The following is a 54,684-nucleotide window of genomic DNA, read 5'->3' as shown; positions in this document are numbered from 1 at the left end:
CACTGGCTTTTTGTTCGTGCCGCTCGGTCATGGCAGCGTGATCCAGCCCTCCTGCGCAACGCTCGGCGGCCTGCTGCTCGCGGCCTTGTTCCTGAAAGAGCATGTCTCCGCGTCGCGCATCGCCGGCGCTGTCGTCATCGTCGGCGGGCTCGGCGTGATCGGCGCGGAATCGATCGGCCATATCGGCGCCGACGGCGTGCTCGGCGATCTCACCTTCGTGCTGACCGGATTGATGTTCGCAGGCTTCGGCGCGCTGGTGCGCCCCTGGCGGGTCTCCGCCGTGTCGGCTGCGCTCGTCATCAACGTGTTGTCGCTGCTGCTGCTGCCGATCTACCTCATGACCGGCGGCCTCGCACGGATCGCGGCGATCGGTATCGGTGAGAACGCCATCCAGGCGCTGGCGCAGGGCGTGCTTGCAGGCCCGGCTGCGCTTTATCTGTTCGCCGTCTCGGTGCAACGCCTCGGCGTTGCCCGCGCCGCCGTTGTCCCCGCCTGCGTGCCGGCGTTGACGGTGCTCACCGGCTGGCTCCTGCTCGGCGAGCCGCCGACACTATTGCAGACGGCCGGATTGGTGACGGTGCTGTGCGGATTCTATCTGGCGCAGAGGCAGCGATAGATCGCGGCCCCCTAAACGGCGCTTACCATTCGATAGTGGTAAACTTGACGCCGCGGCCGGTCAGCTCCCGCCCGAGCCGCTCGGCGCGCTCGCTGGCGGATTTGCCGAGCAGCCGATACCGGCCTCCGAGCGCCTTGTCGGCGACAACCTGATGCCGGATGTTTTCGTACAATCGCAAGACGGCCTGATCGCTCAGATTGTCGAACATGTCATCGGTCGGGTTTGGCCTGGTCGCGTCGCTTGTTGGCGGTCCTCGCAGAGCGGCCTCCCAAAATGTTCGTGCGGATGCTGCGTGATGGGTACCGGTCCGGCGCAGCAGCGTATGTCCACTTTTGAACAGTGGGCCTCGGCTTACGCCTTCCTCACGAACTCCGATTTCAGGTTCATCGCGCCGATGCCGTCGATCTTGCAGGCGATGTTGTGGCCGTCGGTGGCGTCCTGCAGGCGGATGTTGCGGACCTTGGTGCCGCCCTTGACGACGGAGGAGGAGCCCTTGACCTTGAGATCCTTCATCACGATGACGCTGTCGCCATCAGTGAGCGCATTGCCGTTGGCATCGCGCACACCGGCCTCCTGAGTGGCGTCCGCGGCGGCCTCCGCCGTGCCGCTCCATTCGTGGCCGCATTCCGGGCAGACCCAGAGGCCGCGATCCTGATAGGCGTGCTCGGAGTTGCAGGTCGGACATTTCATCGCGTCGGTCATTATTCGCCTCGTCGCCCGTCACGGGCGCGCCGCACGCATTCCGCCGGAAAAGATGGATTGGGAGCAAATCCTTTACCATGGCTTTCAGTCCTGGCGGAACCCTTGGAAACTTAGGAGTTCAGGAAAAACTCTGCGGTATCGAGGTCCGGAATTTGTAGCTGCGTCGGTTCGACGTCGCGGCGGAAGGGAGTGTTCTGGTCATGAGCGAGCATCGCGCCGCAGTCAGACATCACATGCTGCGCACCGGCATTGTCGAATTCGACAACGGCACCGGCAAGATCATCAGCGCGCCCTGTACGATCCGCGATGTCTCCGGCACCGGCGCGCGGCTCGGCCTCAACGCCTCGCTCTGGGTCGCCGAGCAGTTCACGCTGGTCTTCAGCAGCGGACTGCGCAAGGACTGCCGCGTCGCCTGGCGCAAGGGCAGGCTGATCGGCAGCGCGTTCGTGGAGGGCTATGCGAGCGCGGACGAGCAGGCCGTCATGATGACCGCGGACGAGCAGTCCCGCCACCGGCTCGGGATCGGCGCGCGCCTCAGGGCTGCGCGCGAAAAGCGCGGCTACACGCAAGCCCAGCTCGCAGAGCTCATCGGCGCCATGCCTGCCTTCGTCTCGCTGGCCGAGCAGGGCGAAGCGGACATCCCGCTCTACCAGCTGATGCACATCGCCGATCTGCTGATGGTCGGCCTCGACGGGCTCGTCGCAGGGCCGGCGCCTGAGGATTTCGACGCGGCGTAGTCAGCACTCCGTCAAAACAAAAACGTCGAAAACAACCCCATGCACAGTAGAAATCCCGAGGGATTTCAAAATGTTGGAAATCCGAAACGCTGTTGGTGTTGGGCCGTAGCCCGGGTGAGCGAAGCGATACCCGGGAAGGCCGCCAGCAAAGGTCCCGGATGTCGCTTCGCTCATCCGGGCTACGGGCCTATGCGCGCCGCCTCGACTTCGGCGATACCGAATCGAATTTGACTCGTCGGGCAAAACAGGGGCAGTATGGCATGATGGCGCCGCTGGAAGCTGGTGGCTCGCCAGCTGCGGAGCGACATGCCGAAAAAAGCAAAACCAACAAGAAAACTGAAGACCTACCAGACCTCGCTCGGCTTCTACGACCAGGCGATCGCCGCGCCCTCGATGAAGGCGGCGCTGGATGCCTGGGGCGCCAGGTCCAATCTGTTTCATCAGGGCGCCGCGAAGGAGACCGACGATCCCGACATCGTCGCGGCGACGATGGAGAAGCCGGGCGTGGTGCTCCGGCGTCCGGTCGGATCGGACGGGGCGTTCACCGAGCATTCCGAGTTGCCGACCGATCTCGCTGACGACGAGGCCAAGCCAAAAAAGTCTAGAGCCAAGTCCAAAGCCAAGTCCAAGCCGGCAAAACGTCCGGCAAAGGCTGCAAAGCAACCACCCCGCAAGGTCGACGATCAACAGGCGCGCAAGGCTGCCGCGGCGTTCGAGAAGGAAGAGCGGCGGCGGGAAGCGGAGCGCCGCAAGGAGGAGGCCGTCCGCGCCAAAGAGCGCGCGCGCCGCGACAAGGCGGTTGCCAGCGCGCAGGCGGCGCTGGACGAGGCGAGGCGGGAGCACGACGCGCGCGCGGAGGCGATCGAAGCCGAGCGCGTTGCGCTGGACGAACGCGCCGAAGCGGAGGCGACGCGTTGGGACAAGCAGCGGATGAAGCTGGCGGAGGCGGTGCGTCGCGCGCGGGAGTAAATGCCCGGCCATGCGTGCCGCGTCGCCGTCTCCGTCGGCAAGATCGCGGTTCCATGCCTATATGGACTGCAGTCCCATATAGGTCTGCAATGCCTGAAAATCCCTCGAATTCCAAAATCCCGATGATCGTGCGCCCGCGCCGCGCGGCGCCGGTCCTGGTGTGCCGCAAATGCCTCAAGCGTAGCGACGAGGGCCGCGACGTCAGGCGTGCGCTGAAATCCGAACTGAAGGCGAACAAGCGCAACGGCACCAAGCCGGCCAAGCTGATCGTGACCGGATGCTTCGGCCTCTGCCCGAAACAATCAATCGTGATCGCGAGCGGCGCCAGTCTGGCGCGGCAGGAGTATGTGCTGGTTGCGGACCGCGATCAGGTGCCGCGAGCGCTCGCGTTGTTGGACGGCAAGCCCGTCGCGTGACAATCGGTCTGCGCTGCGCGGAAGACTCTGGACAAATTCGCTTGCCTTGCTTGGCGTCCTTTTGCACTCTGGCGGCAAGGAGACCAACGCATGAAGATCATGACTGTCGCGTGTGCGCTCGGAACCACCCTGGTGCTGTGCAATCTCGGGATATCGGATGCCGAAGCCCGGACGCGGAAGGCCCGCGTGGTGGATGAACAACGGCTGAGGGTGGATGTCCCGGTGCTCAGGCCGACGCCGTGGGATTACAATATCGTTCCACGCTATCGTTATCGCCCGGAAGACGACCGGGTCGATCCCTACGGTCCGCCGCTGGTGTCGTCGTATGTCCGCTATGAGGGCTGGCGCTGGCCGTACTGGTGGTGATGCCGTAGCCCGGATGGAGCGCAAGCGTAATCCGGGGCCGGACCATCCGCATCGCGTGACCGCCCGCATGGCACGAATCCCGGATGTCGCTTCGCTCATCCCGGCTACGCTCCTTTGCTAACCGCCATCCTCCGCCGCAAGCCGCACAAACTGCCGCTTCATTGCGTTGACCCTGGCGACATAGCTTGCGACGAGGTGATCGCCGCAGCGCTCGTCGGCGATCATCTGGAACTTGCGGCGCGCGTAGGCCGTGGCGGGACCGGCGCCGCAGAGATGGATGAAGGCGGCGAGATCCTGCCGCTCGCGTGCACTCGCCTTCACATCACCCGCGCGGGCGAGAACATCGGCGACATTGCGATCCAGATACACCGACGCCAGCTCGATGGCGTGGCTCGGGATTGCGCGAACATAGAGGAAGGGCGACCCGCAGCCGGCCTCCGTGACCGCGTTGCTGCGAATACAGAACCGCGCGGCGTCGGCATAGGCTGCGTCCAGCATCTGGAACAGGCCGACGGCGCTGGAGGCCGGCCGGTAGATCGCGAGCGGATTAAAACTCCATCGCCAGCGCCAGTAGGTGCGCGCGAGCGGATTGCCTGAGGTCTCGACCTGCGCCAGCGCAGCCAGCAATTCGGGCGGGATCGTCGCGGTGGCATGCTTGCGGAACAGCGGCCCGTATTGCCGCCAGGTCTCCGATGGCTCCTTGTCGAGCGCGTGGCCGACAAGGACGAACAGCTCGGTCGGCTTGCGCATGGTCTGATAGGCGATGTTCACCAGCACGACGACCGCAAGCAACATCGCCGCGCCGCTTGCGATCCGAACCATCCGCGGTGCGCGCGCGAACGTCTTTCGCATCCATCGCGCGCGTCGCCTGAGCTTGCGAAGGCGAGAGAGGAGGGGCTTGCTTCTTGCTGGCATCGGTCTTCTGGGAGTGCGTTGCGGAGGCTTTGCACCTGGTTAACGCTGTCATGAGGCCTTGAAATCCGGCTTCTTTTCCCTCTGGTCACGTCGTTTCAAGTCGCCGCTCCGTACTCCCACGGCAGCTCGCATCCTTGATGGAAATAACCCGAGGTTGTACTGTGCGCCGCAACAGGGTTAATTTTGTGTGAATGGATCGGCTGGAATGACCGTAATCGAAAGCGTGGTGTCGGCGGAAGCTGCGGAGCGGAAAATGCCGCCGGGCGTGCTGGTCGAAGGTCCCGTGGTCGAGGCCAAGTTTCGCGATTCCTACATCTCCTTCGTCATCATGATCGGCGGTTCGATCGCGGCGCTGGTCTGGGCGTTCTGGCAAGGCATCGGCTGGGTGGAGGTTTCGGTCTTCGCCGGGACGTTCGCGCTGTCCACGGTCGGAATCGGCTTCATGCATCGCTACTTCGTCCACCGCAGCTTCCGCTGCGGTCCGGTGATGCGGACGCTGTTCGCGGCCATCGCCACCATGGCGGTGCAGGGCTCGATCCTGAAATGGGTGAGCAATCATCGCCGGCATCATCTGCACTCGGACAAGCCCGGCGACGTCCACAGCCCTTACTACGACGGCGACGGCGACCCCTATGTCACCTTCGCCAAGGGGATGATGCATGCGCAAGGCGGCTGGGTGTGGGACCAGGCCACCACCGATGCCGGGTACTACGCCAAGGATATCCTGGCCGACCCGATCGCGATGTTCTTCACCAGGACGCGCTGGTACTGGTACGCGCTCTCGGCGGTGATCATTCCGGGCGCGATCGGCTACGCGTTCGGCGGCGTGCACACGATGACCGGCTGCATCCTGTTCTCAGGCCTGTTCCGCAGCTATCTCATGACCATGGCGACATCGCTGGTCAACTCGGTCTGCCACAGCGACGGCCGCTACGGCTACCGCCGCTTCGATCTCGACGACGGCACCACCAACGAGTTCGTGACCACGATCCTCACCTTCGGTGAAGGCCTGCACAACAACCATCACCGGTTTCCGCGCGACGCCTACATTTCGCACGCCTGGTACGAGATCGACATCAACGGCTTGATCATTTTGGGGCTGGGGAAGCTTGGACTCGTGCACGACATTTTCGCGGCCGGAAGCAGGACGCTTCGCTCTGGAGATTCGGAGGACGGAAAGCGTCCAGTCGCCGATACGGAAGCGATGGTCTGATGCGCGCCTGTAGCCCGGATGGAGCGTAGCGCAATCCGGGAATCCTGCCGCGAGCACCGTCCCGGATTTCGCTGCGCTCCATCCGGGCTGCGGTCCTTAACCGCCGCAAGCCGCAGAAACTGCTGCTTTCGTGAAATCCAAACATGAGTTGTGTTCGGACGGAACTCTGGCCCAATGGGGCCGTTAAGTCCGGGATCCCCGAGCGTAGCGAGATCGAAGCTCCGATCCTCGCCTGAACAAGAGCGCAGTCGCGTTATCAGCGCGGCTCGGCGCGAAGCGTGCTCCGTGCGTATCAACCGGAAACCTTCATGAACAGCCCCGATGTTCGCAATGCCATTCAGATCGACCGCGGCTCCAGCCTGGCGATCTGCAATGAAATAGGCGACCGCCTGCGGATCAAGCTTCGGGGCGAGCACGACCCATTGCCGCAACATTTGACGGCCCTGGTCGACCGGATTGCGCAGATCAGCAGCCATTCGAACCAGGCGACGCTCGTGATGACCTCCAGATCGGATCCAGCATGCTAGATTTTTCGAATGCATCTTTTACGCCTGAAACCATCGGCATCATGAAAACTGCGCTGGACACGGCGGTTGCGTCACTGCCGGCCCCGGTCAGCTCTGCGCATGTCAAGTCGATCGCGGAAACAATCCTTCGCACGGCGAAGGAGGGCGAGCGAGACCCCGCTGTCCTGGAGCGCATGGCGTTGATGGAGCTTCAGATCTCGCCGCGTGATTGATGCCGGTCCGCGAGCTTGTGTGCCGGTGCAGAAGTGCTCGAATTGCCCTGCGGGCTCACCAATCCGGATCGCCGTAGTAGGGATCGAGCATATAGGGCGGGGGCATCCAGGGCCCTCGCGACGGTCGGGGCCGCCGCGGTGCGGCCGCTTGCACATGCGGCCGTGCAGGCGCAGCGGTCTCGTTGGTGATCACGCTCCGCGCGGCGGGTTTCGCGGACGCAGGTGCGGATGAAGATGCGGATGACGTGGTCAGCTCCTTTTGCAGGGCCTGGACCTGGGCGGCGAGGCGTGCATTGGCCGCCGCATCCTTTTCCTGCGCCGCCTTGAGCTGTTGAATGGTGTCGGCCTGCTCGCGCAGCGTCTGCTCGTTGCGGCTTTTCATTTGCTCGAGCTTTCCGTTCATGCTCGCGAGCTCGCTGGTGATGGACTTGAGCGATTGCGCGAGATCGGACGACGACGGGTCAGGCGCTGTGGCGCCAGGTCTTGGCGCGTCGGATCTTGAAGTGTCGAACCCTGCATTGCTCTCGGTGTCCTTGCCGGCCGGCGGCGCGGGCACCGTGCCGGGCTCATCCGCGGCGGCCAATTGCACGGCCGGCGGTTGCGCCGGAGTTTCAACCGCGGACGCTGGCGGAGGCTCAGTCGCGGCCGGCGGCGGAGCCCATCGCGCCATGATCGATTTGGTCATCGACCTGGCCTGATCGCTATATTGCGAAGCGAAGGCGGCACCGAGAATCCCGATCGCCAGCACGAGGCCGACCAGAGCGCGCAGCATGGGCCGGTCTCCCATCAGGCCTTGGTTGCGAACCTTGCTATCCGGCACGGGCGCCGCGGCGTTGGGGGCCTTGTCCTCGGGAGCCTTGTCCTTGGGAGTCGCGACAGCCTCTGTACCGGCGCTTGCTCGCGAGGCCCGTGGGCTTTCGCTGCCGCGTTCCATTCCGGAAACCAGCCGGTCCAGCCGCGCCAGGTCTTGCTCTGCGCTCTTGATCCGGTCGTAGGCCCGCGCCAGCCCGCCATCGGCTCGCCCTGCGTCCGGCTTGGGGGCGTCAGGCTTGGGCGCGTCTGGCTTGTGGTCGTCAGGTTTGGGGTCGTTCGTCTCGGGCACCGATGCGCTCTCGATCCAGTCGGGCGTCAATGGGAGTGCGGCAGTCTGATCGTTGGAACGATAGGTCTCGCCGCCATCCAACACAACGCGCGTGCGAAGGAGAAATTATGGCGGGCTTAGGGGGACGGATGGACCGCGGGGGTATGCAACGGGCGCCCTTGATCTGGATCAAGCATGCAGCGCCCGGCCGTCGCCACCGTGCAGACATTCATCGGAAGGAACACATGGTTCAGACAAGAGCGATCATCCTTGGTGCCTTCGCGGCCCTGCTGCTGGCCGTGCCGGCCAAGGCCCAGGTGCTGGTCGACGTTTCCAAGATCAGCTGCGACCAGTACATCACCCAGCGCATTACCCACATGCAGACCGTGAACGTCTGGCTCGCCGGGTTCTACGCCGGCCGCCGCAACAATCCCGTTGTGGACACGCAAGCGCTGAACAAGAACGGCAACAAGCTCTCACGCTTCTGCGAGTCGCATCGCGAGATGCCGCTGCTGGACGCGGTCGAGGCCAATACGAAGTAGGAGCCGAGGGGGGCGCGGGCGTTTGCGGTCGTGTCCGGCCTGACCATATCGCGCATTACGGCGACGCGCATGGAATTTACATCGACGGGTGAAGTGCACTGTCACCGTCATCGCCGGCCATCAATAGCGGCCGCCGTGGCCCTTTTGCTGCGTGATCCAGTCCGACAATGTTTTCGGTGTCGAACCCACGGTCCGGCCCGGTGATGCCTTCGGATTGTCGCGAACGCCCTTCGTCGGACGGGTGCGCGGCGCTTCCGTTCCGTTGATGCTCTTCGAGCCAGCCATAGATGCTTCCGCGGCTTCCTTCTCGAGGCGCAGCTGTTTCAATCGCGCCATCTTGAGGCGCTCTGCCTCGACTGCGGGTCCTTCGGACAGCAGCGGCCTGTGTTGAGCGACCTCCGCCGGGACGATGACACCGATAATGGTTGTCTCGCCGAGCGCCTTGCAGGCCTCTAACCGATGCAGTCCCTCGACCAGAACGAGGCGGTCTCCGTCGAGTCGGACGGAAATGGGTTCCTGTTGTCCGATGTCCAGCATACTTTCAGCGATCTCCCCGACGATCTCGGGCTTGATGGCTTTCTTCTGCTTCGTGGGAACGAAGATCTTCTCGATCGGGAAGCTTTCCGGTTTGGGCATAATTTGACTCCCGCTTCTACCGGGCCCGTCGGAACCGATACCGGCGGTGGTCGGAGTTTAGGAGGGAAGGGCTCGACCGCAAAGGTAATTTCGGGGGCATCGATCGCCGAATGATGGGTTTCGCAAGAGCTCTACCCATCCTACGAGCTGTCGCCGCCATTTCCGATGCTCCTTAAGTTATCTTCTTTGACGCGATATCAATTACGAGATCAAAGACCTTCTGCGGGTCATCCGTGATCGTTATGACGGGCGACACAAGTGCGTCGCTTGAAAGCCGGTTTGCGAAGCTACCGGAGTAGACGATGATTGGAATATTCGGATGACTCGACTTGATGTTATCGATGGTCTTCAAGCCGGCGTTCTTATCGGCGGCCCTCATTCCGCTGCCGTCTCGCCCGATGTCTGTAATGACTACGTCAAACAGTCCTGCGGTTGCAAAAGATGCAGATATACCGGCATCGCTGTCGATACAAACGACGATCATCCCAAGGGTCTGAAACGCATATTGTAGGCCAATATTGTTCTGCGGATGATCGTCGATCCACAAAACTTTCATGCGTGTTTCCGGTGGCTGCAAATTCTGAGACATCAGCTTTGATGTCGCGTTTTTTGCCTCGGGACTGGTAGGATCTCGTCGCGAAATCGTACTTGCTTCCCCAGGTTTGGCTGCAAGTTGTTGCGATAATCCATTTTGAACTTGTTGCGCGACCAACTTGAAAGTGAGCCCGTCCTTACCGGCAGAAATCTCGACGGATTGCTTGTCTCGCATGAAAGCATTCACGAACGTCTGGATTGCGTTCATGTTGGTGTGCTGGACGGCCATATAGATCAGGATTAGCAACGTCGCCGGCCAAGCCAATCCTATGAGTAACGTAACAAGCGATGACCAAACGTCAGATATCAACTTGTTGCGGACGGGGATCGTGGCCGACGGATCAGCGGCAGGCTCTTTTGCGGCGCCTGCGTTTTCCTGAGGTGCGAGAGGATTCGGATCATCTGGCATGTCTAATCAATCAAAAGAGTAAAGGGTAACAATAGTCTCATCTTATAATTGTGAAATTTTATTCACATCTCCGTTGGTTGTCTAGCGGGTTGTCGCTAGCCCATAGGATGGGTTGATCCGTTGCGAAACCATCGCTTTGCCGAACGACTGACGATGGGTATCGCTTCGCTCCACCCATCCTACGGGCTAATCACGCTTCATCATGTGAACGGCGTCGTTTGCGGCCACTTTATCAATAATAGCGCAAAGAATTTCGTGGAGACGCCGACCGTCCGAGTAATCCGCAGGCGCGATGAAGTCGGCTCGTTTGTCGTGGATGAGCTTTTCTGCACGGGCTTTCTTAGTTGTGCTGCCGGGTTGATAGACTGCGATCGAATGGCCGCCTTGTTCTCTAACGAGTCGCATGCATGGAATATCGGTCTCTCCGTCGCCAACGAAGACAATATTCCTGAAAGGGATCGGCCGATCTTCATGAGGGACGAAGTCGTTGATAAGGACGTTGTCGTGTACGCTGAGAGAGCCTTTGTTGATTCTGAACAGATACTGCGTTTTTGTGGTGTAGTTTATTGCTAAAGCCGGCCACTTGGCGGCGCCGTTTGCGTCGTAAGCAAACGAAGAAGCGAACACTCTCGTGAATTTTTTTCCGATCTTCGTTGCCTCAATCATCTCTTTAATGCCAGACGAAATGATAAAGTGCTGCAGCTTGACGTGTCGCTCTTTGGCATAGGCGTCAACGTGGCCGAACCACTCATTGACGCCCCGGAATAGTTTAACTGTCTTTCCATGCTCTGCGAAGTCTCGCTTACGCACTGGGACGTCTTCGGCGGCCGCGCGCTCAAGCATGAAGGTCATATATGAGAGGACTTCATCCGCTTCGTGTTTCTGGGCGCGAGCTTTATTCTTCTGCCAAAAGTCTGCCTTCTTCATTCCTATCGCAGGAATAAAGCTATTCTCTTGGATATTGCCTGACGCGAGTGTGCCATCGAAGTCATAGGCGATTGCCATCGGGATCAGTTTTCTAGTCATCGATCACCACCAGCTTCGTTAAGCGTCAACGGTTCCAAAAAAGAAGCCCCGCCGTCGCCGGCGGGGCTTCTCGTCGATGCCTCCGGGAGGATGGCACGACAACCATCCTCCGCCCGGCGCTAGCTGCACCCCGTCGTGCTTCCACACGTGTCGCACTTCATGCACGTCCCATTCCGCACCAGCGTGAAGTTGCCGCACTCGCTGCACATCTCGCCTTCGTAGCCCTTGGCTTTCGCTTCCGCGCGGCGCTCGGCCTTGCTGGGCACTGCGACTTGCGCGCTGCCGGCCTTGCTCCACTGCAGGGCCTCGAGCTTCTCGGTCGGCGAGAGGTCGTGGGCCACTTCCTGCTTCAGCGCGACCGCGCCTTCCAGGACGTCGCCGGCACGGCCTGCACCGTGGGAGGCGAGCGAGGTGACCTTGCTGCCGCCTGATGGTGCGCTGTCGTTGCCCTGGGCGACCGCGGTCGAGCCGCCGCGCATCACCACGAGGTTGTCGGTGCGGGAGCGGGTGAGGCCGCGCGACACCAGCTTGGACGCGCCGTGGCTGTGATCGCCCGGCTCCTTGCCTTCCTCGACGCCCTTGCCGAGCACGTCGAACCCGGTCTCGCTGGGATCGACATGGGCGAGGTCGAAGCGGCTGAGATAGCTCACCGCCAGCTCGCGGAAGACGTAGTCGAGGATCGAGGTCGCGTATTTGATGCTGTCGTTGCCCTGCACGGGGCCCGCCGGCTCGAAGCGGGTGAAGGTGAAGGCGTCGACATATTCGTCGAGCGGCACGCCGTACTGGAGACCGAGCGACACCGCGATGGCGAAGTTGTTGATGAAGGAGCGCAGTGCGGCGCCTTCCTTGTGCATGTCGATGAAGATCTCGCCGATGCGGCCGTCGTCATATTCGCCGGTGCGCAGATAGACCTTGTGGCCGCCGACGACCGCCTTCTGGGTGTAGCCCTTGCGGCGATCCGGCATCTTCTCGCGCTCGCGCATCACGATGATGCGCTCGACCAGCTTCTCGACGATCTTTTCCGAGACCTGGGCGGTGCGTGCCGCCATCGGCTTGTCGTAGAGATGCTCGATCGCATCGTCCTCGTCCTCATCGTCGGCGATGAGCTGCGAGTTGAGCGGCTGGCTGAGCTTGGAGCCGTCGCGATAGAGCGCGTTGGCCTTCAGCGCCAGCTTCCACGACAGCATGTAGGCGGACTTGCAGTCCTCCACGGTGGCGTCGTTCGGCATGTTGATGGTCTTGGAGATCGCACCCGAGATGAAGGGCTGCGCCGCCGACATCATGCGGATGTGGCTCTCGACCGAGAGATAGCGCTTGCCGACCTTGCCGCAAGGATTGGCGCAGTCGAACACCGGATAGTGCTCGGCCTTGAGGTGCGGGGCACCTTCCACCGTCATCGCGCCGCAGATGTGGACGTTGGCCGCCTCGATCTCGCGTTTTGTAAATCCGACCGCCTGAAGGAGGTCGAAGCCCGGCGCGGCAATGGCTTCAGCTCCGATGCCGAGCTGGTCGCGGATGAAATCCTCGCCAAAAGTCCATTTGTTGAAGGCGAACTTGATGTCGAAGGCGGTCGGCAGCGCCTTCTCGACCTTGGCGATGGCCTCATCGGTGAAGCCCTTGGCCTTCAGCGTCGAGGCGTTGATGCCGGGCGCGTTGGAGAGCGAGCCGTGGCCGACGGCGTAGGCCTCGATCTCCGCGATCTCGCTCTCGCGATAGCCGAGCGCGCGAAGTGCCGCCGGGACCGCGCGGTTGATGATCTTGAAGTAGCCGCCGCCGGCGAGCTTCTTGAATTTCACCAGCGCGAAATCAGGCTCGATGCCGGTGGTGTCGCAATCCATCACGAGGCCGATCGTGCCGGTCGGCGCGATCACCGTGGTCTGGGCGTTGCGATAGCCGTGCTTCTCGCCGAGCTCGAGCGCCGCATCCCAGGCGGCCTGCGCATGGGTGACGAGGTCGGTCTGCGGGCACGACACCAGGTCCATCGGCACGGGATTGACGCTCAGCGCCTCGTAGCCGTTGGACTGGCCATGGGCGGCGCGGCGGTGGTTGCGGATCACGCGCAGCATGTGCGCGGCGTTCTTCTTGTAGCCGGGGAAGGTGCCGAGCTCGGACGCCATCTCGGCCGAGGTCTTGTAGGTGATGCCGGTCATGATCGCGGTCAGCGCGCCGGCGATGGCGCGGCCTTCCTTGCTGTCATAGGACAGGCCCATGGTCATCAGGAGGCCGCCGATATTGGCGTAGCCGAGGCCGAGCGTGCGGAACTCGTAGGAGAGCTCGGCAATCGACTTCGACGGGAACTGCGCCATCATCACCGAGATTTCGAGCACGACGGTCCAGAGCCGGCAGAGATGCTCGTAGCCCTCGACATCGAAACGCTTGGAGGGGATGTCGTAGAACGTCAGCAGATTGGCGGAGGCGAGGTTGCACGCCGTGTCGTCCAGGAACATGTATTCCGAGCACGGATTGGAGGCGCGGATGTCGCCGGACGCCTTGCAGGTGTGCCAGTCGTTCATGGTGGTGTTGAAGTGCAGGCCCGGGTCGGCCGACGCCCAGGCGGCGTAACCAATTTTTTCCCAGAGGTCGCGCGCCTTCAGCGTCTTGGTGATCTTCTTCGTGGTACGGCCCACGAGATTCCAGTCGCCGTCGGTCTCGACCGCGCGCAGGAAGTCGTCCTTCAGCGAGACCGAGTTGTTGGAGTTCTGGCCGGATACCGTGAGATAGGCTTCCGAATCCCAATCGGTGTCGTAGACGTCGAACTGGATGTCCTTGTAGCCTTGCTTGGCGAACTGGATGACGCGCTTGATGTAATTGTCGGGCACGAGGCTGCGGCGCGCGAGCTTGATCTCGCGGCGGAGCGCCGGGTTCTTCTCCGGATCGAAGCAATCGTCGCCCGAGCCTTCGCAATTGACGCAGGCCTTCAGCACGGCCTTGAGGTGCTTCTGGTTGATCTTGGATCCGGTGACGAGAGCCGCGACCTTCTGCTCCTCCTTCACCTTCCAGTCGATATAGGTCTCGATGTCGGGGTGATCGACGTCGACCACGACCATCTTGGCGGCGCGGCGCGTGGTGCCGCCCGACTTGATCGCGCCCGCGGCGCGGTCGCCGATCTTGAGGAAGCTCATCAGGCCGGACGAGCGGCCGCCGCCGGAGAGGCGCTCGCCTTCGCCGCGCAGGCGCGAGAAGTTGGAGCCGGTGCCGGAGCCGTATTTGAACAGGCGGGCTTCGCGGACCCAGAGGTCCATGATGCCGCCCTCGTTGACGAGGTCGTCACCGACGCCCTGGATGAAGCAGGCGTGCGGCTGCGGATGCTCGTAGGAGGATTTCGAGCGGGTCAGCTTGCCGGTGAAGGGGTCGACGTAATAATGGCCCTGGCCGGGGCCGTCGATGCCGTAGGCCCAGTGCAGGCCGGTGTTGAACCATTGCGGCGAGTTCGGCGCGACCATCTGCATGGTCAGCATGTAGCGGAGCTCGTCGTAGAAGGTCTGGGCGTCCTCGTCGGAGGAGAAATAGTTGCCCTTCCAGCCCCAATAGGTCCAGCAGCCGGCGAGGCGGTCGAACACCTGCTTGGCCGAGAGCTCGCTGACGAAGCGCTCTTTCTCGGGCAGGAGGGCGAGCGCCTCGGTGTCGGGCACGGAGCGCCACAGGAAGGAGGGGACGGACTCTTCCTCGACCTTCTTCAGGCGCGTGGCAACGCCGGCCTTGCGAAAATACTTCTGGGCGAGGACGTCGGAGGCGACCTGAGACCACGCGGTCGGCACCTCGACATTGTCGAGCTTGAACACGACCGAGCCGTCGGGATTCCTGATCTCCGACGTGGTCAGCCGGAACTCGATGCCGGCGTAAGGTGACTGTCCCGAAGTGGTGTGGCGCCGCTCAATCCGCATGGTCTTGCCCCGTCCTATCTTTGACCGGACCGCCTCCGTTCAGGCGTGCCGGGTCATCATTTCATTTTGCGGTGCTTGAGGGCGGTCGGGCCCCTTGGCATCGCAGCTCAGCCGGTAGACCCGGCCCATTTTCTCCCGACGCGATTGCTCGATGCGCGCACCGATCATCCGCCGGCACGTCCAGACCCATCCGCCCCAAAGGGATGAGCCCGACATGCGTTCAACGCCCCACAACGTCACGTCTTCAACCATTGCCATCCGAGCCTGTTTCCAGCCCGTTCAGGCGCCCGAAAAGTCCGCTCGCCGGGCAGACAAGCCCGTATCCCGCTGCCTTTGTCTGGCTTGGCGGAGTGCTGTTTTGCAGACCCTTTGGGGGAGTGCCGGCGGGACGCAAACACACTCGCGCCGAACGGATCGAAAACTAGGACTCTCCATTGCGCCCGTCAAGAACTAGTGCGAGTTCCTGAATCAAATACTAAATATGGTGGATTGTGGGGGATAACAGGGGGCAGGCCCGCGCCTGTTGTTGAGCCAAGTATCAGTGAGTCCTCAGGGATTCCCAACCGAAAAAATTTGCATCTTGTGGCCCTCGCGAGGCTTCACCCCGCTGTTCACAGGGCAGGTATATTTTTGAATCGCGGGCTTGCCTCCGGGGGACTCACGTAGGGCTACGGAAGGTGAGGGCAGGCATGCCCGCCGGGGTGGTGGTGGGAGGCGCGAATCCGCGCCAAGCTCGGTCAAATTTTGCCGGACTACCCACATGCTTGATTCGACTCGGCCGGTGCTGCGACCGCGCATCGCTCCGGCCGGCCTGATGTTCCTCGCCATCACCTCGGTGGGCTGGGGCTTCAACTGGCCGGTGACGAAATTCCTGCTCTCCGAGCTGCCGCCGCTGACTTTGCGCGGGGTGACGGGCGTGCTCGGCGCGGTGCTGCTGGCGGCGCTGGCGCTGATCCGCGCTGACAGCCTCAGTGTCCCGCGCGAGATCTGGCCGCGGCTTGCGACCGCCGCGCTCCTCAACGTCACCGGCTGGATGGTGCTGATGGGCCTGGCGCTGCTGTGGCTGCCGGCGAGCGAAGCCGCGCTGATCGCCTACACCATGCCGGTCTGGGCCTCGCTGATCGCCTGGCCGGCGCTCGGCGAGCGGCCGACCTTGTTGCGCACCATCGCGCTGGTGATGGCTTTTGCCGGCCTCGCCTCGATCATGGGCGGCAACGGCTTTGCCGCCACTGCGGACAAGCTGCCGGGCATCATCATGGCGCTGTGCGGCGCGCTCGGCTTCGCGCTCGGCACGGTGTTTTCGAAGAAGTACCCGATCCGCCTGCCGCCGATCACGGCCGCGGCCTGGCAGATCGGGATCGGCTGCCTGCCGATCACGATCATCGGTCTCGCTATCGAGACCACGCATCTGGAGCTGGTGACGCCGGTCGGATGGTGGCTGCTGGTCTATTCGACCGTGGTGCAGTTCTGCATCGCCTATGTCAGCTGGTTCGCAGCCCTTGCGCGCCTGCCGGCCTCCGTCGCCGCGATCGGGACCATGGCGGTGCCTGTGATCGGCGTCGTGGCCTCCGCGATCGCGCTCCACGAACCGCTGGGAGCAGGGCAGATCGCCGCGCTGATTTTCACGCTGGCGGCGGTGGTGCTGGCGACGCGGTAGGGGGCTGGCCGCTCGATGTCTGGTTGCCTATCGCGCCGCGGGCGCCGGAGCGGCGTCGACAAAGCCAACGACTGACTTGAAGCGACCGTCATCGGCAATCAAGGCAAAGTCGGTGCCTTTGATGTAGAGCGGAGCATCCGCAGTGCCGCCCGCGACCCAAGAGAACCGCACATGATCATGATGAGTTTCAATCCCGCTCGCGAGATTGAGCCGATAGCCCGGGAACTGCCCCTGGGCCTTGGCGATCATGCCGTCGATGGACTCATGTCCACGCCCATCACGAACCCTATCGACATAGGTACCGTCGTCAGTCCACGTCGCCGCTATGAGATCGCGACGTTGCTTCGTGTCCTGCTCGTTCCATGCTGCCAGATATCGCACGACGATGTCATTGACGTTGACCACTCTGTTTCTCCCCTCGGCTGCAAGCATACCTGATGAAAAGCGCGCGCCCAATGCAGTCAACGCGGTTGCGACCAGAACATTTCGCCTGTTCATTCTATTCTCCTTGAGACCCTTCGAAGCCAATTCGCGGCGGGATCCTCACGTCGCCGGCAAGATGCGTGTTACCTCGGAGGGTGTCGATGACCTCGGAAGTCAAAATACTTTTCGGGGTGGGAGTATATTTGAGAGAACAGTGGTCACGTGATCGGTGCTTCCTCCCTGGAGCGCCTCTGTAACCGTCAGCGAGAGCATCACCGGGTGTTTTCTTGAAAGCGGCGGTTCTAAATAGATGGCCATCTGCATCGCATGCGGACCAGGCCGATCGATCAGCCAACTCTGGACGCGAGCGGAGCGCCGCTGGCCGACAGTTTGGCGTCACTGGCCATGTCTTTCACAATGGCGATTGTGGCCTCGTCGGCCGGAAACAACATTTCGAGGGCAAGCTCCGACAGTGTGATGTCGGCGGGGGCGCCGAAAACCGTTGTGGTGTTCAGGAACGAGACTCTGCCGAACTTGGTCTGAACACGAAGTGGCGTCACATACCGCTGAGGGCCCTCACTTGATGCAAGCGCCACGGCACCCTTGGGGGCCGGATAGGACAACACCTCGCTCAGCAGCGCCTGAATAACGGAATCCGCTCTTGCCTCAATCTGCTGCTTCAGCACCGTGATGGTGTGGGCGCGCCACTCGACGAAATTGTCGATACGCGGCCCCATCCCGTCTGGATGCAGGACGAGGCGCACGGCGTTGACGGGACTGCGAAGCAACTCCGGAGAACATCCCTCATATAGTTGCGGCAGCGCCGCATTCGACAGAACGACGTTCCAGTGTCGGTCCAACACATAGGCCGGATAAGGAAGATGGACCCGTAGGATCTGCTCCATCGCGGACGTGGCAGACGACATCTCTTCGAGACACCGCTCGGCGAACTCGGGCGCAAACCCTGCGGCCAACAGAAGCGTGTTTTGATCCCGTAACGACAATTTCAACTGCTCACCCAGGCGCAGGACCATTTCCTTGCTCGGATGAGAGCGACCGGTCTCGAGATAGGACAGGTGCCGCGTCGAGCTGTTTGCGGCCAGCGCCAGCGTCGTCTGCGACATACCCCGGCTGGCGCGCCACCTCCGTAGCAATACGCCAAATTCAACTGCGCGAACGGCCATGTTTCACCTTATCAACTGCCACCCCCGCCAGACTATTACCTCTCACGTCAAATTCGCACCGGAGGTCCGTGCTTTTTTTACTTGCGACGTTATCGACCGACCGCGGTCGCGTGAGGCACCCTTCCGCGTGCGCTAACGAGGGCGCGAGCCGTGAAGCGGCGCTAGCGTCGTTATTTCAAGGAGATGACTATGGAAAGCCCAAGCAGTCTGGCCGACCGCTACGTCGCCGTCTGGAACGAAACCGATGCAGAGCGGCGCACAAGCCAAATCGCGGAACTATGGGTCACCCGGGGCCGGCACTATGTGGGCGATCGCGAGGTCGAAGGGTACGAGGCGCTCGAGAGACGAGTGCGTGAGTCTCATGAGAAGAACGTCAGGGATAATGCCAACCGATTTCGGGCCGCTGACGATGCTCGCCGGGTGCACGACGCCGTGGTCTTTCACTGGGAAATGCTTCCCGCCAAGGGCGACACCATTCTGGCCCGCGGGCTCGAGTTTCTCATCGTGGATGGCAGCGGAAAGATCGTGGCGGACTATCAGTTCTTTCCGGCTTGAGGCCGACGGATCGTCCTGCGGCGGGCCATCGTCCACCCAGCAAGTTCCGCCAAGCAAACACCGAGGCAATCATCGTGCCCGTCACCTATGTCATCAAATTCAACGTCGTGCCCGAGCAACGCTCGAATTTTCTACAACTGCTCGGGACGGTCCTCGATGCGATGAGAGATGAGCCGACCTTTCACCAAGCGGTCCTGCATCGCGATACGGCCTCCGAGTATCGCTTCATGCTCTACGAGACGTGGGAGAGCCATGAAGAGGTCTTGAACGTTCAGATCAAGCGGCCATATCGGGACGCTTGGCACCATGCGCTTCCCGAATTGCTCGCGTCGGACCGCGAAATCGAGATCTGGGAGCCCCTACGGAGCGACCATCGCTGACGTTTTCTGAGCGCAGCCCGGTCTGGTGTTTGCAGGCACCGAACGTGCCCCTCATCGGCTTACAGCATTGAGTCAACTGAGGTCATGTTCCCAGGCGAGAGTGGCCCCGGCGTTCGGCTCGGCGCCGGGCCAAGAGCAAATCAGGAACTCGTCCAAGCGTTGCGGATTAGCTCTGTCGGGCGGACTGAGTTCCTCCAGCGAGACGGTGATGGCGAGCGAGCGCAATACATTCCTCGGCGTCGCAGCGTGCGACCTTGCCCTGCCTGTTCCCCTTGCTCTTGGCGAAGCCGACATCGTCATCTTCGCAGCTGCCGATGCCACACCGCATTTGGAGGGCCGGACCAGCCATGCCGCGAATGGCCCAACGGCCATTCGCAATGCTTTGCGCGTTTACCAGACCTGACCTTGTCAGGTGGGATTTCGACCAGGACGGAATCCTGCTCGACCCGGAGCAAATCCGGGTCATCGATGGCGGCGATCTTCCGACGTCACCCGATGCTCCCGAGGAAAACCGGAATACAATCAGGAGAGCCACCAAAAAGATCCTGACGTCCGGCGCGGTACCTATGCTGCTGGGCGGAGATGATTCCGTCCCCATACCGTTTTTCGAGGCGTTCGAAGATATCGGCAGGCTGACCATCCTGCAGATCGACGCGCATCTGGATTGGAAGGACCGGCGCGACGGCTCAGCACATACTTTTTCCAGCACGATGCGGCGCGCCAGCGAGTTGCCTTGGGTCGAACGGATTGTGCAGGTCGGTTTACGGGGGATCGGCGGCTCGGGGCCGCAGGAGCTCAGTTGCGCGCGGAACTGGGGCTCCAGGATTTTTACAGCACGAGACGTTAGGAGCCGGGGCGTTCATGCCGTCCTTAGTGCCGTCGAGGAAAACGCGAATTGCCTGATCACGATCGACTGTGACGGCCTCGATCCGTCCGTCATTCCCGGCGTGCTTCTGCCGCAACCCGGCGGCCTGTCCTATTTCGACGTCATAGACCTGATCGCGGGCGTCGCCTCGAAGGCCAGAATTGTCGGTCTCGATCTGGTGGAATTGGTGCCGGAGCGTGACGTGCAGAATATCGGGGCGATCTGCGCAGCGCGGATCATCTGCAACGCCATTGGACATATCGCCAAGCAGAAGCGCTAGCCGGCCGGCCTGTCTCCCAGCGCCTTCCGGATCATCTCGGCGAGCTGGTTGCGGCGGTAGGGTTTTGTCAGGAGCATGACGCCGTCGTCGAGCTTGCCGTGGTGGACGATGGCGTTGTCGGTGTAGCCGGAGGTGTAGAGCACCTTCACCCCGGGGCGGATCGTCGCCACCTTGTCGGCGAGATCGCGTCCGCTCATGCCGCCGGGAATGACGACGTCGGTGAACAGCAGGTCGAACGGCTGGCCGGCCTGGATCAATTCGAGCGCGGCCTTGCCGTCGGGCGCGGCGACGGTCTGGTAACCGAGGCTCTGGAGCTGCACGGTGACGAAGTTGCGCACCAGCGGGTCATCCTCGACCACGAAAATGGTCTCGGCGCCGCCTTCCGCCTGCGGCGTCGTGGTGGGGGCCACCTCGGCCATGCCTTCGCCCGGCGGCAGATAGAGCTTGATCGTGGTGCCGTGGCCTTCCTCGCTGTAGATCTTGATGTGGCCGCCGGACTGCTTGACGAACCCGTAGACCATGGAGAGGCCGAGGCCGCTTCCTTTGCCGACCTCCTTGGTGGTGAAGAACGGCTCGAACGCCTGCTGCTGCACCTCGGCCGGCATGCCGGTGCCGGTGTCGCTGACGGCGAGCATCACGTAAGTGCCGGGCCTCACGTCGGGATTGTTTTGCGCATAGGCCTGGTCGAGCACGACGCGGTGGGCCTCGAGCAGCAGCTTGCCGCCGTTCGGCATGGCGTCGCGGGCGTTGATCGCCATGTTGAGCAGGGCATTGGTGAGGCGGGACGGATCGATGTGCGCGGTCATCTGCCCCTGTTCGAGCACGGTCTCGATCTCGATCTGCTCGCCGAGGGTAGGACGCAGGAGTTTCGCGATGTCCGCGACCGCGGCGTTGATCTCGACGTTGCGCGGCTGCAGCGGCTGCCTGCGCGCGAAGGCGAGCAGATGCTGGATCAGTTCGGCGCAGCGTTCGGCGGCCTCGTCGATCAGGCGCGCCACGCGCTGGAGCTCAGGCTGCTGCTTCAGGCTTGCCACCAGCGTCTCGGTATTGCCGGAGATCACGGTCAGCATGTTGTTGAAGTCGTGCGCGACGCCGCCGGTGAGCTTGCCGATCGCATCCAGCTTCTGCGACTGGTACAATTGCCGCTCGGTCTCGCGCGAAATGGTCGCGTCGTGATAGACCAGCACCGCGCCGGAGACTTTGCCTTGCCCGTCCAGCATCGGCCGGCCGCTGATCATGAGATGGCGGGAAGGACTGCCGCTGTGCGGGCGGACGATCATCTCCATGTTCTCGAACGGTTCGCCGCGCAGCACGCGTGCCGACGGCAGCTGGTCGGGCTTGAGCGGGGTGACGCCGTCGCCGTGAAGCACGCTGGACATCGCCCGCAGATTGCGCAGGTTCATGCCGGTCCGGTGCAGCAGCATGCGCTCGGCGGCCGGATTGGACAGAAGGACATTGCCCTCGGCATCGATGACCAGCACTGCCTCCGCCATGCTGTGAAAGGTGCTCTGGAGCACGTTGACCGAGAGGCGCAGCTCGTCATGCGCGGTGACCAGATGGTCCGTACGCTCGGCCACCGCGGCCTCGAGCTGATGCTTGGCGGCCGTGGTTTCCAATAGCGTGCTCTTGAGGGCGCCCTCAGTGCGCCGGCTCTCGCGCATCATCATCACGACCAGCAGCAGGATCACCAGCGCGCCGGCGACGTCGATGCCGAGCAGCACGATGCCGGTGCGGCGCGAATCCTGGGAGCGCGCCGCGAGCAATCGTTCTTCCTCGGCGCTCAAATGATCGAAATTGCCCATCACCGTGTCCATGAGACCACGGCCCTCGCCCTTGCCCTGGAGCGCGGCAATGCCGGCCTGATCGTTTCCGGCGCGCAGGCGCATCACTTCGGCGGCGATCTCGATCCGGCGCAGCGCCAGCGGCTCGGTGCCCTCGAGCAGCGCGACATGTTCGGGAGTGTCGCGCACGCTGCGCTTGAGGTCGGCGAGTGCCGGTGCGATCCGGGCGTGCACCGCCTGGAATTCCTCGCTGAAGCTCGGGTTGCGATAGATCTCGTAGCCGCGTGCGGCGCTCTCGGCACTGCGCATCAGCACGCGCAGGTCGGAGATCTTCTTGAGCACCTGGACGGTGTGATTGACCCAGGCCGCGTCGGACCGCGACTTGACGTCGAGGCCGATAGAGGCTGCGGTGATGATCAGGAGGATGGCAAGTCCAGCACCGAGAATGACGCGCTGCGTTGGGATCAAGGGGCTTCTTTCTTGTCCTTCGGCTGCGAGCCATCGCCCGGCGCGGCGATGCATTCCCGGATCGTGGTCAGCAGCGCGTCCGGCGTGAACGGCTTGCGCAGGCAGCGGGTCGCGCCGAGCTCCAGCGCCATCCGGAGGAAGTCGGGAGAGGGCGAGGCGGATGAGGCGAAGGCGTAGCCGGACATCGCGATCAGCGGAACCGCCGGCGCGCGCTCGTGAAAGATGCGAATGGACTCGAAGCCGCGCATATGCGGCATGAAGATGTCGACCAGCATCACGTCGAAACTCTGGGTTTCGAGCGCAGCCAAACCCGTTTCTCCGCCGTCAGTCAACGTGACGTCGAAGCCCTGACGTTGGAGGAGGACCTCGATGGTCGCACCGACCATCGGATCGTCATCGACCACGAGAATACGCGGCATGACACTTCCCAGTCATCGAAGTCCCCATAGCCAAGTTGATACAGGTGAATCGCGCGTCGGGTCAATTTGGGATTGGATAAGGGTAGGTATGCACGGTGCGGTGAATAAAGGTCCGCTCGCATCGGTTGTACGCGCCAATCGCCGATGGCGAACACGAGGCGAGCGAAACAGGTGAGGCGCCCGCATGCGAAAAAGGCGCCGCATCGCTGCGACGCCTTCTTCTTCAAGTGTTGCAGGTCGGCTTACGGGCAGGGATGACGCTGGCCGTCATAGCCGAGATAGGTGCCGGACGCCGGATCGTAGGACTTGTAGCGCTGCGCACAGTAGCCCGCGGAGTCGCCGCCGCTATCGGGGACCACGGCGACTGACGGCTCATCATAATAGCTGTCGTCGCCATAGTAATAGGGGTCGTTGTAATAGCCGCCGCCGTAATAGGCGTACGATCCGAGGCCGCCGATCGCAGCACCCGCGGCAACACCAGGCCAGAAGCCGCCGCCGTGACGATGATGCCAGTGACGACCGCTCCAATTGCCGCTACCGCCCTGCCAGTTGCCCGCAGTCGCGACGCTGCGTGTACCGCCGAAGGACGGCGAGAAGGCCTGTCGGCTCGCGCCGCCTACGAAGCTGCCACCGCTGGGACGTACCGCTGAGCCGGCGGCGAAATTGCCACCGCCGCCGTCGATCCTCGCGCCGCCGAAATTGCCGCCGCCCATGCGGGCGCCGCCACCGCCAAAGTGAGCCCCGCCACCACCGAAGTGAGCGCCGCCGCCACCGCCGCCGAAGTGGGCACCGCCACCTCCGCCGAAATGGCCACCGCCGCCCCCGCCATGTCCGCCGCGACCTTGCGCAAAGCTTGGCGTCGCCAACGGGAGAACCAGCGCCACGGCCGCAGCCGCGCTCAAGACTTTCAGACTTTTCATGATCAAAACTCCTTTTCCCGGAAGCAAACCCCATGAATGGGCTGGAGTTCCTGGGATCACGGGGGTTTGCGTGCGAGGACAGGCTCTCATGGCGACGCTGTATCCGGCATGAACGGATCGCGTCCGATTTGCGGCAGCGTTCCGTGCCGGTAGACGCATCCGCAGCGGGGCAGCGCCGCCCGCGCCGAACTGGACATTTCGCCGTCCGGATGGCATCAGGACCCGACGAAGCAGGGCCCTTGCCGCATGAAACAATTCTTCCTCAAGTTCTTCACCTGGTGGAATGGCCAGACGTTTGGCACCCAACTCTGGACCAAGCGCTACGGCGAGCTGGTCGGCCAGGACGAGCAGGGCAACCTCTATTATCGCACCCGCGGCGGGGCGATCGACCCGGCGCTCGGCTTCGAGCGGCGTTGGGTGGTCTATAACGGCTATGCCGAGGCCAGCCGCATCCCGCCGTCCTGGCACGGCTGGATGCATCACACCGTCGACGTGCCGCCGACGCAGGACAACTACCAGCCGCGCGAGTGGGAAAAGCCGCACCAGCCCAATCTCACGGGCACGGCCAACGCCTACCGTCCCTCGGGCTCGACGCTCGCCAGTGGCAAGCGGCCCAAGGCAACCGGCGACTATCAGCCCTGGACGCCCAGCTAGGCTTCCGATCCCCGTCTCAACCCTTGTCGTGGGAGTGGATGCACCCGCATCCGCCTCGCTTTGCTGTGGACAGCGGGAACAGCGGGGATGAGTCCTGCGCGGGCGTTGCAGCCACGCGGGCGATGCGGCTCAATGGTCGCATCTTACGGAGATGGGAGACCATCGCGTTCGGTTCGGGCAACAGTTCGCGACTGGCCCGAAATGCAGCGGCCGCCGACCAGGACTCGATCGGGAAATAGGCCCCCGGTCTGGAAGCTCCGAAATCGCCCGATGAAATGTGCAGCCGCCGTAAGACAGGAAAGGCCGCTCGGGAAACCGGGCGGCCTTTTTCTTTGGGGGACAACTGGATGTCGCGTCCATGCGCGGCACCGCCATAGCGCGCGTGAACGCGCTTATGGCGCCGCAGCGCGTCCGGGACACGAGAGCGGAGACTAGGTCATCCGCTCAGCTGCGCGCTTCACCGCCTCTAGCCGCCGGGCCTGACCCTGCGCGCCGCGCTCTCTGAGCAACGCCAGCACTTCCGCAGGCGCGGTATCCGGCGAGCCTGCATTGAACGGCGGGGCGGGATTGTATTCGAGCTGAAGCTGGATCGCCTCCGCGGTGGTGCGATCGACCATGATCGAGACCAGGGTCAGCGCGAAATCGATTCCCGCGGTGACGCCGCCGCCGGTGATGCGGTTGCGGTCGACGCAGACGCGCGTCTTGGTCGGCGTCGCGCCGAACTGAGCGAGCATCTCCATCGCGCTCCAATGCGTGGCGGCGCGGTAGCCCTTCAGGAGGCCGGCGGCGCCGAGCGCCAGCGATCCCGTGCAGACCGAGGTGACGTATTTGGCGCCCTCGGCCTGCCGGCGCAGGAAACCGAGCACCTCCTCGTCATTGAGCAGATCGTTGGTGCCGCCGCCGCCCGGCACGCAGATCACGTCGAGCTGCGGGCAGTCGGCGAAGGTCGTGGTCGGCGTCAGCGTCAGCACGGAATCGCTCGGCACCGGCTCGATCCGTTTCCAGATCAAATGCAGTTTTGCGCCCGGCACAGAGGAGAACACCTGCAGGGGACCCGTAAAATCGAGCTGGGTGACGCGCGGAAACACCAAGAGACCGATCTGGAGCGGGGACGACATGAGAGCCTCCAATTATGAGCTTGACGGAAGCAGCCTGTCATGATGCCCTTCTGTCCAAAATGGCGTATTTCCCTCGCTTTCGGACATGACCATGATCGGCATCCTGATCTTCCAGGACTTCCAGTTGCTCGATGCGGCCGGCCCGATCTCCGTGTTCGAGATCGCGGCGCGCTGCACGGGCAAGACGACGACCGGGATCCGCGTGCTGGCGGTGAACGCGGGGCCCGTGCGCAGCTCGTCCGGCGTCGAGATGATGGCGCGCGACTTCAAGTCGGCCAATGCGATCACGACGCTGGTCGTGGCGGGAGGCGCGGGCGTGACGGACGCCGCGCGCTGCGAGGTCACGCGCGCCTTCGTGCAGCGGCTGGCGCGGCGCGGTGTGCGGGTGGCGAGCGTCTGCTCGGGCGCCTATGTGCTGGCCGAGGCGGGATTGCTCGACGGCCGCCGCGCCACCACCCATTGGGGACGCACGCGGGATTTCGTCGCGCGCTATCCCAAGGTGAAGTTCGAGCCGGACCAGATTTTCACGCGCGACGGCAATGTGTGGACGTCGGCAGGCATCACGGCGGGCATCGACCTTGCGCTCGCGATGGTGACGGAGGATCACGGCGAGCAGATCGCGCAGGACACCGCGCGGCAGCTCGTGCTCTATCATCGCCGCAGTGGCGGCCAGTCGCAGTTCTCGTCACTTCTGGAATTGAAGACGCCGAACGGGCGCTTCGGCGCGCTGCTGTCCTGGGCGCGCGAGAACCTCGACGCCCGCTTGACGGTCGAAGATCTCGCCGATCGCGCCGGCATGAGTGCGCGGCATTTTGCCCGCGCCTTTGCCGCCGAGACCGGCACGACGCCCTCGAAGGCCATCGAGCGCTTGCGCATCGAGGTCGCGCGCGAACGCGTGCAGTCCTCGCGCGAGGCGATCGAACTCGTCGCGGAGACAACCGGCTTCGGCGACCCCGAGCGCATGCGGCGCGCTTTCATCCGCGCCTTCGGTCAGCCGCCGCAGGCGCTGCGGCGCGCGGCAAGGGCCGGGTAGGGAGAATTCATCGATTTGGAAAGGCCGCTTGAGCGGGTGAGCGGACTTGCATATTGCCCGGCCTTGCGTCACCCGTTGCAGACGATCAGTACAACACGTACCGTCGCCGATCCCGATGCAAGGAACCCCAATGACCGATCGAGAAAAGATTCTGATTGCCCTTCGCGAAAAACCTTTGAAGACTTTCGAAGTCATGAAGCGCGTGAACATCAAGAACCAGGACGACTGTCAATCGCTCCTGTTGAAGATGCGTGACGAAGGCGCCGTGAAGTTCGATATTCACAAGGGAAATTGGCGCGCTGCGTGACGACATTCACTTGGTCACCAGCGGTTGACTTGCGGACTGGTTCAGCCCGATGCGGCCTTGCCGCCGGTTGCCGCGGCGCCCGAGGCCTGCGCGCGCGCCGTCAAGCGCCGCGCGATCGGCATCAGCATGTAGGGCGCCAGGTGAATGGGAAACTGCGTCATCGCGAAGTAGAGCCATGTGGTCGGCGGCAGCACGCCGGCGGTCGCGGCGAGCATCAGGCCCAGATTGCGCTGTGACACCATCAGCCCGAGCGCCAGCGCGCGCTCATAGCCGATGCGGCGGAACAGCAGCGTGGTGATGGCAAGCAGCGTGAAATAGATCGCGAAGGCGAGCGCCGCGAAGCCGAGGGTGGAGACCGGCCGGGCGACGAGATCGCTGGCGACGTCGCCCATGATCGCAGTCGCGAAGACCAGCAGGATGACGATGTTGAAGCCGTCGATCGGCTGCCTGTGGCGCTGGATCGCGGCCGCGCCGAAGACCTGCCGGATCACGGTCGCGGCCAGCAGCGATGCGGCGAGGATGCCGAGCAGCTTCAGCCCCAGCGCAGGCGGCGAGATGCTGAGCATGCCATCGAGGAACAGGCTTGCGAACAGCGAGGCCGTGAACGGCACCAGCGCGGTCGCGCTCACCAGCGTGACCAGCACCAGCGTGGCGTCGAGGCCCATCAGCGCGGCCAGCGCCGGCGCGGCCATCATCGGCGAGGCCATGCTCTGCAGCATCAATGCGAGCGCAAGGTCGGGGGCGCGCGCCGTGAGCCCGGTGACATGGACGATCAGCCCGACGATCACGGGCACGCCGATCATGGTCCAGACGGTGGCGGTCCCGACCAGCGCCGGCCGCCGCAGATGGCCGGTGAGCGCGGCGAGATCGACCCGCATGAAGGAGATGCAGAGCAGAACGAAGATCGCCTCCGTGACGTAGGGGCGCAGCAACGCCCCGAGCGGCGGCACCGCGAGCGCGATGAACACGACGGCCGCCACCGCGCGGGTGCCTTGGCCGCCAAGCCATGTCAGCCCGCGCAGGGGGAGGGCGAATATGCTTTGAAGAACGGGTGGCATCGGGAACGGCGTTTCAGCCCAATCCTTTCAGCCACGCGCCGATCTCGCTCACGGCGACATTGGCCTCCCGCAGCAATTTCCCCATCGTGAAAAAGCCGTGGAATTGGCCGGGATCATGCTTGGTAGCCATGGGCACGCCGGCCTCTTGGAAGGCCTGGTAGACGGCGGCGGCATCGGGATCGAGCACGACGGGCATGGGGGAGCGACCTTGCGGGTTTCCAGTTATGGTTGGAGTTCTTTTTGGTCGGAGCCGCCTGGCCCCCAGGGAGGTGCTCGACTATCCCATCCGGGGGCCGATCTGGCCAGACCGGGCCGGGAAGGGCAGGGATGCCGCCCTTCCCCCGCCGTATTCGCCGTGTTAACCGGATGGCCTGCGAGCGGCGGTATCCCCTGTAGAATGTCCAGCAAGCCCGATTCGCTGTTGAAGCCGCGCGAGATATGTTTCGAACATTTACCCTGACAGGTCTTGCGGCGCTTCTGGCCGCCACCGCACTGACGGCTGCAACGCCGGCGCAGGCGCAGATCGGCACGATCTTCTCCGATCCGCCGCCGCTTCGGCCGCCCGGCAACATTCCGCGTGGCCAGCCGCAACCGCAGCAGCAGATGCCCGACGACGACGAAGAGGTGCCGGAGCTGCCGCCGCAAGGCCGTGTGCTGCCGTCGCGTCCGATGGCGCCGCCGCCGGGTCGGCAGGGCAATGTGATGCCGGGGCCGGTCGAGACCCAGCCTCTGGCGCCGCCGCCCGGGTCTAGTGCTGCTCCGCCAAACCAGCCGCCGCCCGTCGCGGTCGCTCCACCCAATCCGCAAGGCGCCCCGGGCGCGCCCGGTCAGCGCCAGCCACAGCAGAAGGGCGGGCCGGGCGGCGCAGTCCCGCAGACGCCGGCGAGCCTTCAGCCGGGCGACGAGGTCGTCACCGAGCCGCCGGCCCAGAAGATCGTGAACAAGAAGGCGACCTTCTCCGGCCTCGACAAGATCACCGGGCGCATCATCAATTTCGACGAGGAGATCGGCGAGACGGTGCAGTTCGGAGCGCTGCGCGTCAAAACCGACGCCTGCTACACGCGGCCGGCGACCGAGGCCGCCAACACCGACGCCTTCGTCGAGGTCGACGAGATCACCTTGCAGGGTGAGGTGAAGCGCATCTTCTCGGGCTGGATGTACGCGGCAAGTCCGGGCCTGCACGGCGTTGAGCACCCGATCTACGATATCTGGCTCACCGACTGCAAAGAGCCGCAGCAGACGATTGCGACCGCGGCACCGGATCCCGGCACCAAGCCGGCAGCGCCGCCGCCGCCCGCGCAGAAGAAGGCCGCGCCCAAGCAGGTGCAGCAGCGTCCGCCGCAGCCGCTGCCGCCGATCCAGCAACAGCAGCCGGCACCGCCGCCGCCACCTCCGCCGCCCGAGCAGCGGCCGGGTCTGTTCGGTATCCCCGGGTTTGGCCGCTAGGCCAAATCCCGCGAGGTTTGGCCGGTAATCCTTGATTATTGCCGCGCGGCGATGATCTCGAGCGCGCGTGCGCCCGGGATCGCTTCGCCGGCGGAGAGCCTCAGGAAATCGCCGGGCTCGCCTGCGAGCGCCTTGTCGAGCAGCGCGGTGTAGCGCCGCCGCGAAATCTCGGCCGCGCCAAAACTCTTCAGGTGCTCGGTGACGTATTGGGTGTCGAGCAGCTCGAAGCCGCCATGGATGAGCCGCGCGACCAGATGCACCAGCGCGACCTTGGAGGCATCGCGCGCGGTGTGGAACATGCTCTCGCCGAAAAAGGCCCGGCCCAGGCTGACGCCGTAAAGCCCGCCGACGAGGTCCTCGCCCTGCCAGGCCTCGACGCTGTGGCAATGGCCGAGCTCGTACAGCCCGCCATAGAGGTCACGGATGCGCTTATTGATCCAGGTGTCCTCGCGCCCGGCCTGCGGCGCGGCGCAGCCGGCGATGGTGGCCTTGAAGGCGGTATTGACGGTGACGCGGAATGAATCCGAACGCACTGTGCGCGCGAGCCGGGAGGCCACGCGAAATCCATCGAGCGGGATGACCCCGCGCAACTCGGGCTCGACCCAGAACAGGGTCGGATCATCGGCGCTTTCGGCCATCGGAAAGATGCCGCAGGCATAGGCGCGCAGCAGCACGGCTGGCGTGATTTCAGACGGGGCAGAGTCGCGCGAAGTCATGGCCCGCCACAATAGCAGGATCGCAAGGCGGTTGCGATGGGCGGTGCGGATCAGTTCGCTGCGGCAGCAGCCGGCTTGCCGGCGGCAGCGGGGACACGGCGGAACGTCAAGACAACGCGGGTTCCGGAATGGGTGGGGTCGCGCTCGACCGAAGCGTCGAGCTTCGTGGCCATGGCTGCGACGATACGCTGGCCCATGCCGGTCGAGCGCGGATCGGCCTTGACGTTGTCGCCGACGCCATCGTCGCTGATCGATAGCAGGAGATCGTCGCCCTGCGAGGTCAGCTCGACATGGATCGGGCCGGCGCCGTCCGGGTAGGCGTATTTCACCGCGTTCATCACCAGTTCGTTGACGATGATGCCGACGGCGACCGCACGGTCCGGATCGATCTCGATCGGTTCGGCCTTCAGCGTCAGGCGCGACATCCGATTGCCCTCGGCCGAGCGCCTGAGATCCTCGAGCAGCGAGTCCAGATACTGGTTCAGGACCACGCTCTTCAGGTCCTGCGAGGTGTAGAGGCGGCGGTGCACCTGCGCGACCGCGGCGACGCGGCCCATCGCGTTGGTCAATGCAGCCTTGACCTCGTCCTGCGCGGCGGAGCTTGCCTGCAGGTGCAGCAGGGAGGCGATGATCTGGAGCGAGTTGCCGACGCGGTGGTTGACCTCGCGCAGCAGCAGCTCGCGTTCGGCTGCGAGCGCAGCGTAGCGGTCGCGCGAGGCATGGATCTCGGCTTCGGCTTCCTCGCGCGCCTTCTGCAGTTCGGCCTGGCGCAGCGCGCCCTCGGCCGCGACGTGAAGCAGGGGGATGAAGTCGCCCTTGACGTCCTTGACGAGATAATCGGCCGCGCCCGCTTTCAGCGCCGTCACCGCAATGCTGGAATCCTGCGACGCGGTGACGAAGACCACCGGCGGCGCGCCCGGTATCGCCATGATCTGCTCCAGCGTCTCCAGTCCGTCGAGGCCGGGCATGTACTGGTCGAGCGCCACGACGTCGATGCCGCGGTCAATGCTGTCCTGCGCGCCCGCGCGGCGGATGAGCTCGAGGCCTTCCTCGCCGCTTGCGGCGTGAACGACCTTGTAGCCGCGCCGTGTCAGGCCGCGATCGACCAGGCGCGCAAGCGCCCCGTCGTCGTCGATGTAGAGCAGTGTGGGCATGCGCTGGTTCATGGGGCGGCGGGCGGGACCTGGATGACCGAGAAGAACAAGCCGAGCTGCCGGATGGCATTGGCGAAATTCTCGTAGTTCACGGGCTTGGTGATGTAGACATTGCAGCCGAGCTCGTAGCAGCGCTTGATTTCCTGGGAATCGTCGGTGGTGGTCAGCACCACCACGGGCGAGGCCTTCAGATATTTGTTCTCCTTGATCTGCTTGAGAATGTCGATCCCGGTCATGTCGGGAAGGTTGAGATCGAGCAGGATCAGGAGCGCATTACCTTTCTGCACGAGCCCGCTGCCGTCGGGCCCGAACAGGTGTTTCATCGCGTCCGTGCCGTTGGCAAAGGAGATGATCTCGTTGTTGACGCCGGACCTACGGATGTTCCGCTCGATCAGCCGCGCGTGTCCTTCGTCGTCCTCGATCATGATGATGCTGACGGGTTGAGTCATTGATCCGCGTTCCGGTTGCTGGCGTTCCAGGTGATGGGCAGCGTGATGGTGAAGGTACTGCCCGTATTCAGTTCCGATGATACCGACATGGTGCCGCCGAGGCGACGCACAAGTGCACGCACATGCGCAAGACCGATGCCCTGACCGGGCTTGTCCTGGGTTCCGGCGCGGCGAAACAGGTCAAAGATCCGCTGGTGGTCCTTGGGGTCGATGCCGCGGCCGTTATCGCTGATCTCGAAGATTGCGTAGCCGAGCTTGGTGCGCCCGCGAATTCTGATCTCGCCGGGGACGCCGGGCTTGAGATATTTGATGGCATTGTCGATCAGATTGGAGAAGATCTGCTCCAGCGCCAGGCGGTCGCTGACGAGATCGGGCAGGGGCGCGACATGAATCTCCGCCTGCGCCTCGGCGGCCTGATGCGCCAGCGTCGACACGATCGCTTCGGTCAGCTCGGCGGTGTCGATCTTTTCCGGCTGGAACTCGCGCCGGCCCTCGCGGGTGAGATTGAGGATCGCCGAGATCAGGCGGTCCATTTTGGCGATCGACGACTTGATGAAGCCCAGCGCTTCGGAAAAATCCGCCGAGAGCTGCTTATCGGGACCTTCGAGCGCGATCTCGCCGTCCGGCAGCGGCGGCCCGTCGGCCGGGACGTGGGTAAGGCCGCCGATACGGCGGAAAATGTCGCCGCCGAGCTCTTCGAGTTCGCTGGTGAAGCCCATGATGTTGACGAGTGGCGAGCGCAGATCGTGGCTGACGATATAGGCAAAGCGCTGGATCTCGTTGTTGGCTTCGCGCAGATCGGCCGTGCGTTCGTCGACCACGGCCTCCAGGTTGACGTTGGCATCGCGCAGGCGCGCCTCGGCATCGTCACGGGCACGGACCGAGTGCCGCACCAGCCAGATCGAGATCAGCGCCAGCAGCACTACGAGGCCGGAGCCGATGCCCGTCATCGACGCCGCGAGGGTCTGGCTGCGGTCCGAATTGACCGATCGGAGCCGGAACAGCCGTTCTTCTTCCTGGATCATCCCAGTCGCGACTTTGGCGATGGCGGCTGTCGCGTCCGTGGAGACAACCTCGCGGACCAGCGCTGCGGCCTTCTCCGGCTCGCCCCTCCGGATGAAATCCATCTCCTGCGCGAACTGCCCGAGCCGGGTCTCGATCGCTGCGCTCAGCTTCTCGATGTTCTCGCGTTGCGCCGGATTGTCGCCGATCAGGCGCGTGAGCCTGTCCAGAGCCGGGATGATGGCCGCCACGGCCTTGTCATGGTCGGCCTTGAAGTCCTCCCCCTTTGTCAGGAGGTAGCCGCGGGCCGTGCTCTCAGCCCGCCGGATTTCCAGCAGGAGGGCGTTGATCTGGTTCTCCGCCTCGATGGTGTGAACCACCCATTTGCTGTCGTCTCTCGCCTTGTTGACGAGGTAGACGGAGCCGGCGCTGATCACCGTCAGCACCAGCAGTCCCGCTGCGAACAGCAGGATCTGCCAAAATGTACGCCGTCGCTGCGCGTCAGCGGTCACGACGGTCTCGCTCGATCAGGATTGCCGGACTTCAAAACGCCCCCTCGGAACTGTCCCCATCGTCCCAAACGCGATTAGGGCCAAAGGGTTCCATGCCGAGGGACGGCTACTTCGGGGCGGGTTCCGCCTTGCCGGCGAGATATTGTTCCAGCCAGTGGATGTGGTAGTCGCCGTTGATGATGTCGTCTTCGCGCACCAGAGCGCGGAACAGCGGCAAGGTGGTCTCGATGCCCTCGACCACCATCTCGTCCAGCGCCCGGCGCAACCGCATCAGGCACTCGCCGCGGGTCTTGCCGTGCACGATCAGCTTGCCGACCAGCGAGTCGTAATAAGGCGGGATCGTGTAGCCTTGATAGACGGCGGAATCGATCCGCACGCCGAGTCCTCCCGGCGGGTGATATTGCGTGATGCGGCCGGGCGAAGGACGAAAGGTCTGCGGATTCTCGGCGTTGATGCGGCACTCGATCGCGTGGCCGATGACCTGGACCTCTTCCTGCCTCGCCGGCAGGTCGCCGCCGGCGGCGATGCGGATCTGCTCCAGCACGAGGTCGATGTCGGTGATGCTCTCGGTGACGGGATGCTCGACCTGGATGCGCGTGTTCATCTCGATGAAGTAGAACTCGCCGTCCTCGAACAGGAATTCGATGGTGCCGACGCCGAGATATTTCATCTCGCGCATCGCCTTGGCGCAGGTCTCGCCGATCTTGTCGCGTGCGGCCGCAGTCAGCACAGGCGAGGGGCCTTCCTCCCAGACCTTCTGGTGGCGTCGCTGCAGCGAGCAGTCGCGTTCGCCGAGATGAATCGCGCCGCCGCGGCCGTCGCCGAGGATCTGGATCTCGATGTGGCGCGGCTTCTGCAGATATTTCTCGAGGTAGACGGAGGCATCGCCGAAAGCGGATTTGGCCTCGTTGGCAGCCGTCGACAGCGCGACCTGAAGATCGGCCTCGCTCTCGGCCACTTTCATGCCGCGGCCGCCGCCGCCCGCCGCGGCCTTGACCAGCACGGGGAAGCCGATCTTCCTGGCGATCGCCATTGCGTCGTCGTTGGGGCCGACCCCTCCGTCGGAGCCGGGCACCACGGGAATGCCGAGCTTCTTGGCCGTCCTCTTGGCCTCGATCTTGTCGCCCATCAGGCGGATGTGCTCGGCCTTCGGGCCGATGAAATGCAGATTATGCTCGGCGAGGATTTCGGCGAAGCGCGCGTTCTCCGACAGGAAGCCGTAGCCGGGATGCACGGCATCGGCCCCTGTGATCTCGCAGGCCGCGAGCAGCGCGGGCACGTTGAGATAGCTGTCCTTGGAGGCCGGTGGCCCGATGCACACGCTCTCGTCCGACAGGCGCACATGCATGGCATCGGCGTCGGCGGTGGAGTGCACGGCGACGGTCGCGATCCCGAGCTCCTTGCAGGCCCTGAGGATGCGAAGGGCGATCTCGCCGCGATTGGCTATGAGGATCTTGTCGAACATGGTGTCCTTATTGGACTGACGCGCGGAAAGCGGCGAGGGCGATGAGACCGCCCTCGAACGTCACTCAATGATCACGAGCGGCTCGCCGTATTCGACCGGCTGGCCGTCCTCGATCACGATCTGCGTCACCGTGCCGGCGCGCGGCGAGGGGATCTGGTTCATGGTCTTCATGGCTTCGATGATCAGCAGCGTCTGGCCGACCGAGACCTTGCTGCCAACCTCGATGAACGGCTTGGCGCCGGGCTCCGGCGACCAATAGGCGGTGCCGACCATCGGCGAGGTCACGGCGCCGGGATGCTTCGACAGGTCGGCGGCGGCAGGCGCGGCGGCAACTGTGGCCGCCGGGAGGGCGGCCGGGGCGGCCGCCATCTGCATCGGCATGGTCGCGGCGACGCTGATGTTGCGGGCGACGCGCAGGCGCAGGCCGGCTCGCTCGATCTCGATTTCGGTGAGGCTGGTCTCATCGAGCAGCAAGGCGAGCTCGCGGACGAGGGCGGAATCCTCGCTGGAAAACTTTGCGGCTGCTTTGTCGTCTGGCTGGCGCGCCATGTTGTTTGATCCGAATGTTCTGTGTGAAGGGGGAGCGTCAGGCTTTGGGCTTGATGCCGAGCTTGGCGGCAAGGCCCTGGATGGCGAGGCGGTAGCCCTCGATGCCGAAACCGCAGAGCGAGGCGAAGGCCGCGCGCGCGGTGTAGGAGTGATGTCGGAAATTCTCGCGGGCGTGGATGTTGGTGACGTGCACCTCGACCGTCGGGATCTGCACCGCGAGCAGCGCGTCGTGCAGCGCGATCGATGTGTGCGAATAGCCGCCGGCATTGATGATGATGCCCTTCATCTTGCGGGCATGTGCCTCGTGGATGAAGTCGATCAGCTCGCCCTCGCGGTTGGACTGCCGGCAGTCGGCCTTGAGGCCGAACATAGCCGCCGTCTCCCGGCACAGCGCCTCGACGTCGGCCAGCGACGCATGCCCGTACTTCTCGGGCTCGCGTGTCCCCAACATGTTGAGGTTCGGCCCGTTCAGGACAAGGATCGTGTCGGTTGCTGGTTCGGCCATTCCAATCCCGCAAGAGGTGCTTCGGCGTGGCGGGGGTTATAGGTAACAAAGCGCGTGAGGGGAAGCCTTGAAGGACCTCCGAGGGGGCTTCAGATAGCTCATCCGGGGTGCAAAAATCTGTGCGCAAGCTACGGAAATTGCTTGTTAACCAGTCCGAACCATGGCTGTCGCAGTGCCAGAGGGGCGGGGTCTCCCGAGAGACCGAAAGCCCCCGCCGATCTCTCGGCGGGGGCTCGTGCGGGATGGGTCGGTCAGCGGACCGGCTTAGCCCTCGATGACGTACACGATCTCGCGCGTCTGCGGACGAACGATGACGTACTGGCCGTGCACGAAGATCACCTCGTAGCCGCGCCACTCCGGATAGATCTCGACGATCCGCGGCGGGAGCGGGTGGAAATGAACGCTGGCAGGGACCGTCGTGCCGACAGAGATGTTGAAGTTGACGTTGGTCGTTTCCTCGATCTTGGTCGACTTGATCGCGGATGTGATCTCGGTCCGCTTCTCGGGCGGCGGTGCAGAAGCGGTCGCGGAGGCCGTGCCGGTCGTGGTCTGAGACTTGGTATCGGCAGCCTTGTTGTCCGCACCCTTGGTCTGGCTGTCTGCGCCCTTGGTCTGGGCGTTCATGTTGCCGCTCTTGGTGTCAGTCTCCGTGCTCTTGGACTTGTCCGTTTGGGACTTGTCCATCGTGCTCTTCGACTTGTCCTGCGCTGCCTTGTCCTGCGCTGACTTGTCATGCATGGACTTGTCCTGCGCGGACTTGTCTTGCGCGGACTTATCCTGCGCGCCTTGGGCGTGCTCACCCTTCGCCGCGCCGGCCTTCTCGTCGGCCGCGTTCTTGTTCATCGCGCCAGACTTGTCCATCCCGCCCGACGATTTCTCCTCGGCTGCACCGCCGGGCTTCGTGGCGCCGCCAGTCTGACCGACGGTGCCCTTCTCCTGGGCGGATTCCTTACCCATCGAGCCGCCGCGCTCGGCGGCGCCGGAAGGCTGCGAATGCTGCGTCGGCTGCGCGCCTGCACCGCCACCGCTGTCGCGGTTCATGGTGCCCTGCGCGTTCGCCAGACCGGTGCCGGCGACGAGCGCGAGCGCGGCGACCGAGATCATAAAGCGGTTAGACATTGAATTCTCCTCACGTGTTTCTCTGCGTCATTGCCCGCGCCGACAACGAAAGGAGTTATCAGGAGTTCCGGAACATTGGCGGTTCCGCGGCATTTGTTTGTTGAATGCCCGATGAACGCGCGCGCCAGATTTCGGCGCAATGAAAAGGCCGGCTTTTCAGCCGGCCTCGTTGCATGCGTGAGTTGTAGACGTGATCCGCAGATCGCTTGTCAGCAAGTCGCCTTGTTAACAAGTCGCCTTGTTAGCAGGTCGCTTTGCCGCAGCGGGCCACAGCGATCTTTTCCTTCAGGCTATCGACACCGACGGCGCCGACAACGATCTGCTTGCCGATCACGTAGCTGGGCGTGCCGTTCATGCCCATCGCTTCGGCGAGCTTGAAGTTCTCCTCGATGGTGGTGCGCACCTCGGCGCTGCCGATGTCCTTCTCGATTTTAGCGGTGTCGAGGCCGGCCTCCTTGGCCGCCTGAAGCGCACGCGCCTTGTCGGCCGCGCCACGGCCGCCGAGCAGCTTCTGATGGAAATCGAGATATTTCTTGCCGGAGGGATCCTGCATGCGCACCGCGACGGCGACCTGGGCTGCTTCGACCGAGCCCTGGCTCAGCACCGGAAACTCCTTCAGCACCACCTTCAGCTTCGGATCAGCCTTCATGAGGGTGAGCATGTCGTCCATCGCGCGCTTGCAGTAGCCGCAATTGTAGTCGAAGAACTCGACGAAGGTGACGTCGCCGTCCTTGTTGCCGAGCACGACTTGGCGCGGCGAGTTGAAGATCGCGTCGGAATTCTGCGCGACGCTGGCCTCGTGTTTTTGCGTCTCGGCTGCGGCCTGGCGCTTGGTGAGCTCGGTCATCGCTTCCTCGAGCACCTCGGGATGGGTGACGAGATAGTTCTTGATGATGACCTCGATGTCCGTGCGCTGGGCATCGGAGAAGCTGTCGGCCGACGCGGGCGCGGCTGCGCCGAATATGGCGAGCGCAAACAGCGCGGGAGCAAGCAGGCGCAGCGAAGGCATAGGCAAATCCTCTTATCCAAAGCAGGTTTCGGAAAACGTCCCGGCGGACTTAAGCTCGGTGTCGTGACGTCGTTTCGTAAGGCGTCGTTTCTTAAGGCGTCGTGGCGTAAGGCGTCGACTTGTCAGGTCGTCTTGGTCTTGTCAGTTGCGCGGCGGTTTCGACGCCACGATGTCGTCGGCCTTGACCCATCCGGGCGTGCCGACGGCGAAACGGGTTTTCGCGCGCGTCGCAAGCTCGCGGGCGGTCTTGTTGTCGCCGCGCAGATAAGCGGCCTGCGCCGACGCCAGATCGGCCTCGGCATAGTCGCCCTTACGGCCATAGGCCATCGCGAGCTGCATGTAGCCGAGAATGGCCTCCGGTTCCCGTGCGACCGCGGCCCGGAGAATCCGAACGGCGTCATCGGTGTAGGCCTTATTATCGGACCCAACCAGAGCCTGCCCAAGTAACATCTCGATGAGGGGCGCGTTGTTCGAAAGTGCGACAGCCTTGCGCAGGGCAGGGATCGCCTCGGCCGGCTTGCCGCCCTCCAGCAGGGCCTGGCCGCGCACCTCGTAAAAATACGCATTGTTGGGCTGGACCTGGATCAGCGCGTCGATCTGGGTGAGCGCGCTGCGCAAATCCCCGTGCAGATAGGTGCTGATGGCGCGGGCGTAGCGCGCCGGCATGCTGTCGTTGGTCAGGGGATAGCGGCGGTACACCGTCTCCGGCCGCTCCATGAAGGCGGAGATCTTGGCGCGCACCATGTCGTGGCGGAGCTGGAGCGCGGGATCGTCCTTCTTGTCCCAATAAGGGCTGGAGCTGGCGAACTCTTGCAAGGAAGCGACGCGCTCGGCGGGCATCGGGTGCGACTGGAGATAGGGATCGGCGCCGCGTGCCGCGAACAGGCTCTCGCTGGTGAAGCGCTTGAAGGTCTCGTACATGCCCTTCGGCGACTGCTGGGTCGCAGTCAGGAATTTCACGCCGGCGCGATCGGCGTTCTCCTCCTGCTGGCGCTGGTAGGACAGCAGCGTCCGGCGGATCATCTCCTGGGGGCCGGCGAGGGCGGCGGCTCCGGCATTGGCAAGGCCATTGTTGCCGGCGCTGCCACTGCCGCGGGTGCTGCCTACAGCCATCGCGCCGGCGCCGAGCAGCATGGCGATGATCATCTGGGTCTGGGCGTTGGCGAGCTGCTCGCGCAGCTTGGACAGATGGCCGCCGGCCAGATGCCCGGTCTCGTGCGCGAGCACGCCGATGATCTGGTTCGGCGTCTCCGACTGGAGGATCGCACCGTAATTGACGAAGATGCGGCGGCCATCGGCGACGAACGCGTTGAACGAGCCCTCGTTGACGATCACCATCTGGATGTTCTGCTTTTCCAGACCGGCGGCGCGCAGGATCGGGCGGGTGTATTCGCGCAGCAGCTGCTCGGTCTCGGTGTCGCGCAGGACCGGCGGCCCCTTGGCCTGCGCATGCGCGGCCGAGAACGGCGTCAGCGCGATCGCAGCCGCCGCGAGGAGCGAGGTGAGGGCGGTGGCCTTCTTGCGCAATGCGATCTGGAACAACATCAAGCGGTCTGGGTCAAACGGTCTTGTCAGCAAGCTTGTCAGGCATTCCTGGTCAAGCAGTTCAGTGATTGGTTTTGGCGATTGGCGGCGGACCGGATACGCGATATGCCCCTTTGAGCCGTACCCCTTATGAGCCGTACAATGCGGCCAGTCTGGGGCGCAAGCACCCCGTTTTTCCCGGGTCGGACGGATCGGCCCCGCCAGCGAATAGCAGAAATCGATGCACGATGCGACCTTGAGGAACCGATTGGGAGAGTGGCTCGCGCCCTCCCGCCGCAGCGATGTTCCCCCGTTCATGGTGATGGACGTGATGGCCGCGGCGGCCCGAATCGAGGCGGCCGGGGGCCATGTCATCCACATGGAGGTTGGCCAGCCCGCCGCGGGCGCGCCGAAGACCGCGATTGCAGCCGCCCATGCGGCGCTCGAGGCGGGGCGGATCGATTATACCTCAGCACTCGGCATCCCCTCCTTGCGCGCGCGCATCGCGCGGCATTATCGCGATGCCTATGGCTGTGACGTTAGCCCCGAGCGGATCGTGGTGACCACCGGCTCCTCCGGCGGGTTCATTCTGGCATTCCTCGCGATGTTCGAGCCGGGCGACCGCGTTGCCGTAACGGTGCCGGGTTATCCGCCGTACCGTCATATCCTCACTGCGCTGGGCTGCGAGCCGGTGCTGATCGAGACCACGAACGACACGCGCCATGCGTTGACCGGCGAGGCGCTGCTGGCCGCCCATCGCAAGGCTCCGCTGAAGGGCGTGCTGGTCGGCAGCCCCGCCAATCCGACCGGGACCATGATGTCCCGCGAGGCGCTCGCTGGCCTGATCGCGGCGGCGGAAGACGCGGGCATCCGTTTCATCTCGGACGAGATCTATCACGGGCTCGACTACGCGTTTCCCGCGGTGACGGCGGCGGCGCTCTCGGACCACGCGCTCGTGATCAACTCGTTCTCGAAGTATTTTTGCATGACGGGCTGGCGCGTCGGCTGGATGGTCGTGCCCGAGATTCTGGTGCGGCCGATCGAGCGGCTGCAGCAGAACCTGTCGATCTCGGTGCCGTCGCTGTCGCAGATCGCGGCCGAAGCGGCCTTCGACGGCGCGGCCGAGATGGAGGAGATCAAGCACGGCTATCAGGAAAACCGGCGCATCCTGATCGAGGGATTGCCCAAGGCCGGCCTGACCAGGTTTCTGCCGGCCGACGGTGCATTCTATCTCTATGCGGACGTCTCGGACTTCACCTCCGACAGTTTCGAATTCGCCAAGCAGATGCTCGAACAGGCCCATGTCGCGGTCACGCCGGGCCTCGACTTCGATCCCATCCATGGTCGTTCATTCATACGGCTCTCTTATGCGCGTTCGGCAGCGGAGATGCGGGAAGCAGTTGACCGGATCGCTCACTGGCTTAAATAGCCGCCAGTTTTCGACAGCCTTCTGGAGTGCAACTTGTCTGACCGTTTCGTCCCGTCTACCGCCACGCATTCTCCTCTCGCCGCTTTGATGTGGCCAGTCCGGCCGGGTGAAACCGTCGCCGCCTTGCGCGGTGCCGTGCTGATTGCGCTCGGCACCGCCTTGATGGCGCTGTCAGCCAAGGTGAACCTGCCGCTGCCCTACGTGCCCATGACGTTGCAGACGCTGGTCGTGTTGATGATCGGCGCCGCCTATGGCTGGCGGCTTGGCAGCGCAACCATGATCGCCTACCTCGCCGAGGGCGCAATGGGCTTGCCGGTGTTCGCCGGTCCCGTTGGTGGAATCGCACCGTTGGTCGGCCCGACCGCGGGCTATCTGTTCGGCTTCATTGGCGCCGCCTTCGTCACCGGCTGGCTCGCCGAGCGCGGCTGGGATCGCAGCGTAATGCTGCTGTTTGCGGCCATGGCCGTTGGCCACATCCTCATTCTGGCCGCGGGCTTTGGCTGGCTGGCCTTCGGCCTCGGCCTTGGCGCCGCAAAGGCGTGGCAGGTCGGCCTGATGCCGTTCGTTGCGGCCTCGCTGGTCAAGAACGCGCTGGGTGCGACGTTGATGCCGGCGATACGCCGGGTCGTCGATCCCAGGTAAAGCGCGCAATAACGAGCAGTTCCGATTGACAGGGCCGGCCAAGTTGATCTTGGCTGGCCTGGCGTTTTGAGGGGGAGTGAAACAATGACGACGACAACGATGGTGGGGGCGCCGGTCGCGCCGCCCGCCGCAAAGCCGTGGTACAAGGTCCTTTATATCCAGGTGTTGATCGCGATCGTGCTCGGCGCCATCGTCGGCTGGCTCTGGCCGTCAGTCGCCACCAATGAGTGGATCAAGGCACTCGGCGACGGCTTCATCAAGCTGATCAAGATGGTGATCGCGCCGATCATCTTCTGCACCGTTGTCTCGGGCATCGCCCACATCCAGGACGCCAAGAAGGTCGGCCGCATCGGCGTCAAGGCGCTGGTCTATTTCGAGATCGTCTCGACCTTCGCACTGGTGATCGGACTCATCATCGGCAATCTGGTGAAGCCGGGTGCGGGCTTCGGCGGCGCCGCCGCCAACGCGCAGGCCGTCGCCAATTACGCCAAGCAGGCCGAAGGCCAGAAGTCCGTCGACTTCGTGCTGCATATCATTCCGGACACCGTCGTCGGCGCCTTCGCGCAGGGCGAGATCCTGCAGGTGTTGCTGTTCTCGGTGCTGTTCGGCTTCGCCATCATGGGGCTCGGCGAACGCGGCCACACCATCCGCAGCTTCATCGACGACGCCGCGCATGCGGTGTTCGGCGTCATCTCCATCGTGATGCGCGCGGCCCCGATCGGCGCCTTCGGCGCGATGGCCTACACCATCGGCAAGTTCGGCACCGGGGCGATCTTCAACCTGGTCGGCCTGATCGCGACGTTCTACGTGACCGCGGCGCTGTTCGTGTTCGTCGTGCTCGGAATCATCGCGCGCTTCGCCGGCTTCTCCATCTTCAAGTTCCTCGCCTACATCAAGGACGAGCTGCTGATCGTGCTCGGCACCTCGTCCTCGGAAAGCGCGTTGCCGTCCTTGATGGAAAAGCTCGAGCGCCTCGGCTGCTCGAAGTCGGTGGTCGGCCTCGTGGTGCCCACGGGCTATTCGTTCAATCTCGACGGCACCAACATCTACATGACGCTGGCGACCCTGTTCATCGCGCAGGCGCTAGGCTTCGATCTCACCTTCGGCCAGCAGCTCACCATCCTGGTGGTGGCGATGCTGACCTCGAAGGGTGCCTCCGGCATCACGGGCGCGGGCTTCATCACGCTGGCGGCGACGCTCGCCGTGGTCGATCCGCGCCTCGTGCCGGGCATGGCGATCGTGCTCGGCATCGACAAGTTCATGAGCGAGTGTCGCGCGCTGACCAATCTGTGCGGCAACGGCGTTGCCTGCGTGATCGTCGCCTGGTGGGAGGGCGAACTCGATCGCGACAAGCTCAACGCCAACCTCGCCAGGCAGATCGATCCGACCGACATGGAAACGGCGGTCACGACGGACTGATCTGCATTTGGCGGTGCCGAGCGCCGTCAGATCTTGAAGTAATAGGGCTGGTCGAGATCCTCGATCAGCCCTTTTTCTTTTGGCGACCAGCCGAGAGCAGCACGCGTCTTCGCGCTCGAGGTCGGAACGTCGGCGGCCGCGAACTGTGCGAACCAGCCGAAATGCGCGGCCGCTTCCTCGGGCGATTGGGACACCACGGGCACGCCGAGCCGCCGGCCGATCACTTCCGCAATCGCCTTGAACGGCACGCCTTCCTCGGCGATCGCGTGATAGTGCTTCGCGGTTGCGCCTTGCTCCAGCGCTAGCCGGTAGACGCGCGCGGCATCGAAGCGGTGCGCGGCGGGCCAGCGGTTGCCGCCATCGCCGACATAGGCCGATACGCCTTTCTGGCGCGCGAGGTTGATCAGGATCGGGACGAAGCCGTGGTCGCCCTCGCCATGCGTGGAGGGCGGAAGACGCACCACGGCGGCGCGGACGCCGGCCAGCGACAGCGCGGTCGCTTCCGACACGCGTGGAAAGCGGTGCGATGATTCATCGTCCTCGGCGGCGAGGCGGCCGGGCGCAAGCAGCGCGACGCCGGAGGTGACGATGAGGGGGCGACCGGAGCCCTTGAGCTCCTCGCCGATCGCCAGGATCGCGCGGCGGTCGAGCTCGCAATTGTCCAGAAACTTCGAGAAGTCGTGGTTGAAGCCGAGGTGCAGGACGCCGTCGGAGGCGGCCGCGCCGCTGCGCAAGGAGGCATGGTCCTCCAGCGACCCGCGGTGGACATCGGCGCCCATCGCGGCGAGCGCCGCGGCTCCCGCGTCGGAGCGGGCGAGGCCAGTGACGCGGTGGCCGGCGGCGATCAGGTCGCGGACGACGGCGGAGCCAACGAAGCCGGTGGCACCAGTGACGAAAACACGCATGAGTATCTCCAGAGTTGGTGGAGACGACCATCTGCGCTAGCATTATCCGGGTAAAGTAGTGACATTATCAGGGTATGATAGCTAACAGGATGAGCGAGAGCGCGACAGCTGAGAACCTCTTGGGGACCTACCTCAAGGACCGCCGCACCCGGCTCGACGCCGCCGCGTTCGGCTTCGCGGGGAGCCGCAGGCGTACGCCGGGACTCCGCCGCGAGGAGGTGGCGCAGCGCGCCAATATCAGCCCGACCTGGTACACCTGGCTCGAGCAGGGCCGCGGCGGCGCGCCGTCGCCCGATGTGCTCGACCGCATCGCGCGAGCGCTGATGCTGACCGATGTCGAGCGCGAGCACCTGTTTCTGATCGGACTCGGGCGCCCGCCCAAGGTGCGCTACCAGGCGAGCGAAGGCGTCTCGCCGCGGCTGCAGCGCGTGCTTGATGCTCTGGAGACCAGCCCGGCGATTATCAGGACTGCAATCTGGGACGTCGTTGCCTGGAATCGCGCGGCCACCATCGTCCTGACCGATTACGCCAAGCTCCCGCCGGAGCGGCGCAACATCTTGCGGTTGATCTTCTGCGAGCCGCGGGTGCGCGCCGCGCAACATGACTGGGACAGTGTGGCCCGCTTCGTGGTCGCCGCCTTCAGGGCGGATGCAGCGCGGGCCGGGGCCGTCTCGCATGTCGCCGACTTCGTCGACGAGCTCTGCCGCCTCAGCCCCGAATTCGCATCGCTATGGCGCGACAACGACGTCCGCGCCCATGGCGAAGGCGTCAAGCATCTACGCCACCCCGTGCTCGGTCCGATCGCGTTCGAATATTCGGCCTTTGCCGTCGATGGTAGGCCCGATCTCAGCATGGTCGTCTACAATCCGGCGACGCCTGATGATGCCGAACGCATCAGGACACTTCTCGCCGAGCGCGCCGGCTGACGGAATTTGCGTACTCGCGCGTTCAACCTGCATCTGGCGACGCGCGCGCGGTGCTTGCCGTCAACACTGGGAATTAGAACCGCTCCGGCCGGTACGGCGTCGGATCGATCGCCGGCGTTTCGCCGCTCATCATCTCGGCGAGCAGGCGCCCGGTCGCGGGCCCCAGCGTAAAGCCCTGGTGGCCGTGGCCGAAGTTCATCCAGAGGCCGGGATGGCGTGGGGCAGGGCCGAGCACCGGCAGCATGTCGGGTGTGCAGGGCCGGGTGCCGAACCACGGGGCGGGCTCGACCCGCTTGCCGAGATCGATCAGCTCGCGCGCGGAGGCTTCGGCGCTGGCGAGCTGCACGGGCGTTGCGAGCGCGTCCAGGCCCGTCAACTCCGCGCCGGTGGTGATGCGGATACCCTTCGCCATCGGACCCATGGCGTAGCCACCGGCTTTGTCGACCAGCGGCAGATCGAGCGAGGCGCCACCGCTGTAATGCATGTGGTAGCCGCGCTTGCGCACCAGCGGGATGCGATAGCCGAATTTGAGCAGGAGATCGGGCGACCACGGCCCGAGCGTCACCACGGCGTGGGCGGCGTCGATGTGTCCAACGTCGGTCTCGACCGACCAGCCGGTCGCGGTCTGCCGCAAGCTCTGGGCATCGCCAAGCACGATGGTGCCGCCGAGGCGCTCGAACAGATCGGCATAGGCCGTGACCAGCGCGCCGGGATCGGACACGGTCCAGGTGTCGAGCCAATGGATCGCGCCGGGCAGGTCGTCGCGCAGGACAGGTTCGGCCTTGGCGAGCTCGGCGCCCGAGAGCGCACGAAACCTCACGCCGAACTCGCGCTGGTCCTCTTCCGCCGCCTTGACGGCGAGATCGAACGAAGCTGCGTCGCGATGCAGGTGCCGGTATCCCGCGCGGCGGATCAGATTGTCGGCGTGGGCTTCGCGAATGAGGATGTCGTGCTCCGCCGTCGCGTAGGCGATCAGCCGCGCCCAGGCGTCGATCGCCTCGCGATGCCGCTTCGGCGCCGAATGCCACCAATAGCGGAGCAGGGGCTCGATATGGAGATGAAGCGATGAGAGGCTGTAACGCACGTCGTTGGTGCGGCCAGTCGCGATCTTCAGGAGCGTGGCGAGGTCGCGTGGCATCGGATAGGGGCGCACCGCTTCCGCCTGGATCATCCCGGCATTGCCGTAGCTGGTCTCGCGGCCCGGCTCCCTGCGGTCGATCAGCGTGACGGTCCAGCCGCGCTGCTGGAGGTGCAGCGCCGCGCTGACGCCGATCATGCCGCCGCCGAGGACGATCGCGCTTTGCATTGGAAGAAATTCTCCTGTCAGGCCGTCTGCGGCGTGAGCTTCGGCTCTGCCGTGTTGATGGTCGCGGCGACCACGGCGGACAACGCCGTCATCGCCACGAGGAAGCCGAAGGCGGCATCGAACGATCCGGTTCCGGTCACGATGAAGCCGATCGCCACGGGTGCGACGAAGCCCGCGCTCTGGCCGCCGAGATTGACCATGCCGATGCCGGATCCGATCTGGTCGTCGCGGAGCAGTTTGGTTGGAAGCGCAATCACCGAGGCCAGCACGAAGGATTTGAAGAAATAGACCACCGACTGGTAGGTGATCAGCATCGCGATCGTCTCCGCCTTGTACATGGCGTAGAGGAAGATGCCGGTCAATGCGGAGGCGCCGATCAGCAGATATTTTTCGCGCTCGGCGAAGAACGTCGTCATCACCCAACCGCCGATCGCGGTCGCGATCGTCGCCATCACGAACGGGATCGGCGCCACGATGCCGACGGTCTTGAGGTCGAGCCCGCGCTGCTGGAGCAGATACAGCGGCATCCAGGAATCCAGGCCCTTGTTGACGCAGCTGAGGCCGAACCACACCACCATCAGCTGCCACAGCAGCGGATTCTTCATGAGCTCGCGCATGGGCGCACGGTTCTCGGCCTTCGCCCCCGACGGGTTCGGATCGTTCGCGCCCGGGCGGCCCAGATACGGGACGAGGACGAAATAGGCCACCGCGAAGACAATGCCCGCGATGCCGATCGCGTTGAAGGCATGGCGCCAGCCGAGCCAGAGGATCAACGGCGCCATGATCAGCGGCGCAATCATGCTGCCGGCATAGTTGGACGACAGCAGCAGCGCCGACATCTTCGGCCGGCTGTCCTTCTTGAACACCTCCGCGACGGCGCGGATGCTCGCCGGCGGGAAGCCGCCCTCGGCGATGCCGAATAGGAAGCGGATCGCGATCAGCGAGGTGAGTGACCAGGCAAGACTCGTGAACGCCGTGAACAGCGACCACATCACGATGGTGATGATCACCACATATTTCGATCCGAAGCGGTCGGAGAGCCATCCGCCCGGCACCTGCATCGCGGCATAACCGAGGAAGAACGCGCTGATGACGATGCCGAGATCTGCGGCCTGGAGGTTGAAGTCCTTGCCGATCTGGGCCAGCGCCAGCGAGATCGCCGCGCGGTCGACATAGGAGATGCAGTAGGCGACGTAGAGCAGGACGAATGCGACGACGCTGGTCTTCCTCGGCAATTCCGTCATCCTCGTCTCCGTTGCTCTGCCAGGGCTGGCTTCGGTCGTTGCCGCGTTCAGGTCATTCCCAAATTCTGGTCATTCCCAAGTCAGGAAGCGGGGTGCAGCCGAGAGCGGCGGCGCCACGGCAAGCCGGGCCAGATCGGGCGCCGGCCGGCACAATTGCGCGTCGCCGACGAACGCTGCTTCGAGGCTCGCTGCCACCGCGAGCACGGCGGCGTCACCGCCACGCTGACCGACGATCTGCAGGCCGAAAGGAAGCCCGGCTTCATCGAGGCCAAGAGGAATGCTGATGGCGGGATGGCCGGGAAGCGTGACCGCATAAGCGAGCGCGAGCCAATGGAAGTAGGATTTCGTTGGTACCCCGTCGATCTCCGCGGGATGCGGCTCTGACCACGGCCGCGGACTGAGCGTGATGGTCGGGCTGATCAGCACGTCGCAGCTTTCGAAGAAGCTTTGCCAGGCGCGATAGATCCGCGTCTGCGTCGTTGCGGCGCGCGCGTGATCTTCGAGCGTGTAGCCGAGGCCTTCTTCGACATTGGCGCGGACATTGGGCCCGAGCATCTCGGGCCGCTCCTTGTAGTTCTGGCCATGTGTCGCCAGGAACATGCCTGCACGCAGCACAGCGAAGGCGTCGTCGGCGCCGGAGCAATTCGGCGTCGCCTCGCGGCACTCGGCAAAGAGAGGTGCAAGCTTGCTCACGCGCTGACGGAACACGCGCCGGATCGCCTGCTCGGTCGGGGCGAAGCCGAAATCTTCGGTGAAGGCGAGGCGCAGCCTGCCGAGTTCTGCGGCGCGCGGTGTTGCCCAACGTTCGGCCCCCGCGCGCACAGCCTCGCCGGGCAGCGTATAGGCGAGCGGATCGCGGGCATCGTCGCTCGCCATCACCGACAGCATCAGCGCGGTGTCGGCGACATTGCGCGCCATCGGCCCGTCGGTCGACAAATTGGACCAGCCGAACACGCGCTTCTCGCTGGCGACGAGTCCGTAGGACGGACGCATGCCGACAATGCCCGCGAAGCCCGCCGGATTGCGCAATGAGCCGCCGGTGTCCGAGCCCGAGGCGAGCGGGGCCATGCCGCAGGCGAGCGCCACGGCCGAGCCGCCGGAGGAGCCGGCCGCCGAGCGCATCGGATCGAACGGATTCCCGGTTGCGCCGAACACGGGGTTGCGGGTGTTGCCGCCGGCCGCCCATTCCGGCGTGTTGGTCTTGCCGAAGATGATGGCGCCAGCCGCGCGCAGCCGCGCGACCGAGGCCTGGTCGGCGAGCGGGACGTTGTCCGTATGCAACGGGCTGCCATAGGTGGTGCGCAGGCGAGCAGTGTCCTGGGTGTCCTTGATGAGAACAGGGAGCCCGTGAAGGGCGCCATCATCCTCGCCGCGCAGGATGGCGGCCTCGGCTTCCCTGGCAGCGGCGCGAGCGCCTGATACGTCCAGCGTCACGACGGCGTTGACGGCGGGATTGACGGTGGCGATCCGCGACAGGCACGATTCCAGCAGCTCGACGGGTGAGATGTCCCGGGCGGACAGGCGGCGCCGCAGCTCAACGGCGCTGGAATCGCAAAGGTCGGACAATGCCAATCCCTTTCAAAATTTGAAAACCATTTAGCATATCGGAAAGTGAAAGCCGCGCACCAATATTCGTCAGAACCGGCAGTTTCATGCACAAATGCTGGTTTACCTGCCCAAGCCGCGACCAGATGCGGAACCTAGCGCCGCCCTCAGTCGAAAAAATTAGGTGGATCGGTCAAACAATTTTTCGGCGGCCGTGATACCCTCGCTCGATGAGCGAGATCATGACGACGCCGGGGGGCGCCAACTCCCAGCTCGGCCAATGCCTCAAGGCTGCCCGTCAGGCGCGGGGGCTGACGCTCAAGCAGGTGGCGGAGCGGACCGGCATGGCACTCTCGACCCTGTCCAAGGTCGAGAACGGCCTGATGTCGCTGACCTATGACAAGCTGCTCCAGCTCACCTCCGGCTTGAAGATGGAGATCGCCGAGCTGTTCAATCCGGTGCCCCCGCGTCCCGAGCAGAGCCGGCCGGTCACGGCGCGACGGAGCATCAGCCGCGCCGGGCAGGGGCAGGTGATCACGACCGGATTCTACACCTACACCTATCAATGCACCGATCTGATCGGCAAACGCATGGTGCCGATCCTGGCCGAAGTCCGGGCGCGCTCGCTGGAGGAGTTCGGTCCGCTGCTGCGCCACGCCGGTGAGGAATATTTCGTGGTGACGAGCGGACGCGTTGCCGTCCACACCGAGTTCTACGCGCCGGAGATCCTGGGCGAGGGCGACGGCATCTATCTCGACAGCACCATGGGCCACGCCTACCTCAACGCCGGCGAAGCACCTGCTGCGAAAGGCGTCTGCCTCTGCACCAGCGAGGCGCCCGACCTCTATGATCAGCTCCGCCGGATCGCATCGCGCGACGTGGCGCCGATCGAAGGCGACCCACCGTCGCTCTGAAGTCGGCAACGAGAGCGCTGAACGAAAAACGCCCGGCCGAGGCCGGGCGTTTCTGATTGGGGCTCGTCTATTCGCCGCCGCCGAAGCGGCGCGACCACCAGCCGGCACGACGCGGTGCGGCCGACGTTTCGCTTGCCGCTGCGGGCGCGGGCTCCGGAGCCGGTGCGGGCGGGGCAACCGGCTCGGCCGCCTGAGCAACCGGTGCCGGTTCACTCTGGCTGCTCGACAGGAAGCTCACCTTCTCCCGAACTGTCGAACGGCGTCGTGCAGCCTTGTCGTCGGCGTGCTCTTCGTCCGCGGCAGCAGGAGCCGGCTCAGGCTGGGCCGTTGCCTCGATCTTTGCCTCGGCGCGCGGCTCTGGCTGGGTGACCTGTGGCTGCGAGGTGTGCTCGGCCTGCGCGATCGAGGGCGCAGCCTCGCCGCCAAAAGCGTCGAAATCGGCGACTGCTTCAGTCGCTTCCGACGGCGCATTGGCCGCGAGCTCGTCGCCGATGGAGCCGGCGAGACCTTCCTCACCAGGACCGCGACGGCGGCGTCCGCCACGGCGACCACGCCGGCGACGGCGATCGGCGCTGCCCTGCTGCTCGCCACGGGCTGCCTGTTCCTCGCCTTCCTCGCCGTCCGGCTCGGCCTCTGCATCCTCTTCGCCTTCGCCGGCTGCCAGGGCCGTCTCAGCAATAGCGGGAGCGCCATCTTCGCGCGTCTCCTCGTCGCGCGGGCCACCGCGACCGCGGCGACGACGGCGACGCTTGCGGCGCTGGCTGTCCTGTTCGGTCGCGGCGTCGCCTGCGGCCTGCTCCTCGACGAGACCCTCGGTCTCCTCGGTCTCGACCTCGGATTCGGTCTCGGGATCGAACTCCTCGTCGTCATAGGCTTCTTCGACCAGGGGCGGCGGGCTTGCGGCCGCCTGGGCCGCCAGCAGAGCCTTGGCGGCTTCCAGCGTATGCACCTGCTCGCCGCGGTCGATGACATAGGCCTGAGGCCCGTTGACGCTCGGGTCGGCGATGACCGCCAACGTGACCTTGAAGCCGTTCTCGAGGTCGCGCAGATGGCCGCGCTTGTGGTTCAGCACATAGAGCGCGACGTCGGTGCGGGTGCGGACCACCAGATTGTGGGTCGCGCCTTTCATCAGGATCTCTTCGAGGCCGCGCAGCAATTGGAGCGCAACCGAGGACACCGAGCGCACATGGCCGGTGCCGCCGCAATGCGTGCAGGGATCGGTCGAGGATTCCAGCACGCTGGCGCGGATGCGCTGGCGTGACATCTCCAGCAGGCCGAAATGCGAGATGCGTCCGACCTGGATCCGCGCGCGGTCCTGCCGGAGGCAATCGGACAGCTTGCGTTCGACCGCCCGATTGTTGCGCTTCTCGTCCATGTCGATGAAGTCGATGACGATCAGGCCGGCGAGGTCGCGCAGCCGAAGCTGACGCGCGACTTCCTCGGAAGCCTCGAGATTGGTCTTGAGCGCGGTGTCCTCGATATGATGCTCGCGCGTCGAACGTCCGGAGTTGACGTCGATCGAGACCAGCGCTTCGGTCTGGTTGATCACGATGTAGCCGCCGGAGCGCAGCTGCACGGTCGGCGAGAACATCGCATCCAGCTGGCTTTCGACGCCCATGCGCGAGAACAACGGCTGGCCGTCGCGATACTGCTTCACCGCGCTCACATTGGCGGGCATCAGCATCTTCATGAAGTCGCGCGCTTCACGGTAGCCGGATTCGCCGGCAACGGAGATTTCGTCGATCTCCTTGTTGTAGAGGTCGCGCAGCGAGCGCTTGATCAGCGAGCCTTCCTCGTAGACGAGGGTCGGGGCCTGCGACTTCAGCGTCATGTCGCGCACCGTCTCCCACATCCGGATCAGGTACTCGAAATCGCGCTTGATCTCGGGCTTGGTGCGGGCGGCACCCGCCGTGCGCAGAATGATCCCCATGCCCTCGGGCACGTCGAGATCCTGCACCACTTCCTTCAGGCGTGAACGGTCCTGCGCGCTCGTGATCTTGCGGCTGATGCCGCCGCCGCGCGCGGTGTTCGGCATCAAGACGGCATAGCGGCCGGCGAGCGAGAGGTAGGTCGTCAGCGCCGCGCCCTTGTTGCCGCGCTCTTCCTTGACGACCTGCACCAACATCACCTGGCGGCGCTTGATGACTTCCTGGATCTTGTACTGGCGGCGGGGGCGGAAGGTGCGCTCCGGCACTTCCTCCAGCACATCGTCGCCACCGACGGATTCAACAACGTCCTCTTCGGCTTCCTCGTCGTCCTCGTCTTCGTCGTCGTCCTCGGCCGTTGCTTCGGAGTCGTGATGCGGAGCCTGCGCACTCTCGCTGGCGGCGTACACGGCGTCGGCGGGCTCAGTAGCCGACGTCACGGCCTCGGCAAGATCGTCGGCGTGTGCGTCGGAGGCAATCTCTTGCGGTTCGGCAACGGCCTCTGCGGCGACCACGGGCTCGGCGCCGATCGCTGCGACGGGCGCCGGTGCCTCGTCGGCATGATCATGGTCGTGGTGGTCGTGCTCGCCGTGATGACCGTGGTCGCCATGATCGTGGGCGTGATGATCGTCACCATGGGCATGATGATGGTCGTCGTGGTCATGGCCTTCGTGGTCATGCGCTTCGTGGCCGTGATCGTGATGATCGTGGCCATCGTGATGCTCTGCGGCGTGCAGGTGCTCGCCCTCGTGCGACGCGCCCTCGGGCAGGGCCTCGCCCTGGACCTGCCGGGCCGCGGGATCGCCTTCGACGATTTCGCTGCGGACGCGCTCGCCATGACTACGGCGGCGGGAATTGCGGTGGCGGGAGCGGCGGCGGCCCTGGGAGCGGTTCTCGCTCTCTTCCTCGGCCTCGCGATGGGCCTGCTCCTCGGCTTCGATCAGCGCCTGCCGGTCGGCAACCGGGATCTGGTAGTAGTCGGGATGGATTTCGCTGAAGGCGAGGAAGCCGTGGCGGTTGCCGCCATATTCGACGAAAGCGGCCTGCAGCGAGGGTTCGACTCTTGTGACCTTGGCGAGGTAGATATTCCCGCGCAGTTGCTTGCGTTGCGCGGTCTCGAAATCAAACTCTTCGACGCGATTGCCGCGGACCACGACGACCCGGGTCTCTTCCGGGTGGGTGGCATCGATCAACATCTTGTTGGGCATGTCTTAACTCTTGGCGGCGGCGGGCGCGATTCACCGTGGGCGCCATCAGCGCTGCCGGGTGACGCGACGGTCCACCTGATTCGGGGGTGAGGGGAAGGCCGAAACGCCGTCTCTCGCGCCTTGCCGAACCGAAAGCCGGAGGACCAAAGCGGCGCGCGGAATTTTCACTCCGCAGCGTCGCGAATGGTCCTTCAGAATTGGTCGGCACAGTCTGGCGCATCAAGCGTCGGCCCGTATGAAACATTGGGCGGCGGGGCCGCCCCTCAATCAGTTGCTGTTGGCCAGGCATGGCGCGAGCGCGCTCGCCTTGGGTATTACGAACCGCTCCCTTGGGATTAAGGGACCGGGTAACGGGTTGCGCCGCTGTCAGAACCGTCCCGGAAACGTGGTGGTAACCGGGAACCGTCCGCCGCCGGGGCTTGCCCCGCTCCACCTTGCTGCCGCGCACCGCGCTGGACTTAGAGGGGAACGGAAAAACGCTGGAATTCCCAAACCTTGAGAGTTCCGGCGCTGCACCGGGAGGCTGAATGCGACACAACCGGAAATATCGGCCGTCAGCATTCCGTACATACGTGGATTGGGCCATCCGTGCAAGGAGCGTCGCACGGCGGTCACAGTCAGCGAGTTTCGCGTGTCCGTCATTAAGGATCGTTTAACCCTGTGGTTCTATTGCGTTAAAGAGGCTGCTCGGAGGCACGGAATCGGTGGCGAGCCGCGCAAATCAAAGGATCCTGCTGGGATGCGTGCTGCTCTGCGCGTCGGCATTGCCGTGTGCTGATTCCTCGCGCCTGAAGGCCGCCGAAAGTCAGCCTCAACTCCCTGTTGCATCAGCGAATTTCCCGACGGCCTCGGCCGCCCGGCTGGCCGGTGACGGGCGGCAAACCCGCTTTGTCCTCGACATCGATCAGGCCGTGACCTTCCGCGCCGTCACCTTGGCTGACCCGTACCGGGTGGTGGTCGACGTGCCCCAGGTCAATTTTCAACTTCCCGCCGGAACCGGGTCCGGCGGACGCGGCCTGGTCAAGGCCTTCCGCTATGGGCTGGTGATGCCCGGCGGCTCCCGAATCGTGTTCGACCTGACGGGCCCGGCCAAGATCGCCAATTCCTACGTGGTGGAGGCTGCCAACGGTCAGCCGGCGCGGCTGGTGCTCGAACTGGAGGAGGTCGAGCGCACCGCCTTCGTGCCGTCGCTGGCTCCGGAAAACCGCCCTGAGCTGCGGCCGGCAATTGCCGATCCGCCGCCCGCGACGGTTCCCGCATCTGCACACCCTGAAGCCGGGCAGAAGGCCGATGGCCGCGCGGTGGTCGTGATCGATCCCGGCCATGGCGGCATCGACAACGGCACGCAGTCGAGCGGCGAGAGCGAGAAGAATCTGGTGCTGGCCTTTGGCCTGGCGCTGCGCGAACGGCTGGAAAAGACCGGCAAATATCGCGTGGTGATGACACGGGACGACGACACTTTCATCCCGCTCAACGACCGGGTCAAAGTCGCCCGCAGCCTCAAGGCGGCGTTGTTCGTCTCTATCCATGCCGACGCTCTGCCGCGCGCCGAGGGCGATGCGCAGGGCGCGACCATCTACACATTATCCGACAAAGCCTCCGACGCCGAGGCGCAGCGGCTGGCGGATGCGGAAAACCGGGCGGACGCCATCGCCGGCTTCAACCTCGCGGAGGAGCCGACCGATGTCGCCGACATCCTGATCGATCTCACCCAGCGGGAAACCCGCACCTTTTCAAGTCGTTTTGCCCGCCTGTTGATGGGCGAAATGAAGTCGACCGTGCGGATGCACAAGCATCCCCTGAAGTCAGCCGGCTTCCGGGTGC

54 protein-coding genes and 2 pseudogenes (2 of these 56 cut by a window edge) are annotated in these 54,684 nt (G+C 64.4%); 24 read left to right on the top strand and 32 right to left on the bottom strand.

Going from position 1 to position 54,684, the window contains the following annotated elements:
- Positions 1-616: the 3' portion of a DMT family transporter gene (locus tag ACVIN2_RS03855; protein WP_456764558.1), read on the top strand. 305 nt of this gene lie to the left of the window's left edge; the window shows 616 of its 921 coding nt (coding positions 306-921); the start codon falls outside the window, past its left edge; it ends in the stop codon at positions 614-616.
- Between the two features lie 22 nt (positions 617-638).
- On the opposite strand, the gene ACVIN2_RS03850 is transcribed toward ACVIN2_RS03855, so the two are convergent.
- Both ACVIN2_RS03850 and ACVIN2_RS03845 read right to left on the bottom strand, forming a co-directional pair.
- Positions 639-824 carry a hypothetical protein gene (locus ACVIN2_RS03850; RefSeq protein ID WP_035962695.1) on the bottom strand — a complete coding sequence of 62 codons (186 nt, stop codon included), beginning with the start codon at positions 822-824 and terminating at the stop codon, positions 639-641.
- Between the two features lie 143 nt (positions 825-967).
- Positions 968-1,318 carry a zinc ribbon domain-containing protein YjdM gene (locus ACVIN2_RS03845; protein ID WP_456764557.1) on the bottom strand — a complete coding sequence of 117 codons (351 nt, stop codon included), beginning with the start codon at positions 1,316-1,318 and terminating at the stop codon, positions 968-970.
- A 200-nt stretch (positions 1,319-1,518) separates the two neighbouring features.
- Between ACVIN2_RS03845 and ACVIN2_RS03840 the strand changes: the two genes are divergently transcribed.
- The 4 genes from ACVIN2_RS03840 to ACVIN2_RS03825 all read left to right on the top strand — a co-directional run bounded on the left by ACVIN2_RS03840 (position 1,519) and on the right by ACVIN2_RS03825 (position 3,806).
- Positions 1,519-2,055: a helix-turn-helix domain-containing protein gene (locus tag ACVIN2_RS03840; protein WP_456764556.1), complete on the top strand. Its 537-nt coding sequence runs from the start codon at positions 1,519-1,521 to the stop codon at positions 2,053-2,055.
- Positions 2,056-2,361: 306 nt separating this feature from the next.
- Positions 2,362-3,024, top strand: coding sequence for a cell envelope biogenesis protein TolA (locus ACVIN2_RS03835; RefSeq protein WP_456764555.1), 663 nt, complete (start codon positions 2,362-2,364; stop codon positions 3,022-3,024).
- Between the two features lie 89 nt (positions 3,025-3,113).
- Entirely contained in the window at positions 3,114-3,440 is a 327-nt protein-coding gene (locus ACVIN2_RS03830) for a hypothetical protein (protein ID WP_456764554.1), read from the top strand.
- Between the two features lie 90 nt (positions 3,441-3,530).
- Positions 3,531-3,806 (top strand): hypothetical protein, encoded by a 276-nt coding sequence (locus tag ACVIN2_RS03825; protein WP_247325252.1) that lies wholly within the window; start codon positions 3,531-3,533, stop codon positions 3,804-3,806.
- Between the two features lie 117 nt (positions 3,807-3,923).
- Here ACVIN2_RS03825 and ACVIN2_RS03820 read toward each other — a convergent pair whose 3' ends face one another.
- On the bottom strand, positions 3,924-4,658 hold the full coding sequence (locus tag ACVIN2_RS03820; protein WP_456764553.1) for a lytic transglycosylase domain-containing protein: 735 nt from the start codon (positions 4,656-4,658) through the stop codon (positions 3,924-3,926).
- A gap of 268 nt (positions 4,659-4,926) precedes the next feature.
- Between ACVIN2_RS03820 and ACVIN2_RS03815 the strand changes: the two genes are divergently transcribed.
- The 3 genes from ACVIN2_RS03815 to ACVIN2_RS03805 all read left to right on the top strand — a co-directional run bounded on the left by ACVIN2_RS03815 (position 4,927) and on the right by ACVIN2_RS03805 (position 6,673).
- Positions 4,927-5,934 (top strand): acyl-CoA desaturase, encoded by a 1,008-nt coding sequence (locus ACVIN2_RS03815; protein WP_456764552.1) that lies wholly within the window; start codon positions 4,927-4,929, stop codon positions 5,932-5,934.
- Positions 5,935-6,242: 308 nt separating this feature from the next.
- Entirely contained in the window at positions 6,243-6,461 is a 219-nt protein-coding gene (locus tag ACVIN2_RS03810; protein WP_456764551.1) for a hypothetical protein, read from the top strand.
- Complete coding sequence (locus tag ACVIN2_RS03805) at positions 6,455-6,673, top strand: hypothetical protein (RefSeq protein ID WP_027517660.1); 219 nt, start codon at positions 6,455-6,457, stop codon at positions 6,671-6,673. The genes ACVIN2_RS03810 and ACVIN2_RS03805 overlap by 7 nt, the downstream gene beginning before the upstream one ends.
- Before the next feature lie 55 nt (positions 6,674-6,728).
- Here ACVIN2_RS03805 and ACVIN2_RS03800 read toward each other — a convergent pair whose 3' ends face one another.
- Positions 6,729-7,775 (bottom strand): hypothetical protein, encoded by a 1,047-nt coding sequence (locus ACVIN2_RS03800; protein ID WP_456764550.1) that lies wholly within the window; start codon positions 7,773-7,775, stop codon positions 6,729-6,731.
- 224 nt (positions 7,776-7,999) lie between these two features.
- Here ACVIN2_RS03800 and ACVIN2_RS03795 point away from each other — a divergent pair, with 224 nt between their 5' ends.
- The gene (locus tag ACVIN2_RS03795; RefSeq protein WP_354254950.1) at positions 8,000-8,296 is read left to right on the top strand and encodes an HdeA/HdeB family chaperone; all 297 of its coding nucleotides are present in this window, start codon (positions 8,000-8,002) and stop codon (positions 8,294-8,296) included.
- Positions 8,297-8,416: 120 nt separating this feature from the next.
- On the opposite strand, the gene ACVIN2_RS03790 is transcribed toward ACVIN2_RS03795, so the two are convergent.
- The 5 genes from ACVIN2_RS03790 to ACVIN2_RS03770 form a co-directional block, all read right to left on the bottom strand.
- Positions 8,417-8,932: a chromosome partitioning protein ParB gene (locus tag ACVIN2_RS03790; RefSeq protein ID WP_456764549.1), complete on the bottom strand. Its 516-nt coding sequence runs from the start codon at positions 8,930-8,932 to the stop codon at positions 8,417-8,419.
- Between the two features lie 172 nt (positions 8,933-9,104).
- Complete coding sequence (locus ACVIN2_RS03785) at positions 9,105-9,935, bottom strand: hypothetical protein (protein ID WP_456764548.1); 831 nt, start codon at positions 9,933-9,935, stop codon at positions 9,105-9,107.
- 186 nt (positions 9,936-10,121) lie between these two features.
- Positions 10,122-10,961: an HAD family hydrolase gene (locus tag ACVIN2_RS03780; protein ID WP_456764547.1), complete on the bottom strand. Its 840-nt coding sequence runs from the start codon at positions 10,959-10,961 to the stop codon at positions 10,122-10,124.
- A gap of 119 nt (positions 10,962-11,080) precedes the next feature.
- Positions 11,081-14,845, bottom strand: coding sequence for a vitamin B12-dependent ribonucleotide reductase (locus ACVIN2_RS03775; protein ID WP_456764546.1), 3,765 nt, complete (start codon positions 14,843-14,845; stop codon positions 11,081-11,083).
- 39 nt (positions 14,846-14,884) lie between these two features.
- Complete coding sequence (locus ACVIN2_RS03770; protein ID WP_456764545.1) at positions 14,885-15,103, bottom strand: hypothetical protein; 219 nt, start codon at positions 15,101-15,103, stop codon at positions 14,885-14,887.
- A gap of 502 nt (positions 15,104-15,605) precedes the next feature.
- On the opposite strand from ACVIN2_RS03770, the gene ACVIN2_RS03765 reads away from it, so the two are divergent.
- Positions 15,606-16,502: a DMT family transporter gene (locus ACVIN2_RS03765; RefSeq protein WP_456764544.1), complete on the top strand. Its 897-nt coding sequence runs from the start codon at positions 15,606-15,608 to the stop codon at positions 16,500-16,502.
- A gap of 27 nt (positions 16,503-16,529) precedes the next feature.
- Here the strand turns inward: ACVIN2_RS03765 and ACVIN2_RS03760 are convergent, their stop codons facing one another.
- Positions 16,530-17,000 (bottom strand): nuclear transport factor 2 family protein, encoded by a 471-nt coding sequence (locus ACVIN2_RS03760; RefSeq protein ID WP_456764543.1) that lies wholly within the window; start codon positions 16,998-17,000, stop codon positions 16,530-16,532.
- Positions 17,001-17,272: 272 nt separating this feature from the next.
- Complete coding sequence (locus tag ACVIN2_RS03755) at positions 17,273-18,109, bottom strand: helix-turn-helix domain-containing protein (protein WP_456764542.1); 837 nt, start codon at positions 18,107-18,109, stop codon at positions 17,273-17,275.
- Between the two features lie 189 nt (positions 18,110-18,298).
- Here ACVIN2_RS03755 and ACVIN2_RS03750 point away from each other — a divergent pair, with 189 nt between their 5' ends.
- The 4 genes from ACVIN2_RS03750 to ACVIN2_RS03735 all read left to right on the top strand — a co-directional run bounded on the left by ACVIN2_RS03750 (position 18,299) and on the right by ACVIN2_RS03735 (position 20,189).
- Entirely contained in the window at positions 18,299-18,664 is a 366-nt protein-coding gene (locus ACVIN2_RS03750) for a hypothetical protein (protein WP_456764541.1), read from the top strand.
- Positions 18,665-18,738: 74 nt separating this feature from the next.
- On the top strand, positions 18,739-19,044 hold the full coding sequence (locus ACVIN2_RS03745; protein WP_456764540.1) for a putative quinol monooxygenase: 306 nt from the start codon (positions 18,739-18,741) through the stop codon (positions 19,042-19,044).
- A 208-nt stretch (positions 19,045-19,252) separates the two neighbouring features.
- Entirely contained in the window at positions 19,253-19,447 is a 195-nt protein-coding gene (locus tag ACVIN2_RS03740; RefSeq protein WP_456764539.1) for a hypothetical protein, read from the top strand.
- Complete coding sequence (locus ACVIN2_RS03735; protein WP_456764538.1) at positions 19,422-20,189, top strand: arginase family protein; 768 nt, start codon at positions 19,422-19,424, stop codon at positions 20,187-20,189. The genes ACVIN2_RS03740 and ACVIN2_RS03735 overlap by 26 nt, the downstream gene beginning before the upstream one ends.
- Here the strand turns inward: ACVIN2_RS03735 and ACVIN2_RS03730 are convergent.
- The 3 genes from ACVIN2_RS03730 to ACVIN2_RS03720 form a co-directional block, all read right to left on the bottom strand.
- On the bottom strand, positions 20,186-22,438 hold the full coding sequence (locus ACVIN2_RS03730; protein ID WP_456764537.1) for a CHASE3 domain-containing protein: 2,253 nt from the start codon (positions 22,436-22,438) through the stop codon (positions 20,186-20,188). The genes ACVIN2_RS03735 and ACVIN2_RS03730 overlap by 4 nt on opposite strands.
- Complete coding sequence (locus tag ACVIN2_RS03725; RefSeq protein WP_027569815.1) at positions 22,435-22,857, bottom strand: response regulator; 423 nt, start codon at positions 22,855-22,857, stop codon at positions 22,435-22,437. The genes ACVIN2_RS03730 and ACVIN2_RS03725 overlap by 4 nt, the downstream gene beginning before the upstream one ends.
- A 242-nt stretch (positions 22,858-23,099) precedes the next feature.
- Entirely contained in the window at positions 23,100-23,777 is a 678-nt protein-coding gene (locus tag ACVIN2_RS03720) for a BA14K family protein (protein ID WP_456764536.1), read from the bottom strand.
- 246 nt (positions 23,778-24,023) lie between these two features.
- On the opposite strand from ACVIN2_RS03720, the gene ACVIN2_RS03715 reads away from it, so the two are divergent.
- The gene (locus tag ACVIN2_RS03715; protein ID WP_354054866.1) at positions 24,024-24,431 is read left to right on the top strand and encodes an NADH:ubiquinone oxidoreductase subunit NDUFA12; all 408 of its coding nucleotides are present in this window, start codon (positions 24,024-24,026) and stop codon (positions 24,429-24,431) included.
- A gap of 431 nt (positions 24,432-24,862) precedes the next feature.
- Here ACVIN2_RS03715 and ACVIN2_RS03710 read toward each other — a convergent pair whose 3' ends face one another.
- Entirely contained in the window at positions 24,863-25,549 is a 687-nt protein-coding gene (locus ACVIN2_RS03710) for a DJ-1/PfpI family protein (protein ID WP_456764535.1), read from the bottom strand.
- Positions 25,550-25,640: 91 nt separating this feature from the next.
- Here ACVIN2_RS03710 and ACVIN2_RS03705 point away from each other — a divergent pair, with 91 nt between their 5' ends.
- Both ACVIN2_RS03705 and ACVIN2_RS03700 read left to right on the top strand, forming a co-directional pair.
- Positions 25,641-26,582: a GlxA family transcriptional regulator gene (locus ACVIN2_RS03705; RefSeq protein WP_456764534.1), complete on the top strand. Its 942-nt coding sequence runs from the start codon at positions 25,641-25,643 to the stop codon at positions 26,580-26,582.
- A gap of 130 nt (positions 26,583-26,712) precedes the next feature.
- Positions 26,713-26,889: a hypothetical protein gene (locus tag ACVIN2_RS03700; protein WP_275171898.1), complete on the top strand. Its 177-nt coding sequence runs from the start codon at positions 26,713-26,715 to the stop codon at positions 26,887-26,889.
- A gap of 41 nt (positions 26,890-26,930) precedes the next feature.
- Here the strand turns inward: ACVIN2_RS03700 and ACVIN2_RS03695 are convergent, their stop codons facing one another.
- Positions 26,931-27,947, bottom strand: a complete 1,017-nt coding sequence (locus ACVIN2_RS03695) for a Na+-dependent transporter (RefSeq protein WP_456764533.1) — start codon at positions 27,945-27,947, stop codon at positions 26,931-26,933.
- A 13-nt stretch (positions 27,948-27,960) separates the two neighbouring features.
- Positions 27,961-28,092: pseudogene (locus tag ACVIN2_RS03690) on the bottom strand (alpha/beta hydrolase); the annotation flags it as partial.
- Positions 28,093-28,344: 252 nt separating this feature from the next.
- Here ACVIN2_RS03690 and ACVIN2_RS03685 point away from each other — a divergent pair.
- Positions 28,345-29,393 (top strand): annotated as a pseudogene (locus ACVIN2_RS03685) (DUF2155 domain-containing protein).
- A 35-nt stretch (positions 29,394-29,428) separates the two neighbouring features.
- Here ACVIN2_RS03685 and aat read toward each other — a convergent pair.
- The 10 genes from aat to ACVIN2_RS03635 all read right to left on the bottom strand — a co-directional run bounded on the left by aat (position 29,429) and on the right by ACVIN2_RS03635 (position 39,418).
- Complete coding sequence (gene aat, locus ACVIN2_RS03680) at positions 29,429-30,109, bottom strand: leucyl/phenylalanyl-tRNA--protein transferase (RefSeq protein ID WP_026232743.1); 681 nt, start codon at positions 30,107-30,109, stop codon at positions 29,429-29,431.
- A gap of 50 nt (positions 30,110-30,159) precedes the next feature.
- Positions 30,160-31,275 carry a sensor histidine kinase gene (locus ACVIN2_RS03675; protein WP_456764532.1) on the bottom strand — a complete coding sequence of 372 codons (1,116 nt, stop codon included), beginning with the start codon at positions 31,273-31,275 and terminating at the stop codon, positions 30,160-30,162.
- Positions 31,272-31,712, bottom strand: a complete 441-nt coding sequence (locus tag ACVIN2_RS03670) for a response regulator (protein WP_007609730.1) — start codon at positions 31,710-31,712, stop codon at positions 31,272-31,274. Before ACVIN2_RS03670 ends, ACVIN2_RS03675 begins: the two co-directional genes overlap by 4 nt.
- A complete protein-coding gene (locus ACVIN2_RS03665; RefSeq protein ID WP_456764531.1) occupies positions 31,709-33,226 on the bottom strand; it encodes a sensor histidine kinase in 1,518 nt (505 codons plus the stop codon). The genes ACVIN2_RS03670 and ACVIN2_RS03665 overlap by 4 nt, the downstream gene beginning before the upstream one ends.
- Positions 33,227-33,332: 106 nt before the next feature.
- On the bottom strand, positions 33,333-34,691 hold the full coding sequence (accC, locus tag ACVIN2_RS03660) for an acetyl-CoA carboxylase biotin carboxylase subunit (RefSeq protein WP_456764530.1): 1,359 nt from the start codon (positions 34,689-34,691) through the stop codon (positions 33,333-33,335).
- Positions 34,692-34,751: 60 nt separating this feature from the next.
- On the bottom strand, positions 34,752-35,240 hold the full coding sequence (gene accB, locus ACVIN2_RS03655; protein WP_456764529.1) for an acetyl-CoA carboxylase biotin carboxyl carrier protein: 489 nt from the start codon (positions 35,238-35,240) through the stop codon (positions 34,752-34,754).
- 37 nt (positions 35,241-35,277) lie between these two features.
- Positions 35,278-35,745 (bottom strand): type II 3-dehydroquinate dehydratase, encoded by a 468-nt coding sequence (gene aroQ, locus ACVIN2_RS03650; RefSeq protein ID WP_456764528.1) that lies wholly within the window; start codon positions 35,743-35,745, stop codon positions 35,278-35,280.
- Between the two features lie 264 nt (positions 35,746-36,009).
- On the bottom strand, positions 36,010-36,864 hold the full coding sequence (locus tag ACVIN2_RS03645) for a DUF1236 domain-containing protein (RefSeq protein ID WP_456764527.1): 855 nt from the start codon (positions 36,862-36,864) through the stop codon (positions 36,010-36,012).
- 241 nt (positions 36,865-37,105) lie between these two features.
- Positions 37,106-37,873 (bottom strand): DsbA family protein, encoded by a 768-nt coding sequence (locus ACVIN2_RS03640; RefSeq protein WP_456764526.1) that lies wholly within the window; start codon positions 37,871-37,873, stop codon positions 37,106-37,108.
- 141 nt (positions 37,874-38,014) lie between these two features.
- Entirely contained in the window at positions 38,015-39,418 is a 1,404-nt protein-coding gene (locus tag ACVIN2_RS03635) for a M48 family metalloprotease (protein ID WP_456764525.1), read from the bottom strand.
- A gap of 220 nt (positions 39,419-39,638) precedes the next feature.
- Here ACVIN2_RS03635 and ACVIN2_RS03630 point away from each other — a divergent pair, with 220 nt between their 5' ends.
- The 3 genes from ACVIN2_RS03630 (at position 39,639) to ACVIN2_RS03620 (ending at position 42,887) form a co-directional block, all read left to right on the top strand.
- Entirely contained in the window at positions 39,639-40,826 is a 1,188-nt protein-coding gene (locus ACVIN2_RS03630) for a pyridoxal phosphate-dependent aminotransferase (RefSeq protein ID WP_456764524.1), read from the top strand.
- An 87-nt stretch (positions 40,827-40,913) separates the two neighbouring features.
- The gene (locus ACVIN2_RS03625; protein WP_456769637.1) at positions 40,914-41,468 is read left to right on the top strand and encodes a biotin transporter BioY; all 555 of its coding nucleotides are present in this window, start codon (positions 40,914-40,916) and stop codon (positions 41,466-41,468) included.
- A gap of 84 nt (positions 41,469-41,552) precedes the next feature.
- On the top strand, positions 41,553-42,887 hold the full coding sequence (locus ACVIN2_RS03620) for a dicarboxylate/amino acid:cation symporter (protein ID WP_456764523.1): 1,335 nt from the start codon (positions 41,553-41,555) through the stop codon (positions 42,885-42,887).
- Positions 42,888-42,913: 26 nt separating this feature from the next.
- Here ACVIN2_RS03620 and ACVIN2_RS03615 read toward each other — a convergent pair whose 3' ends face one another.
- The gene (locus ACVIN2_RS03615; protein ID WP_456764522.1) at positions 42,914-43,792 is read right to left on the bottom strand and encodes an SDR family oxidoreductase; all 879 of its coding nucleotides are present in this window, start codon (positions 43,790-43,792) and stop codon (positions 42,914-42,916) included.
- Between the two features lie 89 nt (positions 43,793-43,881).
- Here ACVIN2_RS03615 and ACVIN2_RS03610 point away from each other — a divergent pair, with 89 nt between their 5' ends.
- Complete coding sequence (locus ACVIN2_RS03610; protein WP_456764521.1) at positions 43,882-44,718, top strand: helix-turn-helix transcriptional regulator; 837 nt, start codon at positions 43,882-43,884, stop codon at positions 44,716-44,718.
- A gap of 73 nt (positions 44,719-44,791) precedes the next feature.
- On the opposite strand, the gene ACVIN2_RS03605 is transcribed toward ACVIN2_RS03610, so the two are convergent.
- From ACVIN2_RS03605 to ACVIN2_RS03595, 3 genes are all read right to left on the bottom strand, one after another.
- Positions 44,792-46,024, bottom strand: a complete 1,233-nt coding sequence (locus ACVIN2_RS03605) for an NAD(P)/FAD-dependent oxidoreductase (RefSeq protein ID WP_456764520.1) — start codon at positions 46,022-46,024, stop codon at positions 44,792-44,794.
- Between the two features lie 17 nt (positions 46,025-46,041).
- Complete coding sequence (locus ACVIN2_RS03600; protein WP_456764519.1) at positions 46,042-47,268, bottom strand: MFS transporter; 1,227 nt, start codon at positions 47,266-47,268, stop codon at positions 46,042-46,044.
- Between the two features lie 69 nt (positions 47,269-47,337).
- Positions 47,338-48,834: an amidase gene (locus tag ACVIN2_RS03595; protein WP_456764518.1), complete on the bottom strand. Its 1,497-nt coding sequence runs from the start codon at positions 48,832-48,834 to the stop codon at positions 47,338-47,340.
- Positions 48,835-49,043: 209 nt separating this feature from the next.
- Between ACVIN2_RS03595 and ACVIN2_RS03590 the strand changes: the two genes are divergently transcribed.
- Complete coding sequence (locus ACVIN2_RS03590; protein WP_456764517.1) at positions 49,044-49,727, top strand: helix-turn-helix domain-containing protein; 684 nt, start codon at positions 49,044-49,046, stop codon at positions 49,725-49,727.
- A gap of 67 nt (positions 49,728-49,794) precedes the next feature.
- Here the strand turns inward: ACVIN2_RS03590 and ACVIN2_RS03585 are convergent, their stop codons facing one another.
- Entirely contained in the window at positions 49,795-52,860 is a 3,066-nt protein-coding gene (locus ACVIN2_RS03585) for an Rne/Rng family ribonuclease (protein WP_456764516.1), read from the bottom strand.
- Between the two features lie 704 nt (positions 52,861-53,564).
- Between ACVIN2_RS03585 and ACVIN2_RS03580 the strand changes: the two genes are divergently transcribed.
- On the top strand, positions 53,565-54,684 hold the 5' portion of the coding sequence (locus tag ACVIN2_RS03580) for an N-acetylmuramoyl-L-alanine amidase (protein WP_456764515.1). It continues 173 nt past the right edge of the window; only the first 1,120 of its 1,293 coding nucleotides appear in the window; its start codon is at positions 53,565-53,567; the stop codon falls past the right edge of the window.

Source organism: Bradyrhizobium sp. USDA 3650 (assembly GCF_054057395.1).
This window is presented reverse-complemented; position numbering and strand designations above follow the sequence as displayed.

What these genes read in the sequence shown, in the direction of transcription:
- accC (WP_456764530.1), bottom strand. Translation starts at nt 34,691, where the DNA reads ATGTTCGACAAGATCCTCATAGCCAATCGCGGCGAGATCGCCCTTCGC.
- ACVIN2_RS03795 (WP_354254950.1), top strand. Translation starts at nt 8,000, where the DNA reads ATGGTTCAGACAAGAGCGATCATCCTTGGTGCCTTCGCGGCCCTGCTG.
- ACVIN2_RS03850 (WP_035962695.1), bottom strand. Translation starts at nt 824, where the DNA reads ATGTTCGACAATCTGAGCGATCAGGCCGTCTTGCGATTGTACGAAAAC.
- aat (WP_026232743.1), bottom strand. Translation starts at nt 30,109, where the DNA reads ATGACTTCGCGCGACTCTGCCCCGTCTGAAATCACGCCAGCCGTGCTG.
- ACVIN2_RS03815 (WP_456764552.1), top strand. Translation starts at nt 4,927, where the DNA reads ATGACCGTAATCGAAAGCGTGGTGTCGGCGGAAGCTGCGGAGCGGAAA.
- ACVIN2_RS03675 (WP_456764532.1), bottom strand. Translation starts at nt 31,275, where the DNA reads ATGAACCAGCGCATGCCCACACTGCTCTACATCGACGACGACGGGGCG.
- ACVIN2_RS03700 (WP_275171898.1), top strand. Translation starts at nt 26,713, where the DNA reads ATGACCGATCGAGAAAAGATTCTGATTGCCCTTCGCGAAAAACCTTTG.
- ACVIN2_RS03750 (WP_456764541.1), top strand. Translation starts at nt 18,299, where the DNA reads ATGGAAAGCCCAAGCAGTCTGGCCGACCGCTACGTCGCCGTCTGGAAC.
- ACVIN2_RS03625 (WP_456769637.1), top strand. Translation starts at nt 40,914, where the DNA reads ATGTGGCCAGTCCGGCCGGGTGAAACCGTCGCCGCCTTGCGCGGTGCC.
- ACVIN2_RS03610 (WP_456764521.1), top strand. Translation starts at nt 43,882, where the DNA reads ATGAGCGAGAGCGCGACAGCTGAGAACCTCTTGGGGACCTACCTCAAG.
- ACVIN2_RS03790 (WP_456764549.1), bottom strand. Translation starts at nt 8,932, where the DNA reads ATGCCCAAACCGGAAAGCTTCCCGATCGAGAAGATCTTCGTTCCCACG.
- ACVIN2_RS03780 (WP_456764547.1), bottom strand. Translation starts at nt 10,961, where the DNA reads ATGACTAGAAAACTGATCCCGATGGCAATCGCCTATGACTTCGATGGC.
- ACVIN2_RS03775 (WP_456764546.1), bottom strand. Translation starts at nt 14,845, where the DNA reads ATGCGGATTGAGCGGCGCCACACCACTTCGGGACAGTCACCTTACGCC.
- ACVIN2_RS03720 (WP_456764536.1), bottom strand. Translation starts at nt 23,777, where the DNA reads ATGAAAAGTCTGAAAGTCTTGAGCGCGGCTGCGGCCGTGGCGCTGGTT.
- ACVIN2_RS03620 (WP_456764523.1), top strand. Translation starts at nt 41,553, where the DNA reads ATGACGACGACAACGATGGTGGGGGCGCCGGTCGCGCCGCCCGCCGCA.
- ACVIN2_RS03715 (WP_354054866.1), top strand. Translation starts at nt 24,024, where the DNA reads ATGAAACAATTCTTCCTCAAGTTCTTCACCTGGTGGAATGGCCAGACG.
- ACVIN2_RS03845 (WP_456764557.1), bottom strand. Translation starts at nt 1,318, where the DNA reads ATGACCGACGCGATGAAATGTCCGACCTGCAACTCCGAGCACGCCTAT.
- ACVIN2_RS03705 (WP_456764534.1), top strand. Translation starts at nt 25,641, where the DNA reads ATGATCGGCATCCTGATCTTCCAGGACTTCCAGTTGCTCGATGCGGCC.
- aroQ (WP_456764528.1), bottom strand. Translation starts at nt 35,745, where the DNA reads ATGGCCGAACCAGCAACCGACACGATCCTTGTCCTGAACGGGCCGAAC.
- ACVIN2_RS03760 (WP_456764543.1), bottom strand. Translation starts at nt 17,000, where the DNA reads ATGAACAGGCGAAATGTTCTGGTCGCAACCGCGTTGACTGCATTGGGC.
- ACVIN2_RS03740 (WP_456764539.1), top strand. Translation starts at nt 19,253, where the DNA reads ATGGCGAGCGAGCGCAATACATTCCTCGGCGTCGCAGCGTGCGACCTT.
- ACVIN2_RS03785 (WP_456764548.1), bottom strand. Translation starts at nt 9,935, where the DNA reads ATGCCAGATGATCCGAATCCTCTCGCACCTCAGGAAAACGCAGGCGCC.
- ACVIN2_RS03830 (WP_456764554.1), top strand. Translation starts at nt 3,114, where the DNA reads ATGCCTGAAAATCCCTCGAATTCCAAAATCCCGATGATCGTGCGCCCG.
- ACVIN2_RS03765 (WP_456764544.1), top strand. Translation starts at nt 15,606, where the DNA reads ATGCTTGATTCGACTCGGCCGGTGCTGCGACCGCGCATCGCTCCGGCC.
- ACVIN2_RS03725 (WP_027569815.1), bottom strand. Translation starts at nt 22,857, where the DNA reads ATGCCGCGTATTCTCGTGGTCGATGACGATCCGATGGTCGGTGCGACC.
- ACVIN2_RS03645 (WP_456764527.1), bottom strand. Translation starts at nt 36,864, where the DNA reads ATGTCTAACCGCTTTATGATCTCGGTCGCCGCGCTCGCGCTCGTCGCC.
- ACVIN2_RS03585 (WP_456764516.1), bottom strand. Translation starts at nt 52,860, where the DNA reads ATGCCCAACAAGATGTTGATCGATGCCACCCACCCGGAAGAGACCCGG.
- ACVIN2_RS03605 (WP_456764520.1), bottom strand. Translation starts at nt 46,024, where the DNA reads ATGCAAAGCGCGATCGTCCTCGGCGGCGGCATGATCGGCGTCAGCGCG.
- ACVIN2_RS03600 (WP_456764519.1), bottom strand. Translation starts at nt 47,268, where the DNA reads ATGACGGAATTGCCGAGGAAGACCAGCGTCGTCGCATTCGTCCTGCTC.
- ACVIN2_RS03635 (WP_456764525.1), bottom strand. Translation starts at nt 39,418, where the DNA reads ATGTTGTTCCAGATCGCATTGCGCAAGAAGGCCACCGCCCTCACCTCG.
- ACVIN2_RS03770 (WP_456764545.1), bottom strand. Translation starts at nt 15,103, where the DNA reads ATGGCAATGGTTGAAGACGTGACGTTGTGGGGCGTTGAACGCATGTCG.
- ACVIN2_RS03735 (WP_456764538.1), top strand. Translation starts at nt 19,422, where the DNA reads ATGCTTTGCGCGTTTACCAGACCTGACCTTGTCAGGTGGGATTTCGAC.
- ACVIN2_RS03825 (WP_247325252.1), top strand. Translation starts at nt 3,531, where the DNA reads ATGAAGATCATGACTGTCGCGTGTGCGCTCGGAACCACCCTGGTGCTG.
- accB (WP_456764529.1), bottom strand. Translation starts at nt 35,240, where the DNA reads ATGGCGCGCCAGCCAGACGACAAAGCAGCCGCAAAGTTTTCCAGCGAG.
- ACVIN2_RS03615 (WP_456764522.1), bottom strand. Translation starts at nt 43,792, where the DNA reads ATGCGTGTTTTCGTCACTGGTGCCACCGGCTTCGTTGGCTCCGCCGTC.
- ACVIN2_RS03640 (WP_456764526.1), bottom strand. Translation starts at nt 37,873, where the DNA reads ATGCCTTCGCTGCGCCTGCTTGCTCCCGCGCTGTTTGCGCTCGCCATA.
- ACVIN2_RS03630 (WP_456764524.1), top strand. Translation starts at nt 39,639, where the DNA reads ATGCACGATGCGACCTTGAGGAACCGATTGGGAGAGTGGCTCGCGCCC.
- ACVIN2_RS03810 (WP_456764551.1), top strand. Translation starts at nt 6,243, where the DNA reads ATGAACAGCCCCGATGTTCGCAATGCCATTCAGATCGACCGCGGCTCC.
- ACVIN2_RS03840 (WP_456764556.1), top strand. Translation starts at nt 1,519, where the DNA reads ATGAGCGAGCATCGCGCCGCAGTCAGACATCACATGCTGCGCACCGGC.
- ACVIN2_RS03590 (WP_456764517.1), top strand. Translation starts at nt 49,044, where the DNA reads ATGAGCGAGATCATGACGACGCCGGGGGGCGCCAACTCCCAGCTCGGC.
- ACVIN2_RS03820 (WP_456764553.1), bottom strand. Translation starts at nt 4,658, where the DNA reads ATGCGAAAGACGTTCGCGCGCGCACCGCGGATGGTTCGGATCGCAAGC.
- ACVIN2_RS03835 (WP_456764555.1), top strand. Translation starts at nt 2,362, where the DNA reads ATGCCGAAAAAAGCAAAACCAACAAGAAAACTGAAGACCTACCAGACC.
- ACVIN2_RS03695 (WP_456764533.1), bottom strand. Translation starts at nt 27,947, where the DNA reads ATGCCACCCGTTCTTCAAAGCATATTCGCCCTCCCCCTGCGCGGGCTG.
- ACVIN2_RS03710 (WP_456764535.1), bottom strand. Translation starts at nt 25,549, where the DNA reads ATGTCGTCCCCGCTCCAGATCGGTCTCTTGGTGTTTCCGCGCGTCACC.
- ACVIN2_RS03670 (WP_007609730.1), bottom strand. Translation starts at nt 31,712, where the DNA reads ATGACTCAACCCGTCAGCATCATCATGATCGAGGACGACGAAGGACAC.
- ACVIN2_RS03755 (WP_456764542.1), bottom strand. Translation starts at nt 18,109, where the DNA reads ATGGCCGTTCGCGCAGTTGAATTTGGCGTATTGCTACGGAGGTGGCGC.
- ACVIN2_RS03805 (WP_027517660.1), top strand. Translation starts at nt 6,455, where the DNA reads ATGCTAGATTTTTCGAATGCATCTTTTACGCCTGAAACCATCGGCATC.